Source organism: Tropicimonas omnivorans, from assembly GCF_031846565.1.
Classification (GTDB): Bacteria; Pseudomonadota; Alphaproteobacteria; order Rhodobacterales; family Rhodobacteraceae; genus Tropicimonas_B; species Tropicimonas_B omnivorans.
The window spans coordinates 1-57,671 of record NZ_JAVRHL010000005.1 but is presented as its reverse complement, the minus strand read 5'-3'; the positions used below and the strand labels follow the sequence as shown (position 1 = coordinate 57,671).

At 67.9% G+C, this 57,671-nt stretch carries 47 protein-coding genes and 2 riboswitches (1 of these 49 running past the window's edge); of the genes, 30 read left to right on the top strand and 17 right to left on the bottom strand.

The window, feature by feature from the left end; translation table 11 throughout:
* Window positions 1-292, bottom strand: partial view of a FecCD family ABC transporter permease gene (locus tag RM543_RS17450; protein ID WP_311694016.1) — the start only. It extends 749 nt beyond the left edge of the window; 292 of the gene's 1,041 nt are visible here — the first part of the coding sequence; it begins with the start codon at window positions 290-292; the stop codon falls past the left edge of the window.
* Window positions 289-1,284 (bottom strand): iron-siderophore ABC transporter substrate-binding protein, encoded by a 996-nt coding sequence (locus RM543_RS17445; RefSeq protein ID WP_311694015.1) that lies wholly within the window; start codon window positions 1,282-1,284, stop codon window positions 289-291. The genes RM543_RS17450 and RM543_RS17445 overlap by 4 nt, the downstream gene beginning before the upstream one ends.
* A gap of 361 nt (window positions 1,285-1,645) precedes the next feature.
* Between RM543_RS17445 and RM543_RS17440 the strand changes: the two genes are divergently transcribed.
* A complete protein-coding gene (locus RM543_RS17440; protein ID WP_311694013.1) occupies window positions 1,646-3,784 on the top strand; it encodes a TonB-dependent siderophore receptor in 2,139 nt (712 codons plus the stop codon).
* A 42-nt stretch (window positions 3,785-3,826) separates the two neighbouring features.
* Here RM543_RS17440 and RM543_RS17435 read toward each other — a convergent pair whose 3' ends face one another.
* A complete protein-coding gene (locus RM543_RS17435; RefSeq protein WP_311694011.1) occupies window positions 3,827-4,702 on the bottom strand; it encodes a helix-turn-helix transcriptional regulator in 876 nt (291 codons plus the stop codon).
* A 356-nt stretch (window positions 4,703-5,058) separates the two neighbouring features.
* On the opposite strand from RM543_RS17435, the gene hppD reads away from it, so the two are divergent.
* The 6 genes from hppD (at window position 5,059) to arsJ (ending at window position 11,228) form a co-directional block, all read left to right on the top strand.
* Window positions 5,059-6,165 (top strand): 4-hydroxyphenylpyruvate dioxygenase, encoded by a 1,107-nt coding sequence (hppD, locus tag RM543_RS17430; RefSeq protein WP_311694009.1) that lies wholly within the window; start codon window positions 5,059-5,061, stop codon window positions 6,163-6,165.
* Between the two features lie 28 nt (window positions 6,166-6,193).
* Entirely contained in the window at window positions 6,194-6,553 is a 360-nt protein-coding gene (locus RM543_RS17425) for a Rieske (2Fe-2S) protein (protein WP_311694007.1), read from the top strand.
* An 88-nt stretch (window positions 6,554-6,641) separates the two neighbouring features.
* Complete coding sequence (locus RM543_RS17420) at window positions 6,642-8,054, top strand: FAD-binding oxidoreductase (RefSeq protein WP_311694005.1); 1,413 nt, start codon at window positions 6,642-6,644, stop codon at window positions 8,052-8,054.
* Between the two features lie 101 nt (window positions 8,055-8,155).
* Window positions 8,156-8,971 (top strand): arsenate reductase/protein-tyrosine-phosphatase family protein, encoded by an 816-nt coding sequence (locus RM543_RS17415; protein WP_311694003.1) that lies wholly within the window; start codon window positions 8,156-8,158, stop codon window positions 8,969-8,971.
* Window positions 8,968-9,966 (top strand): ArsJ-associated glyceraldehyde-3-phosphate dehydrogenase, encoded by a 999-nt coding sequence (locus RM543_RS17410; RefSeq protein WP_311694001.1) that lies wholly within the window; start codon window positions 8,968-8,970, stop codon window positions 9,964-9,966. The genes RM543_RS17415 and RM543_RS17410 overlap by 4 nt, the downstream gene beginning before the upstream one ends.
* The gene (arsJ, locus tag RM543_RS17405; protein WP_311694000.1) at window positions 9,963-11,228 is read left to right on the top strand and encodes an organoarsenical effux MFS transporter ArsJ; all 1,266 of its coding nucleotides are present in this window, start codon (window positions 9,963-9,965) and stop codon (window positions 11,226-11,228) included. Before RM543_RS17410 ends, arsJ begins: the two co-directional genes overlap by 4 nt.
* 33 nt (window positions 11,229-11,261) lie before the next feature.
* Here arsJ and RM543_RS17400 read toward each other — a convergent pair whose 3' ends face one another.
* Window positions 11,262-12,497 (bottom strand): urate hydroxylase PuuD, encoded by a 1,236-nt coding sequence (locus tag RM543_RS17400; protein ID WP_311693998.1) that lies wholly within the window; start codon window positions 12,495-12,497, stop codon window positions 11,262-11,264.
* Window positions 12,498-12,718: 221 nt separating this feature from the next.
* Here RM543_RS17400 and alc point away from each other — a divergent pair, with 221 nt between their 5' ends.
* Entirely contained in the window at window positions 12,719-13,738 is a 1,020-nt protein-coding gene (gene alc, locus RM543_RS17395) for an allantoicase (RefSeq protein WP_311693996.1), read from the top strand.
* A 66-nt stretch (window positions 13,739-13,804) separates the two neighbouring features.
* Here alc and RM543_RS17390 read toward each other — a convergent pair whose 3' ends face one another.
* The 3 genes from RM543_RS17390 to RM543_RS17380 all read right to left on the bottom strand — a co-directional run bounded on the left by RM543_RS17390 (window position 13,805) and on the right by RM543_RS17380 (window position 18,584).
* A complete protein-coding gene (locus tag RM543_RS17390; protein ID WP_311693994.1) occupies window positions 13,805-17,413 on the bottom strand; it encodes a hydantoinase B/oxoprolinase family protein in 3,609 nt (1,202 codons plus the stop codon).
* A 5-nt stretch (window positions 17,414-17,418) separates the two neighbouring features.
* The gene (locus tag RM543_RS17385) at window positions 17,419-17,973 is read right to left on the bottom strand and encodes a PqiC family protein (protein ID WP_311693992.1); all 555 of its coding nucleotides are present in this window, start codon (window positions 17,971-17,973) and stop codon (window positions 17,419-17,421) included.
* Between the two features lie 104 nt (window positions 17,974-18,077).
* Entirely contained in the window at window positions 18,078-18,584 is a 507-nt protein-coding gene (locus RM543_RS17380; RefSeq protein ID WP_311693990.1) for an SH3 domain-containing protein, read from the bottom strand.
* A 187-nt stretch (window positions 18,585-18,771) separates the two neighbouring features.
* Here RM543_RS17380 and RM543_RS17375 point away from each other — a divergent pair, with 187 nt between their 5' ends.
* Window positions 18,772-19,758, top strand: coding sequence for a 2-hydroxyacid dehydrogenase (locus RM543_RS17375; RefSeq protein ID WP_311693988.1), 987 nt, complete (start codon window positions 18,772-18,774; stop codon window positions 19,756-19,758).
* Between the two features lie 4 nt (window positions 19,759-19,762).
* Here RM543_RS17375 and RM543_RS17370 read toward each other — a convergent pair whose 3' ends face one another.
* On the bottom strand, window positions 19,763-20,269 hold the full coding sequence (locus RM543_RS17370; RefSeq protein ID WP_311693986.1) for a MarR family winged helix-turn-helix transcriptional regulator: 507 nt from the start codon (window positions 20,267-20,269) through the stop codon (window positions 19,763-19,765).
* A gap of 235 nt (window positions 20,270-20,504) precedes the next feature.
* Between RM543_RS17370 and ectA the strand changes: the two genes are divergently transcribed.
* From ectA to RM543_RS17345, 5 genes are all read left to right on the top strand, one after another.
* Window positions 20,505-21,056 carry a diaminobutyrate acetyltransferase gene (gene ectA, locus RM543_RS17365; protein ID WP_311693984.1) on the top strand — a complete coding sequence of 184 codons (552 nt, stop codon included), beginning with the start codon at window positions 20,505-20,507 and terminating at the stop codon, window positions 21,054-21,056.
* A 58-nt stretch (window positions 21,057-21,114) separates the two neighbouring features.
* Window positions 21,115-22,401: a diaminobutyrate--2-oxoglutarate transaminase gene (gene ectB / locus RM543_RS17360; RefSeq protein ID WP_311693982.1), complete on the top strand. Its 1,287-nt coding sequence runs from the start codon at window positions 21,115-21,117 to the stop codon at window positions 22,399-22,401.
* A 6-nt stretch (window positions 22,402-22,407) separates the two neighbouring features.
* Window positions 22,408-22,806, top strand: coding sequence for an ectoine synthase (locus RM543_RS17355; RefSeq protein WP_311693979.1), 399 nt, complete (start codon window positions 22,408-22,410; stop codon window positions 22,804-22,806).
* 3 nt (window positions 22,807-22,809) lie between these two features.
* The gene (locus RM543_RS17350) at window positions 22,810-24,267 is read left to right on the top strand and encodes an aspartate kinase (protein ID WP_311693977.1); all 1,458 of its coding nucleotides are present in this window, start codon (window positions 22,810-22,812) and stop codon (window positions 24,265-24,267) included.
* 347 nt (window positions 24,268-24,614) lie between these two features.
* Entirely contained in the window at window positions 24,615-25,055 is a 441-nt protein-coding gene (locus tag RM543_RS17345) for a MerR family DNA-binding protein (RefSeq protein WP_311693975.1), read from the top strand.
* Between the two features lie 108 nt (window positions 25,056-25,163).
* Here RM543_RS17345 and RM543_RS17340 read toward each other — a convergent pair whose 3' ends face one another.
* Together RM543_RS17340 and RM543_RS17335 are read right to left on the bottom strand one after the other, a co-directional pair.
* On the bottom strand, window positions 25,164-25,772 hold the full coding sequence (locus RM543_RS17340; RefSeq protein WP_311693973.1) for an exopolysaccharide biosynthesis protein: 609 nt from the start codon (window positions 25,770-25,772) through the stop codon (window positions 25,164-25,166).
* A 120-nt stretch (window positions 25,773-25,892) separates the two neighbouring features.
* Entirely contained in the window at window positions 25,893-26,357 is a 465-nt protein-coding gene (locus RM543_RS17335; protein WP_311693971.1) for a 6,7-dimethyl-8-ribityllumazine synthase, read from the bottom strand.
* A 68-nt stretch (window positions 26,358-26,425) separates the two neighbouring features.
* A riboswitch (FMN riboswitch) is annotated at window positions 26,426-26,558 on the bottom strand.
* Between the two features lie 179 nt (window positions 26,559-26,737).
* Window positions 26,738-26,849: riboswitch (TPP riboswitch) on the top strand.
* On the opposite strand from RM543_RS17335, the gene RM543_RS17330 reads away from it, so the two are divergent.
* From RM543_RS17330 to RM543_RS17280, 11 genes are all read left to right on the top strand, one after another.
* Window positions 26,843-27,466, top strand: a complete 624-nt coding sequence (locus RM543_RS17330; RefSeq protein WP_311693969.1) for a YkoF family thiamine/hydroxymethylpyrimidine-binding protein — start codon at window positions 26,843-26,845, stop codon at window positions 27,464-27,466. (Overlaps the previous riboswitch by 7 nt.)
* A 54-nt stretch (window positions 27,467-27,520) precedes the next feature.
* A complete protein-coding gene (locus RM543_RS17325; protein WP_311693967.1) occupies window positions 27,521-28,288 on the top strand; it encodes an ABC transporter permease in 768 nt (255 codons plus the stop codon).
* Window positions 28,275-29,015, top strand: a complete 741-nt coding sequence (locus RM543_RS17320) for an ABC transporter ATP-binding protein (RefSeq protein ID WP_311693965.1) — start codon at window positions 28,275-28,277, stop codon at window positions 29,013-29,015. The genes RM543_RS17325 and RM543_RS17320 overlap by 14 nt, the downstream gene beginning before the upstream one ends.
* Window positions 29,012-29,995 carry an ABC transporter substrate-binding protein gene (locus RM543_RS17315; protein WP_311693964.1) on the top strand — a complete coding sequence of 328 codons (984 nt, stop codon included), beginning with the start codon at window positions 29,012-29,014 and terminating at the stop codon, window positions 29,993-29,995. Before RM543_RS17320 ends, RM543_RS17315 begins: the two co-directional genes overlap by 4 nt.
* Window positions 29,992-31,236 carry an NtaA/DmoA family FMN-dependent monooxygenase gene (locus tag RM543_RS17310; RefSeq protein ID WP_311693963.1) on the top strand — a complete coding sequence of 415 codons (1,245 nt, stop codon included), beginning with the start codon at window positions 29,992-29,994 and terminating at the stop codon, window positions 31,234-31,236. Before RM543_RS17315 ends, RM543_RS17310 begins: the two co-directional genes overlap by 4 nt.
* A gap of 145 nt (window positions 31,237-31,381) precedes the next feature.
* Window positions 31,382-32,833, top strand: coding sequence for an ATPase domain-containing protein (locus RM543_RS17305; protein ID WP_311693962.1), 1,452 nt, complete (start codon window positions 31,382-31,384; stop codon window positions 32,831-32,833).
* A gap of 6 nt (window positions 32,834-32,839) precedes the next feature.
* Window positions 32,840-33,916 (top strand): sensor histidine kinase, encoded by a 1,077-nt coding sequence (locus RM543_RS17300; RefSeq protein WP_311693960.1) that lies wholly within the window; start codon window positions 32,840-32,842, stop codon window positions 33,914-33,916.
* A 165-nt stretch (window positions 33,917-34,081) separates the two neighbouring features.
* Complete coding sequence (locus RM543_RS17295) at window positions 34,082-35,038, top strand: alpha/beta hydrolase (RefSeq protein ID WP_311693958.1); 957 nt, start codon at window positions 34,082-34,084, stop codon at window positions 35,036-35,038.
* A 135-nt stretch (window positions 35,039-35,173) separates the two neighbouring features.
* Window positions 35,174-35,923, top strand: coding sequence for a DUF2238 domain-containing protein (locus RM543_RS17290; RefSeq protein WP_311693956.1), 750 nt, complete (start codon window positions 35,174-35,176; stop codon window positions 35,921-35,923).
* Complete coding sequence (gene idi / locus RM543_RS17285; RefSeq protein ID WP_311693954.1) at window positions 35,920-36,438, top strand: isopentenyl-diphosphate Delta-isomerase; 519 nt, start codon at window positions 35,920-35,922, stop codon at window positions 36,436-36,438. The genes RM543_RS17290 and idi overlap by 4 nt, the downstream gene beginning before the upstream one ends.
* The gene (locus RM543_RS17280) at window positions 36,435-37,832 is read left to right on the top strand and encodes an aldehyde dehydrogenase family protein (protein ID WP_311693952.1); all 1,398 of its coding nucleotides are present in this window, start codon (window positions 36,435-36,437) and stop codon (window positions 37,830-37,832) included. Before idi ends, RM543_RS17280 begins: the two co-directional genes overlap by 4 nt.
* A 4-nt stretch (window positions 37,833-37,836) precedes the next feature.
* Here RM543_RS17280 and RM543_RS17275 read toward each other — a convergent pair whose 3' ends face one another.
* The 4 genes from RM543_RS17275 to crtI are packed head-to-tail and all read right to left on the bottom strand — an operon-like array spanning window position 37,837 to window position 42,863.
* Entirely contained in the window at window positions 37,837-38,961 is a 1,125-nt protein-coding gene (locus tag RM543_RS17275) for a glycosyltransferase (protein ID WP_311693950.1), read from the bottom strand.
* Window positions 38,958-39,755 (bottom strand): lysophospholipid acyltransferase family protein, encoded by a 798-nt coding sequence (locus tag RM543_RS17270; RefSeq protein ID WP_311693948.1) that lies wholly within the window; start codon window positions 39,753-39,755, stop codon window positions 38,958-38,960. Before RM543_RS17270 ends, RM543_RS17275 begins: the two co-directional genes overlap by 4 nt.
* Window positions 39,739-41,277 (bottom strand): phytoene desaturase family protein, encoded by a 1,539-nt coding sequence (locus tag RM543_RS17265; protein ID WP_311693946.1) that lies wholly within the window; start codon window positions 41,275-41,277, stop codon window positions 39,739-39,741. The genes RM543_RS17270 and RM543_RS17265 overlap by 17 nt, the downstream gene beginning before the upstream one ends.
* Entirely contained in the window at window positions 41,274-42,863 is a 1,590-nt protein-coding gene (crtI, locus tag RM543_RS17260) for a phytoene desaturase family protein (protein ID WP_311693944.1), read from the bottom strand. Before crtI ends, RM543_RS17265 begins: the two co-directional genes overlap by 4 nt.
* Before the next feature lie 82 nt (window positions 42,864-42,945).
* On the opposite strand from crtI, the gene RM543_RS17255 reads away from it, so the two are divergent.
* Genes RM543_RS17255 through RM543_RS17245 form a run of 3 tightly spaced genes read left to right on the top strand, consistent with a single transcriptional unit; the run spans window position 42,946 to window position 45,949 of the window.
* Window positions 42,946-43,836, top strand: a complete 891-nt coding sequence (locus RM543_RS17255; RefSeq protein ID WP_311693942.1) for a squalene/phytoene synthase family protein — start codon at window positions 42,946-42,948, stop codon at window positions 43,834-43,836.
* The gene (locus RM543_RS17250; protein ID WP_311693940.1) at window positions 43,833-44,714 is read left to right on the top strand and encodes a squalene/phytoene synthase family protein; all 882 of its coding nucleotides are present in this window, start codon (window positions 43,833-43,835) and stop codon (window positions 44,712-44,714) included. Before RM543_RS17255 ends, RM543_RS17250 begins: the two co-directional genes overlap by 4 nt.
* Window positions 44,715-44,719: 5 nt before the next feature.
* The gene (locus tag RM543_RS17245) at window positions 44,720-45,949 is read left to right on the top strand and encodes a hydroxysqualene dehydroxylase (protein WP_311694090.1); all 1,230 of its coding nucleotides are present in this window, start codon (window positions 44,720-44,722) and stop codon (window positions 45,947-45,949) included.
* A 38-nt stretch (window positions 45,950-45,987) separates the two neighbouring features.
* On the opposite strand, the gene treS is transcribed toward RM543_RS17245, so the two are convergent.
* The 3 genes from treS to RM543_RS17230 form a co-directional block, all read right to left on the bottom strand.
* Window positions 45,988-49,290 carry a maltose alpha-D-glucosyltransferase gene (treS, locus tag RM543_RS17240; protein WP_311693938.1) on the bottom strand — a complete coding sequence of 1,101 codons (3,303 nt, stop codon included), beginning with the start codon at window positions 49,288-49,290 and terminating at the stop codon, window positions 45,988-45,990.
* Window positions 49,287-51,266, bottom strand: coding sequence for an alpha-1,4-glucan--maltose-1-phosphate maltosyltransferase (locus RM543_RS17235; protein WP_311693936.1), 1,980 nt, complete (start codon window positions 51,264-51,266; stop codon window positions 49,287-49,289). Before RM543_RS17235 ends, treS begins: the two co-directional genes overlap by 4 nt.
* Before the next feature lie 104 nt (window positions 51,267-51,370).
* Window positions 51,371-51,595, bottom strand: a complete 225-nt coding sequence (locus RM543_RS17230) for a hypothetical protein (protein WP_311693934.1) — start codon at window positions 51,593-51,595, stop codon at window positions 51,371-51,373.
* 128 nt (window positions 51,596-51,723) lie between these two features.
* On the opposite strand from RM543_RS17230, the gene RM543_RS17225 reads away from it, so the two are divergent.
* A complete protein-coding gene (locus tag RM543_RS17225; protein ID WP_311693932.1) occupies window positions 51,724-52,077 on the top strand; it encodes a winged helix-turn-helix transcriptional regulator in 354 nt (117 codons plus the stop codon).
* A gap of 545 nt (window positions 52,078-52,622) precedes the next feature.
* Window positions 52,623-57,671: beta strand repeat-containing protein (locus tag RM543_RS17220; RefSeq protein ID WP_311693930.1), on the top strand; the 5,049-nt coding region annotated here is incomplete at its 3' end.

The following is a 57,671-nucleotide window of genomic DNA, read 5'->3' as shown; positions in this document are numbered from 1 at the left end:
TGCGGGTCACGCCCTGCATGACCGCGCCCGCGAGGCCGAGGGCACCGCCGGCCAGCGCCGCCAGGATCGTGCGCGGCACCCGCACTGCGACGACGGCTTCGGCGATCGTGCCCGTCCGTCCCCGAACTCCGCCGAGGATCTCCTCCAGCGTCACGTCGCGCGCCCCGAGACCGAGGGACATCAGGCATGCAAGGCCGATGGCGGCGAAGACCGCGAGCAGCCACCACAGCCGCACCTGCCGCGTCCGCCGCAGGACGGGAAGATCCCGGCGGGGCAGGGCGGCGTCCGTCATTCCGCCTTGCGCGCCGCGTCCGCGAGTCGCGCCACGTAATCCTCGAGCACGTACTCGATCGAGAGCGGCGTCGGGTTCGCGGCGGTGCCGACGGGATCGTTGCCGAGGAGGACGATGGCGCCGGTTTCGACGGTTTTCATGCGCGAGGTCAGCGGATTGGCCTCCACGGCCTCCAGAAGCGTGTCGCCGCCATAGGTGATGAAGATATCCACGTCCCCGAACTCGTCGATCCGCTCCGCGCTCACTTCGCCCGAGAAGCTTCCGGGCTCGCTGGCCTCCACGACGCTTCGGGGGGAGCGCAGGCCGAGGTCCTCGAGGAACTGCACCCTCGTGTCATTCGCGGAGTAGAAGCGGATCACGCTGAGGTCCCGCGCGTCGAGATGGGTGACGAACATCGCCGTCTTGCCCTCGATCTCGGGATGCTCCGCGACGATCTCGCCGATCCGTCCCTCGATCCGGCCTATCAGCGCCTCGCCCTCGTCCGAGCGGCCGAGCCCGGCGGCATTGAGGCGGATCACCTCGCGCCAATCCGTCGCCCAGGCCCCGTCTCGGTGCGGGATCACGGGTGCGATGCGGCTGAGCGTCTCGTACTCCGATCGGGTCAGGCCCGAATAGGCGGCGAGGATCACGTCCGGCCGGCTGGCCGCGACCGCCTCGAAATCGATCCCGTCCCCCTCGTCGAAGAGCGCGGGCGTGTCGGCGCCCAACTCATCCAGTCGCTCCGAAACCCACGGAAGCACGCCGTCGCCGTCATCGTCCCCGAAATTCGCCCGTGCGAACCCGACCGGTACGATTCCGAGAGCAAGAGGGACCTCGTGGTTCGCCCAGGCCACCGTGGCGACCCGCTCCGGCTCCGCCTCGATCGTGGTCGTTCCGAAGGAATGCTCGATCGTGACGGGAAATTCGTCGGCCGCGGCCAATACGGGGGCGGTCGCCCACACGAGGGTCAGTCCCAGCAGGAGAAGGGTCTTGAGCGGGAGGTCGCGCGGCATGGTGGCACTCCGACGGTCCGGGCATAGGTGAGCGTTTCGGTCGCCTTTCCACCTCTCTCGAATGCGGTCAAGGCCGGGACGGGCCGCCCGCGCCGAAATACCATGTCTTTCAGTCAGGTTTCCATGGTATCCGACAAAAACAGTTGTATCGTGCAAGACCTTGCCGCTGCCATCGTGTCAGTGACCCCGTCAGCGGCCGGTGCCCTCGATGGGGGCCGGTCTCCCTTTCGTCCCGGCCGCGGATCCCCGCGGCCCGGCGCCGTCTGCGTGTGCGCTTCCCCGCGCCACGCACCGTCGCAGCCCGCCAGCCCGAGGCCAGCCGGCTTTCAAGACCCAACATATAATCCGGGAACGTCAGAATATGGCTTCAGTGTCCGCGTCGCATCGCCACCTCGTCTCCGCCTCGCTCGGAACCCTGCTCATGGGGTGCAGCGCTCTCGTCGCCCTTCCCTCGGCCCTCGCGGCGCAAGAGAGCGCCGACGAGACCGGGAACGCCTTCCGCCTCTCTCCCATCATCGTCGATGCCGGCGTTCGCATCGATGACGATGCCGGCTCGATCGTGGCCACCGAGCTCTGGACGGGCGGCAAGGTCGCGACCAGCATCCTCGACACGCCGGCCTCCGTCTCCGTCGTGACCGAGAAGGAGATCGAGGCACGGGGCGCCGATACCGTGGAGGACGTGCTGGAATACACCTCCGGCATCGTAAGCGACTACTACGGCACGGACGACCGCAACGATTACTACCTCGTTCGCGGTTTCCAGGCCTCGACCTACCGGGACGGCCTCAACCTCGGGACCATGCGCGGCGTGCGAGAGGAGCCCTATGCCTACGAGCGGCTCGAGGTCGTGAAGGGCGGCAACTCTACCCTCTTCGGCACCTCCGATCCCGGCGGCACGCTCAACTTCGTCACCAAGTCCCCCCGCTTCGAGCGCTTCGGCGAGCTTTACGGCAGCTACGGCACGCACGAACAAGCCGAGATCGGCTTCGACTTCGGCGACGTGATCGATCCCGGTGAGACCCTGGCCTATCGTCTCGTCGGCAAGGTGAAGGACGGGGAGCGGGAATACGACTATTCGCGCGACGACGAGCAGTTCTTCCTCGGAGCCCTGACATGGGCGCCCACCGCCTATACCGAGCTGACGTTCACCGCCGATTACCTCAAGCGCGACACCACGCCGAACAGCGGCGGCTACCCGCTCGACCGCGAATACGACCGGGACGAGTTCTTCGGCGAACCGGACTTCAACGACCAGGACGTCGAACGCACGACCCTGTCGGCGGCGTTCCGGCATGAGTTCGAAGGCGGCCTGAAGCTGCGCGCGAACCTGCGCTACAGCGACCTCGACGACGGGTTCGGCTACGTCTACGTGAACGACAATGCCGGTCGCGTGGGCAGCCTCGTGGACCGGTACTACTTCGCTGGCGACAGCTCCTCGGAGGAATGGATCGGCAACGCCATCGTGCAATACGATACCAGCTTCGGCAGCATCGACAGCAGCACCCTTGCAGGCGTCGAGTTCCGCGACGCGTCCAATTCCAGCAGTTCCGCCTACGATCCCTACACCCAGATCGACGTCGAGGACCCGAGCTACAGCGGTGCGCCGACGGGATATGAGCTGAAATCCGACCAGGAGACCGACTATTTCACCCGTTCGGTCTTCGCCCAGCAGAACCTGTCCTTCTCGGACCGCGTCGTGGTGACGGCCGGGATCCGCCGGGACTGGCTGGAAATCGAGAAGACCGATCGCTCCTCCGGTGCCGCGGTCGAAACGGATGGCGACTTCGCCGAAACCTCCTACCGCGCCGCTCTGACCTACAAGGTCAGCGACGAGGTCTCCGCCTATGCCAGCTACGTGGAATCGGTGGCGCCGCCCTCGATCGGGTCGGAGCCGGAGCGCGGCGAGCAGTACGAGATCGGCGTCAAGTATCAGCCCGCCGGCGTGAACGCGCTCTTCACCGCATCGATCTACGATCTGACGAAGAACAACGTGGTTGTGCCCGTGGTCCTCGACAACGGCGTGATCGAGCGGCAGACCATCGGCGAGTCGAATGTTCGTGGTTTCGAACTGGAGGCGAAGGGGGAGCTGGCGAGCAACCTCGGCTTCGCCGCCTCCTACGCCTACCAGGAGTCGGAATTCGTGCGCGGCGCCGTTCGCGGAGTGGACGTCAGCGGCAACGAATTCGCCACCGTTCCCAATCACATCGCGTCCGCCTGGCTGACCTACGCCATTCCCGGGGAGGGGATGCGCGGCGATCTCGAACTCGGCCTCGGCGCCCGGTATGTCGGCGAATACGAGTACAACGCCTACAACACCGGCGGCACGAGCCCCGAGCAGACGTATCTCGATGCCTCGCTGGCCTACGACTTCTCCGAGGACACCGCGCTTCAGATCAACGTCAGCAACCTTCTCGACGAGCAGTACGTCGTCGGGCGCGGCACCGCGGATTACTACAACAACGGCCGCACCGTCACCGCCACGCTCCGGCGGACCTGGTAAGGCGCATCGCCGGTCCCCTCCCGCCCGGAGGGGACCGGCCGCTCATGCTGCGAGGCGCCGCCGTCTCCACGCCGCCGGCGTCTCGCCCACCTCCTGCCGGAAGGCCCGCGTCAGGTGGGCCTGGTCCGAAAAACCGAGCTGGTCCGCGATATCCGTGACGCTGAGCGTCGTCTCGGACAGCATCGTCCGGGCGCGTTCGATCCGCTGGGTCAGTTGCCACTGGTGGGGCGTCACGCCCGTGGTGGCCTTGAAGACCCGCGAGAACCAGCTCTCGGAGAGGTTTACCGTCGCCGCCATCTCCGCGATGGGCATCCGGTGCCGCCCGCCCGCCTCGAACCGCGCCGCGATCTTGCGCATCTGCGCCGCTGTCAGCCGTCCGCTGGCGGGATCGTCCGCGCGGCCTCCGACGTCGAGGATGCCGCAGATCAGGCTCCCGGCGAGGCTCTGGGCATAGATGTCGGGGCGGGAGGGGCTGCCGAGCTCGGTCACCAGAAGCCGCGCGACGGCTTCGAGATCGCCGAGGTCGTCGCATTCCGCCGGATGCTCCAGCAGCCGGATCGCGCTGGCCCGCGGCATCGCGGCGGACAGGAACTGAACGGCCCAACCGGCATCGATGTGGATGTCGAGATGCGACAGCGCGAGGGGCTTGGTGAAGGCGGTGCGCAGCGGCATGCCCGCGGGCACGAACATCGCCCGGGCCATCGGCCGCGCGGAGCCTGCGTCCTGAACCTCGATGGAGCTGACATCCCCGAAGAAGATGCTGAGGCGCGGGTTGGCCGACACGTAGTAGCCGCGGCTTTCGGCGGTGCCCTCGGCCTGCCAGTAGACGCCGAGGACGGTCTCGAACAGATGCCAGCGCACCGGGAGGGTACAGTGGATCTGCTCGGTCACCCCGGTGAAGTCATGGCTGTATCGCATGGGCCGTCTTCCGTCCGCAAAGTCGCCTGCAAGGTGGCTGCTGAACCGCGGGAGGCGCCGGATCGGGCGCTCGCGCCCCGGGTCCAGTCCGGCTACGCGGGGCGAGTACTGCCCCGCGCCTGCGGCGATGACAAGGTGGACGGCCCGAGGACGCGGCGACGCGGCGCCGGCCCGCCTCTTCTGCGCCCTTCCCGGGCTCGGTGTTGACGAAAGGGGAGCCGGGATGCATCATCAGCATGTCCGGATCCGCGCGACCCTCCCCGAGGCTCGCAGCACGGCGCCGGGCCCCGCGGGCCGGGATCTCGTTCGTCGCGTAAGGGCACGTCAGCGCGACTTCAGATCAGGAGGAGTCCGTCATGGGTCCCTTTCCGCACGACGCCCCCAAGGCGAAAATCGACGACGTCAACATCGCCGGCACCGACGGGTTCGAGTTCGTCGAATTCGCCCATCCCGAGACCGGCAAGCTCGAGGCCCTGTTCGAGCAGATGGGCTATTCCGAGGTCGCGCGGCACAAGACCCGCGACATTTCCCTCTACCGCCAGGGCGACATCAACTACATCGTCAACCGCGAGCCGGACACCCATGCCGCGCGCTTCGTCGGCGAGCACGGCCCCTGCGCCCCGGCCATGGCTTGGCGCGTGGTCGACGCCCAGCACGCCCTGAAATGCGCGGTGGATTACGGCGCGGAGGAATATACCGGCTCCGACAAGACGCTGGACGTTCCGGCCGTGATCGGCATCGGCGGCTCGCTGCTCTACTTCGTCGAAACCTACGGCGAGGACGGGTCCTGCTACGAGGGCGAGTTCGAGTGGCTCGGCGATCGGGACCCGAAGCCCGAGGGCGCTGGCTTCTATTACCTCGATCACCTCACCCACAACGTCGCCCGCGGCAACATGTCGACCTGGTACGATTTCTACGCCAAGGCGTTCAACTTCCGTGAGATCCGTTTCTTCGACATCAAGGGGAAGCAGACCGGGCTCTTTTCCCGCGCGCTGACCTCGCCCTGCGGTAAGATCCGGATCCCGATCAACGAGAGCGCCGACGAGAACAGCCAGATCGAGGAATACCTGAAGGAATACAAGGGCGAGGGCATCCAGCACATCGCCGTTGCGACCGAGGATATCTACGGCTCGGTGGACCGGATCGCGGACAAGGGCATCGCGTTCATGCCGCCGCCGCCCCAGGCCTACTACGAGATGTCGCACGCGCGGGTGCAGGATCACGCGGAGCCGCTCGACCGCATGCAGAAGCACGGTATCCTGATCGACGGGGAGGGCGTCGTCGACGGCGGCACGACACGGGTCCTGTTGCAGATCTTCTCGAAGACCGTGATCGGCCCGATCTTCTTCGAGTTCATCCAGCGCAAGGGCGACGACGGCTTCGGCGAGGGCAACTTCAAGGCGCTGTTCGAGTCGATCGAGGAAGACCAGATCCAGCGCGGCGTCCTGAAGGCCGGGGAGTGATCGCGGGTCCCAAGGGGGGACGCGAGACGTGAGCGGCGCGTGGCGGGCCATACCCTCCGCGCCCGAACCCGGCGCCCGGATCTGCCTCGAGGCGGAGATGACGGGCCCGGTCCACGGCTGCGATCTCGGCGGCTTTCCGGTTCTTCTCGTGCGGTCCGCCGGCGGTCTGCGCGCCTACGTGAACGCGTGTCCGCATCAGCACCTCCCGCTCGACTGGCGGTCGTCCGGCATCCTGTCGCCGGACGGCGTCTCGCTGCGCTGCTCGAACCATGACGCCCGCTTCGATGCGGCAACCGGGGAGGGGACCGGCGGCTACGGCGCGGGCTGCGCCCTCATCCAGGTTCCGATCGAGATCCGCGGCGGCGAGGTGATCGTCGGCGGGGTCTGAAGCGTGCGGCCCCCGGGCTTTTGGTGGACCTCGGGGTCCCGTTCGGGGAAGACACGTCCGTGACATTCGCAGGGGGGAGATCGCGACCATGAAGGAGTTCGCGGACATCGTCGGCGCGGCGAACGTGCTGACCGGCGAGGAGGACATGGCGCCGCATCTGAGGGACTGGACCGGCCAGTGGCAAGGCAGCGCCCGCGCCGTGCTCCTTCCGGGAAATACCGAGGAGGTCGCGGCGGTGGTGAAGGCGGCCGACGCGCTCGATGTTCCGATCATCGTGCAGTCCGGCAACACCTCCGTCTCGGGCGGCAGCGTGCCGGACGAGGCGGGCGACGGCATCGTCCTCTCCCTCAAGCGCATGACGCGGATCCGTGCCATCGATCCCGCTGCGCGCACCGCGACGGTCGATGCCGGTCTCGTCATCGAGATGCTTCAGGACGCTGTCGCGGAGCACGGGCTCGATTATCCGCTCATGTTCGGCGCGCGCGGTTCGGCGATGATCGGCGGAGCGCTCGCGACCAATGCCGGCGGATCCAATGTCCTGCGCTACGGCAACGCGCGGGATCTCTGCCTCGGGATCGAGGCCGTTCTGCCGTCGGGGGAGATCGTTCACGGCCTGACCGGACTTCGCAAGGACAATACCGGCTATGACCTGAAGAACCTGCTGATCGGCTCCGAAGGGACGCTCGGGATTATCACCGGCGCCGTTCTGAAGCTCGTGCCGACGCCACGGGTTCGCAGCACCGCCTTCCTCGCGCTGCCCCAGGTAGAGGGGGCGCTGGATATCCTGAACCGATTGCAGGATGTCAGCGGTGGTCTCGTTGAGGCGTTCGAGTACATGCCGGGGCCGATGGTGGAGGCGATCCGGGAGCACGACCCGTCCCTGCGCGCGCCGCTGGAGCGCACGGCGGAGTGCGGCATACTCGTAGAGCTTGCCTCCACGCGGCCTGCCGATGCCGAGGAGGACGAGACCGGCGAGGTCGCGCTTCAGCGGATCATGCTGTCCGAGATCGAGGCGCTCATGGAGGAGGGGCAGATCGAGGACGGCTTCTTCGCGACCTCCGAGCAGCAGCGCCGCGATCTCTGGCGGCTGAGGGAGGCTGTGCTCGAGTCGATCGTCGCGCGGGGGCCCTTCCGGGTGCTCGACGCCGCTCTTCCCCTGTCCGGCGTTCCGGATTTCCTGCGCCGTGCCGGTGACGTTGCCGAAGCCGCAGGGCTCCAGCCGCTCGTCGTCGGACATCTCGGGGACGGGAACATCCATTACTCCCTCTCCGCCAGGGATGGCGGATCGTGGGACGAGGGCCGGGCGGATGCGGCCACCGGCGAGCTCCTCGATATCCTCGCCGACATGAAAGGATCCTACAGCGCCGAGCACGGCATCGGGCGGGTGAAGACCGGAACGCTGGCGAAGCGCAAGGATCCGGCCCAGCTCGAGGCGATGCGAACCATCAGGCAGGCGCTCGATCCCGGCGGGCGCCTCGGGCGGGGTGTGCTCCTGAGCTGATCTCCCGCCGCCTGTCATCGCGGTGTCGCAGGGCGCGTTCATGATGGGGCACGCTCCATCGAATCTTGCCAGCCGGATTTCATTTCGATATATCGCGAAATATGGAAGTGATAATCGACCAACTCAATGCCCTCGCGCATCCGCAGCGCCTCGCGCTCTTCCGCCTGCTCATGCGGCGGTATCCGGACGCCGTTCCTGCCGGTGAGCTCGGGGAGGCGCTGGCGGTCAGGCAGAACACCCTCTCCGCCTACCTCAGCACGTTGCGACAGGCCGGATTGATCGACCAGGCGCGGCAAGGGCGGTCGCTCCTTTACAGCGCGAGGACAGCGGAGGCCGGCGGGCTGGTCTCCTATCTCGTGGAGGAGTGCTGCCGGGGCCGGGTCGACCGGTGCGCTGATCTGGCCGTGCGCGCGCCCGCGCCCGCCGGTGGCTACAACGTCCTCTTTCTCTGCACCGGCAACTCCGCCCGGTCCCTGATGGCCGAGGCGATCCTGCGCGAGGAGGCCGGGGACCGCTTCACCGCCTTTTCCGCCGGCACCCGGCCTCGCGAGCACGCACATCCCATTGCGCTGGATCTGCTGCGAAGAGGCGGCCACGACGTCTCCGCCCTTCATCCCAAGGACGCGGCGATGTTCCGCGAGGCGGATGCGCCGCGCATGGATTTCGTGATCTCCGTCTGCGACCGGGCCGCCAACGAAGACTGTCCGGCCTGGCCGGAGCATCCTGTCGCCGCGCATTGGGGGATGCCCGATCCGGTCCTCGCGCAGGGCACCGAGGCCGAACGTCATCTCGCCTTCGCGCAGGTTCATGCGGGCCTTCGCCGCCGCATCCGTGCCTTCGCCGCCCTTCCGCTCGACACGCTGGACCGGCTGTCGCGGCAACATCACCTCGACACTCTCGCCAAGGAACCGGCATGACCACTTTCGCGCTCAACGGCCTCGGCCGGATCGGAAAACTCGCCCTGCGGCCACTGCTCGAAAGCGGAGCCGAGATCGCTTGGATCAACGACGCGGCAGGGGATCCCGCGATGCACGCGCATCTGCTGGAATTCGACAGCGTCCACGGTCGCTGGCCCGCCGAGTTTTCCGCCGACGACGAGAGCCTGAGCGTGGACGGGCGGCGGCTGCCGGTCCACCGGGAGAGCCGGATCGAGGATCTGCCGCTCGGCGGCGTCGACGTGGTGATCGACTGCACCGGGGTCTTCAAGAGCGAGGCGAAGCTCGCGCCCTATTTCGAGGCCGGGGTGCGCAAGGTCGTCGTCAGTGCGCCGGTAAAGGACGGGAACGCCGCGAACATCGTCTACGGCGTGAACGACGGGACATACGATCCGGGCATCCACCGCATCCTCACCGCCGCGAGCTGCACGACGAACTGCCTCGCTCCGGTGGTGAAGGTGATCCACGAGGGCCTCGGCATCCGCCACGGCTCCATCACCACGATCCATGACGTGACCAACACGCAGACGATGGTGGACCGCCCGGCGAAGGATCTCCGCCGCGCCCGCTCCGCGCTCAACTCGCTGATCCCGACGACCACGGGCTCGGCCACCGCGATCACGCAGATCTTCCCGGAGCTGACGGGCAAGCTCAACGGCCATGCCGTCCGTGTGCCGCTCCTCAACGCGTCACTCACCGACTGCGTCTTCGAAGTGGCGCGAACGACGAGCGCCGAAGAGGTGAACGAGATGCTCCGCGCCGCCTCCGAAGGGCCGCTTTCGGGTATCCTCGGCTACGAGACGCGCCCGCTCGTCTCCGCCGATTACGTCAACGACACGCGGTCCGGCATCGTCGATGCGGCGTCCACGATGGTGGTCGCCGGGACGCAGGTGAAACTCTACGTGTGGTACGACAACGAGATGGGCTACGCGCACCGCCTCGCGGATGTCGCACGGATGGTGGGGGCCAGCCTGTGAGCGCCCGGCCCGAGGGCCTTTCCGCCTATATCGCGGTGACGGCGGCCTACTGGGCGTTCATGCTGACGGACGGTGCCCTGCGGATGCTCGTTCTTCTGCATTTCCACACGCTCGGCTTTTCCCCGGTGCAGCTCGCCTGGCTCTTCCTGCTCTACGAGGTGGCGGGGATCGTCACCAACCTGTCCGCGGGCTGGATCGCCGCGCGCTTCGGGCTGACGTCGACGCTCTTTGCCGGCCTTTCGATCCAGGTTCTGGCCCTCCTTGCGCTTGCTGCCCTCGATCCGGGATGGGCGCTCTGGCCTTCGGTCGCCTACGTCATGGCGGTGCAGGGGGCCTCGGGGGTCGCCAAGGACCTTTCCAAGATGAGCGCGAAATCGGCGGTGAAGACCCTGGCGCCGACGGCGCGGGGCGGTCTTTTTCGCTGGGTCGCCGTGCTCACGGGATCCAAGAACGCCGTGAAGGGCGTGGGATTTCTCACCGGCGCAGGACTTCTCGCAACCCTCGGCTTCGTGCCATCGGTGCTCGCCATGGCGGCCGCGCTGGCGCTGATCCTCGTGGCGCTGACCGTGAAGATGCCCGCCGGGCTGCCGCGGGGGCGGAAGGGGGCGAAGGTGTCCGACATCCTGTCCAAGGATCGGGACGTGAACTGGCTCTCCGCCGCGCGATTGTTCCTCTTCGGGGCGCGGGACGTGTGGTTCGTCGTCGGTATCCCGATCTACTTCTACGCCGTGCTGTCGGACGGCTCGGAGGACGGTAACCGCGCCGCTTTCTTCCTCATCGGCAGCTTCATGGCGGTCTGGACGATTCTCTACGGCGGCGTGCAGGGCGCGGCGCCCCGGCTCCTCGGCGCGGCGACACGGCCGGAGCGGGAGCTGGTGAGGGAGGCGCGGCGCTGGGCGGGATGGCTTGCCGTGATCCCCGTACTTCTTGCCGCGCTCGTCTTTCTCTCGCCCGGCCCATCGCCCTGGCTGACCGTCGCCCTCGTGGCGGGACTGCTCGCCTTCGGCGCGGTCTTCGCGGTGAACTCCTCCCTCCATTCCTACCTCATCCTCGCCTTCACCAGTTCCGAGCGGGTGACGATGGACGTGGGGTTCTACTACATGGCGAACGCGGCGGGGCGGCTCCTCGGCACGATGCTGTCCGGGCTGACCTACCAGATCGGCGGCTTGCCGCTCTGCCTCGGGACGGCTTCACTGCTCGTCCTTCTTAGCCGCGTCGGGGCGGGGCGGCTGGAGGGCCACCGGATGCACGCGCCGGCCTGACCGGGGGGAGGGGAGCCCGGACGGGACGCGGCCTCAGCCCTCCCCGTAGGCGCCTTCCTCGTACCACGCGCGGATGAGCGCGCGCTCCTCGTCCTCCATCTGCGACAGGTTGCCCGGCGGCATCGCGTGGGTGACGCCCGCCTGCAGGTAGATGTCGCTCGCCAGTGTCGCGACGGCGGAGCGGGTGACGAGGTTCACCCCCTTGGGCGGTGCGGCGATGCCGGGCCAGGAGGGCTCCGGCGCGTGGCACATGGCGCAGCGCCCCTGAATCGCGGTGAAGGCGGCATCGAAATGCTCGGCGGCGGCGAAGCGCTCGGCGCGCGGCGTCATCGCCGTCTCCTCCCACTGGTCGTCCTTCAGGATCGGATAGACCGAGATCGCGACGATGATGACGAAGAGGATCGCCGTCGCGGCCCAGGTCCAGGCAGGGCCCTTGCCGGTCGCGTGCAGGGTGTTGAAGAAATGCCGGATCGTCACGCCCATCAGGAAGACGAGGCTGGCGATGATCCAGTTGAACTCGCTGGCGAAGGCGAGCGGGTAATGGTTCGACAGCATCAGGAACAGGACGGGCAGCGTCAGGTAGTTGTTGTGCGTCGACCGCTGCTTGGCGATCTTGCCGTATTTCGCATCGGGCGTGCGGCCGGCCTTCAGGTCGCCGACGACGATGTGCTGGTTCGGGATGATCACCCGGAAGACGTTGGCGGACATGATCGTCGCCGTGAACGCTCCGAGGTGCAGGAGCGCCGCGCGGCCCGAGAAGATCTGCGTATAGCCCCAGGACATCGCGACGAGCAGCACGAAGAGAAGCAGCATCAGACCGGTGGGGCTTTGCCCGACAGGTGATTTGCACAGCGCATCGTAGATGAGCCACCCGATGACCAGCGAGCCGCCCGAGAGCAGGACGGCCTGCCAGACGGCGAGATCGGCGACGGCGGGATCGATGAGGTAAAGTTCGGCGCCGAGCCAGTAGACGACGATCAGGAGCGCCGCGCCGCTAAGCCAGGTCGCGTAGCTCTCCCATTTGAACCAGGTCAGGTCCTCCGGCATGTGGCCGGGCGCGACCATGTATTTCTGGATATGGTAGAAGCCCCCGCCATGGACCTGCCATTCCTCGCCGCCGACGCCCTTCGGCAGGGCATCGTGCCGCCTGAGGCCGAGATCGAGTGCGATGAAGTAGAAGGACGAGCCGATCCACGCGATGGCGACGATGACATGCGTCCAGCGCACGGCGAATTCGAGCCAGTCGAGATAGAATGCGCCGCCGACCATACCTTGCGTCTCCCGTTATCGTTCCGCCGCGGGAGGATGCGCCGGAGGGCAGGGCGAAGGCAACACGCCTCCTTGGGACAGACCGGGCGCGCGCGAGACTTGCCGAACGAGCGGGCATTCGTCTAACACCGTGATCGGGCACTGCTCGCCCGCGCGACGCCGGGACGGCGGCGTCCGGCCCCCAGTCCTTCGCCCCTCGTTGTCCCGTGCCCGGAGCCCAGATGCCCACGATCGAAAAGCTCAATCCCGATGTGCCGCTTTACGCTCGCACCGGCATCAACCTTGCATCCGCCGGTCTCGGCGCACGGGTGGAGAACGCGACGAACGATTTCTTCGCCCCCGCCGCCCGCATGCTGGACGATGCGCCCCCCATCTTCATCCCCGGCAAGTTCGACGAGCACGGCAAGTGGATGGACGGCTGGGAAAGCCAGCGCCGCCGTGACGGCGGACACGACTGGGCGACGGTAAAGCTCGCGGCGGCCGGCCGCGTTCTCGGCTTCGACATCGACACCGCGCATTTCACCGGCAACTACGCCCCCGCGGCCCGCGTCGAGGCGGCCTATGCGCCCGAGGGCGTGACCGAAGAGACGAAGTGGGCGGACATCCTGCCCCACCGCCCCCTCGGCCCGGACGGTCACCATTTCTTCCGGTGCGAGAACTACGAAAGCTGGACCCATCTGCGCTTGCACATCTACCCCGATGGCGGCGTCGCGCGGTTCCGCGTTTTCGGCGTGCCGGAGCTGGACGATACCACGGGCGGCCAGCGGATCGACCTTTGCGCGGCCCTGAACGGCGGCCGTATCCTCGCCTTCTCGGACGCGCATTACGGCGATTACAACCGCCTTCTCGCGCCCGGCCGTGGCCGGGACATGGGCGACGGCTGGGAGACGCGGCGCCGCCGCGAACCCGGCTACGACTGGGCCGTGATCGCCCTCGGCGCACGCGGCAAGGTCGAGGAACTCCTCGTCGACACGGCGCACTTCAAGGGCAACTACCCCGACCGCTGCTCCATGCAGGCGGCTGACCTCACCAGCTTCGGCGACGGTCTCACCGACGCGCTGGTGACCGACTCGATGTTCTGGAAGACGTTGCTGCCGGAAGTGAAGCTCGGCCCGGACGCCGAGCACCGGTTTGCCGGCGAGCTGGAGGAGATGGGCCCCGTCACCCATGTGAGGTTCAACATCCTCCCCGATGGCGGCGTGTCCCGGCTGCGCATCTTCGGTCGGCCTGTCAGGAGCTGAGGTTCGGGCGGGCCGCGCGCGCGGTCAGGCGCCGGAGCAGGGCGCCCGCACACCGCCGCACCCCGTCTAGTCGGGCTCTCCCCAGCCGCCGCCGCCGGGGGTCTCCATGACGAAGACGGCGCCCGCGGGGAGGTCGGCCCGGTCATTGCCGGCAAGCTCGCGGACGCTCCCGTCCGGCATCTCCACCGCGTTCCGGCCGCAGGCGCCCGGTGCGCCGCCCTCGGCGCCGAAGGGCGGGATCTCGCGGCTAGAGGTCAGGACGGTCACGGTCACGGGCTCCAGGAACCGAAGGCGGCGCTCGGCGCCATTGCCGCCGGTCCAGCGCCCTGCGCCGCCCGACCCCTCGCGGATCCCGAAGGCCTCGAGCCGGACCGGGAAGCGACGTTCGAGGATCTCGGGGTCGGTCATGCGGGTATTGGTCATGTGGCTCTGCACGGCGTCGCAGCCGTCGAAGCCCTCGCCGGCGCCCGTTCCGCCCGCGATCGTCTCGTAGTTCTGGAAGCGCGCATTGCCCCAGATGAAGTTGTTCATCGTCCCTTGGGAGGCCGCCATCGCGCCGAGCGCGCCCATCAGCGCGTTGCAGGCCGCCTGGCTGACCTCGGTGTTCCCGGCGATCACCGCGGCCGGGGGCGCGGGGTTCAGCATCGATCCCTCTGGCAGCACGATCTCCAGCGGCTTCAGGCAGCCCTCGTTCAGCGGGATCTCCGAGCCCACGAGCGTCCGGAAGACGTAGAGGACGACGGCCCTCGCGACGGCGGCGGGGGCGTTGTAGTTCCCCGGCTGCTGCGGCGAGGTCCCGGTGAAGTCGACCCGCGCCGTACGCGCCTCCCGGTCCACGTCCACGCTGACGCGGATTCTCCGCCCCCCGTCCATCTCGTAGCTGAACGCACCTCCGCTGAGCGTGTCGATCACCCGGCGCACGCTCTCCTCGGCATTGTCCTGGACGTGGGACATGTAGGCCGCGACGGTCCCCGCGCCGTGCTGCTCCACCATGCGCATCAGCTCGTGGCGGCCGGTCTCGTTGGCAGCGATCTGGGCGGTCAGGTCGGCGATGTTCTGCTCCGGATCGCGACAGGGCCAGCGGCCGGAGGTCAGGATCGCGCGCGCGTCTTCCTCGAGGAGCCGTCCCGCGGCGCTGAGCCGCATGGGCGGAATGACGACGCCCTCCTCCTCGATCCGGGTCGAATCGGGCGGTCCGGAGCCGGGGGTCTTGCCGCCGATATCTGAATGGTGCCCGCGGGAGCCGAGCCAGAAGGCGGGGCGGACCTCTCCTTCGGCGAAGACCGGTGTGACGACGGTGACGTCCGGCAGGTGGGTGCCGCCCTCGAAGGGGGAGTTGAGCATGTAGGCGTCCCCCGGACCGGCCTCCGGGAACGCGGCCATCACCGCCTTGATGGCGTGGGACATGGAGCCGAGATGCACCGGGACATGCGGCGCGTTGGCCACGAGGTCCCCCGCCCGGTCGAAGACGGCGCAGGAGAAGTCGTAGCGCTCCTTGATGTTCACCGAGCGGGACGTGTTGGCCAGCGTCGCGCCCATCTGCTCCGCGACGGACATGAAGAGATTGCCCATGACCTCAAGCCTGACGGGATCCACCTCCGCGCTGTCCTCCGCGGTGCCGCTCCGCCCGGCGGTGCGGGTGAGGACGAGGTTGCCGGCGGTGTCCGCTTCCGCCGTCCAGCCCGCCTCGACGATGGTGGTGCCGGTCGGCTCCGTCAGGATCGCGGGGCCGGGTACGGGGGCGCCGGCGGGAAGGCTTTCGCGGCTGTAGAGCGGGGCATCCCGCCACGAGCCGTCGTAGATCTGCAGGGTATCGAGCGGGTCCGGCAGCGTGCCGGCCGCTTTCGGCGCGGCCTCGGCCAGCGCCTCGCCGCCACCCACCGCCTCGGCGACGAGCATGTCGATCACGACCTCCGCCTCCGCCCGCTCGAAGCCGAAGCGAGCGCGGTGACGCTCCTCAAAGGCTGCGCGCATGGCGTCCGCGTCGCCCTCATACTCTATCTCGAGGGGCTGGTCGGTCCCGGCATAGCGCAGATGCGCGCGGCGCTCGATCCGGACCTTGTCGGCCGGAACGCCTTGCCGGGCGACCTCCTCCGCCGCATCGGCGCCGGCGCGGTCGAGCATCTGGCCGGCGCGTGTCGCCTCGGCCAGCGGCAGGTCCGCCTGCACCTCGCGCAGCGCCCGGATATCCGCCAGCCCCATCCCGTAGGCCGAGAGGACCCCTGCGAAGGGGTGGAGGAAGACCCGCCCGATCCCGAGCGCGTCCGCGACGAGGCAGGCATGCTGACCGCCGGCGCCGCCGAAGCATTGCAGGGCATAGCCGCTCACGTCATGGCCGCGCTCGACGCTGATCTTCTTGATCGCGAGGGCCATGTTGTCGACGGCGATGCGCAGGAAGCCGAGGGCGGTGTCCTCGGGCGAGCGGCGGGCTGCGCCGGTGGCCTCCGCGATCTCGCCCGCCAGCCGCTCGAAGCCCGCGCGCACGGCATCGCCGTCGAGCGGCGCGTCGGCTCCGGGCCCGAAGACGGAGGGGAAATGAGCGGGGGAGAGCTTGCCCAGCATGACGTTGCAGTCGGTAACGGTGAGCGGACCGCCCCGGCGATAGGACGCGGGGCCGGGATCGGCGCCGGCGCTTTCGGGCCCGACCTGCGTACGCCCGTCCCGGAACGCGCAGACGGAGCCACCGCCCGCGGCGACCGTGTGGATGTCCATCATCGGAGCGCGGATGCGCACGCCCGCGGCTTCGGTCTCGAAACTGCGCTCCAGCCGGCCCGCGTAATGCGACACGTCGGTGGAGGTGCCCCCCATGTCGAACCCGATGAGACGGTCGAACCCGGCGCCCTCCGCCGTCTTCACCATGCCGACGATGCCGCCGGCGGGGCCGGACAGGATCGCGTCCTTGCCGCGGAAGAGGCTCGCTTCCGTCAGCCCGCCGGACGATTGCATGAACAGGATGCGCTCGACGCCGCGCCCGGCATCGAGCGCCGCGGCAACGCGGTCGATGTAGCGGCGCAGGATCGGGGAGAGATAGGCATCGACGATGGCGGTGTCCGTCCGTCCCGCGATCTTCACGAGGGGGGAGGCCTCGTGACTGAGGCTGATCTGGGAGAATCCCTCTTCCGCCGCGATCTTCCCGATCCGGCGCTCATGCTCGGGGTTCAGCCACGCATGCATGAACGCGACGGCGACGGCGCCGATGCCGGCCTCCCTCGCGGCGCGCAGGGCGGTCCGGGCGGCCTCCTCGCCGAGCGGGGCGATCTCGGCGCCTTCCGCATCGAGGCGCCCCGGCACCTCGGCGACATCGGCATGGAGCGGGGCTGCGCGGCGGATGGCGAGATCGAACAGGCGCGGGCGGGTCTGGTTGCCGATGACCGGCAGGTCCCGGAAGCCCTCGGTGATCAGAAGAAGCGTCGGCGTGCCCTTGCGCTCGAGAAGCGCGTTCGTGGCGACGGTGGTGCCCATCTTGACCGTGCCGACGCGGCCCTCCGGGATCGGCTCCCCGTCGCCGAGCCCCAGCGCCCGGCGGATGCCCTCGACGGCGGCATCCTCGTAATGCTCGGGGTTCTCCGAAAGCAGCTTGGACGTGGAGAGGGAGCCATCCGGGGCGCGGGCTACGATGTCGGTGAAGGTGCCGCCCCGGTCGATCCAGAAATCCCAGCGCCCGCGGTCCGCCATCCGCGTCAGAGGCCGTTTTCGGCGATCAGGCGTGCAAGGTCCCGGACGGCGACAGCGCGCGCCGCCGCGATCTCTCGCGGGCCGGCCTCCGGGGAGAGGGGAGCGGCGGTCGCGAAAGTGCCGGTTCGGTCCCGGCCGCCCTCTTCGGCAGCGACGTAATACTGCCCGGACAGGCGGAAGCGTCCGTCGGCGCCGGGAACGAACTCGTCCACCCGCACCTCGAGCACGGCGCCGGGGTAGTCCCGGAACGGCCACGGTTCGGCGGCGATGCGGGCGCCGGTGAGGGCGGAGAGCTGACGGGCAAGCTCCAGTGTCACGGCGCGGGGCGGAAGGTCCGCCCACAATACGGCGGGGTCGCTGATGAGCGCGCCCTCGGGCGATTCGCGCCAGATCTCCTCGCCCTGCGCATAGGCCGGCATCGAGACTTCCCGCACTTCGACGGAGGAGAAGCCGATGGCGACCCGCTCGCCCGACGCGGCGGGCGGCGCGGCGAAGCGCACGGGATCGGCGCCGCAGGCAGCGAGAAGGGCGACGAAGGCCAGAAGAGCGGCGTGACGCATGACGGTGGAAGCCTCCGGGTGGATCAGCGATCGAGCATAGTGAATGCCCCGCCGCCTACAAGGGCAGGCAGGGCCGGTGATGCCGGGAGCGTGAGGAGGCGGGATCAGTCGATCTGTTCGCCGGGATCGAGTCCCCAGATGGAGTTCTCGGTCAGCCAGCCGCGATAGCCGCCGGCATTCACCCGGCACCACGTGCCGTCGCATTCCATCAGGCGGGCGATGACCCCGGCTTCGAGACGGGCGAGGATCGGGGCGCCGGTATCGGCGCGCGAGAAGAGCGGGACCATGTCCTCGTCGACGAGACCGGTGCGAACGCCCGAGATGAGGGAGTAGTGGACCCAGCCGCCCGCCCCGTCGCGGTCCTGGATGCGGCGCCAATGGCCGTATTCCGCGGTCACCTGCAGCGGCATGGACCGCCGCTTGAACACCCAGTCGATCCGGTGATTCAGCGACGGGCCCCGGCGCACGTTCCCCTCGCTGGCCTTCAGCGAGACATAGCGCGGAATCGGCAGGTTCGTCACCGAGCCGCGGCGAGCTTGCGTCGCCGAAGCCTCGATCACCGTCTCCCCGCTGCCGGGCACCTGCGCGCCGGCGGGCAGGGTGGCGGACATGCACGCCATCAGCGCAACAATGGCCAGCGGCGCGCGGCAAGCGGGCCTGATGCTGCGGCGGAATCGGTCGAGATACGTCTGTCTCATTACTGCGTCTGTCCCCTCGTACGGGCGCTTGTCCCGCGCCTCCTGTTGTGTGCAACTCTGGCACAGACGGACAGACGCCGAAAAGATCGGGAGCCGCCGAATGCCGCACCAGCGCCTGAGTGTTGTCGTCACGCGACGCCTGCCGGACCCGGTCGAGGCGCGCATGGGCGAACTTTTCGACCTCGATCTGCCCGATGAAGGTGGTCCGATGGACCGCGATGCGCTGGCCGCCGCGATGGCGCGGGCGGACGTGCTGGTGCCCACTATCGGCGACCGGATCGACGCCGAACTCCTGGCAAGCGCGGGCGAGCGGCTCAGGCTGATCGCCAATTACGGGGCAGGCGTCGACAATATCGACGTGGGGGCGGCGCACGAGCGCGGCATCGTCGTGTCGAACACGCCCGGCGTCTCCCGCGAAGATACCGCGGACATGGCGATGGCGCTGATTCTCTCCGTCACGCGGCGCATTCCGGAGGGGCTTGCGGCGATGCGGACGGGGGAGTGGCACGGCTGGTCCCCGACCGCCTTTCTCGGCGGCCGCCTGGGCGGGCGCAAACTCGGTATCCTCGGCATGGGCCGGATCGGACAGGCCGTGGCGCGGCGGGCGCATGCCTTCGGGCTCGAGGTGCACTACAACAACCGCCGCCGCCTGCACCCCGAGACGGAGACGCAGCTGGGGGCGACGTGGTGGGAGAGTCTCGACCAGATGCTGTCGCGCGTGGACATCGTCAGCATCAACGTGCCGCACACACCCTCCACCTGGCACCTCCTGAACGAGCGGCGGCTGAAGCTGATGAAGCGCGATGCGGTCATCGTGAACACCTCCCGCGGGGAGATCGTCGACGAGAACGCGCTGACCCGGATGCTGAGAACGGGGGAGATCGCCGGGGCGGGGCTCGACGTGCACGAGCGCAGCGCCGGCGTGAACCCGCGCCTGAGGGAGCTGCCCAACGTCGTCCTTTTGCCGCATATGGGTTCGGCCACGCGAGAGGGGCGAATCGAGATGGGCGAGAAGGTGATCGTCAACATCAGGACGTTCGCCGACGGGCATCGCCCGCCGGACATGGTCCTTCCCTCGACGCTCTGAAGCGTCAGCGCACCTTCGCGCTGTGGGAGATGTCCCCGGCGGTCAGGATCGGGGAGGCGTCGATCTCCTGCGCGTCCAGCATCGCGGCGACCCGCTCCAGCGACGCGATGATCTGAGCCTGCTCCCAGTCCTCCAGCGCCTTGAACGCATTGACGTAGCGCTGCTGGAGGGCGTCCGGGATGTTGTCCACAACCGCGTTGCCCTCGGCGGTGATGGTAACGTTGGTCTGGCGGCGGTCGGTCTGGGATTGCTGCCGCCGGACGAGATCGCGCTTCGCGAGCTTGTCGATCAGCGCGGTGATCGTCGCTTGGCTCACGCCCATCTGCATCGAGATCGCGGTGGGCGTCGTCGAGCAGCCGGGCGTGCCGGACACGACCTGGAGCAAACGAAGCTGCGACGGCGTAAGCTCCGCCGACTGCGCGAGGTCTCGCGCATAGATTTCCGTGGCACGCAGGATCCGGCGCAACGCGATGAGACTCGCATCCGTCCGGTCGGGGATCGACATAGGCATCGAACGAAACTGCCACACTTCGCAAAGGTACTTCAATAGGCGAAGTAAATCGCGCTGAACTTCGAAAAACCTAAGGAAAAACCGGTAAATACTTCGATTCTGACTGAGGGATTCCGGGGCGGAACGCCGCTCGCGACGTAAAGTACGCGTGAAAAATTTACATAGTTTACTTCGATAGCTTGAACTTTTTCGCGTAGGTGGTAGTTCACCCCTCGAAGCAAATGGAGACGGCGCCATGCCCAAGGACATGACACGTGAAACTGAAAAGGATGCGGACACTCGGAAGCCCGTGTTCCGCAAGCCCGAAGCCGAGGATGGGTCCGACATCTGGAACCTCGTGCGCGCCTGCAAGCCGCTCGATGAGAATTCGATGTACTGCAACCTGATTCAGGCTGACCACTTCAGCGATACGTGCGTCGTCGCCGAACTCGACGGTGAGATCGTCGGCTGGATTTCCGGTCACATTATCCCCGGTGAAAACGCCTTCTTCGTCTGGCAGGTCGCCGTTGGCGAGAAGGCCCGCGGTCTTGGCCTCGGCAAGCGCATGCTCAAGCACCTGATCTCCCGCGACGGCTGCGAGGAGGTCAATCTGCTCAAGACGACCATCACGAAATCCAACGACGCCTCGTGGGGTCTTTTCCGCAGCTTCGCCCGTTCGATCGGTGGCGAGCTGACCCATGAGCCGCACTTCGAGAAAGAAGCTCACTTCGATGGCCAGGCGGCCACCGAGCACATGCTTTCGATCACGATTCCCCGGAAGAGGAGCGAGCTGCGCGCCGTCGCCTGACGACAGGACCGCACCGCTACCGCCACCGGCACATCATCAATTCCGAAAGGAGGTCCCCATGACTATGGCCAGGACCCACAATTCCGTTTTTGATCGTCGCGAGAGCGACGTGCGCAGCTACTGCCGTTCCTTCGATACCACGTTCACGAAGGCGAAGGGCTCCACGCTGACAGATGCCGACGGGAGGGAGTACACCGACTTCCTCTCCGGCTGCTCCTCGCTGAATTACGGGCACAACGACCCGGATATGAAAGCAGCGCTGATCGAGCACATCACCGGCGACGGTATCGCCCATGCGCTCGACATGTATACCGACGAGAAGGCCGCCTTCCTCGAAGCGTTCGAGCGTCTCGTACTCAAGCCGCGGGGGATGGACCACAAGGTCATGATGGTCGGCCCTACCGGGACGAATGCCGTCGAGGCCGCTCTGAAGCTCGCCCGCAAGACCACCGGTCGGAAGAACGTCATCGCCTTTACCAACGGCTTCCACGGCATGACGCTTGGAGCTCTCGCGGCCACCGCCAATGCGGGCAAGCGGAAGGGCTCCGGTGACGTGTCGCTCAACGACATCACGCGGATGCCCTATGAGCGGTCCCTCGGCGACATGGACACGCTCGCCATCCTCGATGCGATGCTCTCCAATCCCTCGAGCGGCGTGGATGCCCCGGCGGCGTTTCTCGTCGAGCTGATCCAGGGCGAGGGTGGCCTGAACGCGGCCAGCCCCGAATGGGTGCGCGGCATCGCGGAGTTGGCCCGCAAGCATGGCGCCAAGCTTATCGTGGACGACATCCAGGCCGGGATCGGCCGCTCCGGCAGCTTCTTCTCCTTCGACGAGATGGGCATCGAGCCGGACATGATCACGCTCGCGAAGTCGCTGTCCGGGTTCGGCCTTCCCTTCGCGATCGCGCTGATCCGCCCTGAGGATGACGTTTGGAAGCCGGCCGAGCACAATGGCACCTTCCGCGGCAATACCCATGCCTTCGTCACCGCGCGCGTCGCGCTGGAGAAGTTCTGGGCCGATGACAGCTTCAAGTCCGAGATCGCCGAGAAGGCCAAGGTCCTGACCGAAAGCCTTCAGCGCATCGCGGACCGCATCCCCGGCGCCTATCTCAAGGGGCGCGGCATGATGCAGGGCGTCGATGTCACGTCCGGCGAGCTTGCCGAGAAGATCTGCGCCGAGGCGTTCCGCAACGGCCTGATCATCGAGACCTCCGGCGGCGATGACGAAGTCGTCAAGGTTCTGGCGCCGCTCACGACGCCCATGGAGCAGTTCAAGGCCGGCCTCGCCACGCTCGAGGCCGCCACCGAGACCTGCACCGCCTCCCACACCATTGCCGCGGAGTAATCCGACATGATCGTTCGCAACTTCCACGACCTCAAAGACACCGACCGCGCCGTCAGCGACGCGCAGTGGACGTCCGTCCGGATGCTGCTCGCCGACGACAAGATGGGTTTCTCGTTCCACATCACGACGCTCAAAGCGGGCTCGGAGCACACCTTCGAGTACAAGAACCACTTCGAGAGCGTCTATTGCATCTCCGGCAAGGGCTCGATCACCGATCTCGGCACGAACGAGACGCATGAGATCACCCCCGGCGTGATGTATGCGCTGAACCTGCACGACCGGCACATCCTGCGCTCCGAGGAGGAGCTCGTGATGGCGTGCTGCTTCAATCCGCCCGTCACCGGCGCCGAGGTCCACCGTGAGGATGGATCCTACGCCGCTCCTGAAGATCTGGAATCGGCCTGAGCCATGTCCTCTCATACCGTTGAAAAGATCGGCGGGACGTCGATGTCCCGCCTCGACGAAATCCGCGACACGCTGATCGTTGGCTCTCGAAACGGGGACGACCTCTACGGCCGCATCTTTGTCGTCTCCGCCTTCGGCGGCATCACGGACCTGCTGCTGGAGCACAAGAAGACGGGTGATCCCGGCGTGTTCGCCAAGTTTGCCCACGCCTCCGGCGGACCCGGCTGGCAGGATGCGCTGCTGAAGGTCGAGGAGGCCATGGTCGCCGCGCATTCCGAATTGCTGACGAACTCGGGCGACCTCGACACGGCCAACGCCTTCGTCCGCGAACGCGTGGATGGTGCCCGGAACTGCCTGATCGACCTGCAGCGTCTCTGCTCGTACGGCCACTTCCGCCTGTCCGAGCACCTGCTGGAGATCCGCGAGCTGCTCTCGGGACTTGGTGAGGCGCATTCGGCGATGGTCATGCAGCTTCTGCTCAAGCGGGCAGGGGTCAACGCCCGGCTCGTCGATCTGACCGGCTGGCGCGACCAGAAGGAGCGCACCCTCAAGGAGCGCCTGACCTCTGCCATGGACGGCGTCGATCCTGCGACGGAAATGCCGATCGTGACTGGCTACGCCCAGTGCACCGAGGGCCTGATGCGGGAATTCGACCGGGGCTATTCGGAGGTCACGTTCTCCCGGCTGGCCGCTCTCATCGACGCGCGCGAAGCGATCATCCACAAGGAGTTCCACCTCTCCTCTGCCGATCCCAGGCTGGTCGGCGCGGACAAGGTGCGCAAGCTCGGCCGGACGAACTACGACGTCGCCGACCAGCTCTCCAACATGGGAATGGAAGCGATCCATCCGAACGCCGCAAAGACCCTGCGTCAGGCCAATGTGGCGCTGCGGGTGACGAACGCGTTCGAACCCCACGACCCCGGCACGCTGATCGACGATCAGCCCGCCGAGGTGCCTGCCGCCGAGATCGTGACCGGCATCGATATCGTCGCCCTCGAACTCTTCGAGCAGGACATGGTCGGGGTGAAGGGCTACGACGCCGCCATCCTCGACGTGCTGACGAAGCACCAGGTGAGGATCGTCTCCAAGGTCTCGAACGCCAACACGATCACGCACTATGTCGACGCTTCGCTGTCGGTGATGCGCACGGTCGAGCGGGATCTGGAGGCGCGCTACCCTTCCGCCAAGATTTCCTCGCGGCCGCTCTCCATGGTGTCCGTCATCGGGCGGGACATGAACGGACTTTCCGTCCTGACCCGCGGCCTGAACGCGATTGCGGGTTCCGGTCAGGAGGCCATCGGCGCCTCGCAGGGCCCGCGAAACGTGGACGTCCAGTTCATCATGGACCGCGATGCGCTCGAGCCGGCGGTGGCCGCACTCCACGCCGAACTAATCGAGGGCACGAAGAAGGGCGCCGCGTCGTCAAAGTCCAAGGACAAGAAGGTCCTGCAGGTCGCCTGACCGGTAGGATCTTGTCGAGATGACACGGGGCCGCTCCAGCGATGGGGCGGCCCGTTTCGTGTTCGGAATAGGAGTCGGCGGGTCGCTGCGGGGCCGCGCCCTCGCCCGGTTTTGGGAGGGAGGCGTCGGTGGTCACGAGCGCGACGGCGAGATTCCGCATCGTCAGGATGATCTGACTGCCGCCTCGCATCACCCTGTAGTTGAAGTTTGTCCCGGAAACATGAACTGTTCCTCTGCGACATACCTGGGCGGAACCGGACCTCCCGGCCGCTTCTCCGGATCGTCAGGGAACTTTTGCCGCGAGTGGAGTTGACTCGCCGTATACGGGTAGTTGTGAGGAAGTGTTCATGAATATCAAAGACGCCTCGGCCCTTTGCGGGCTGCCGGCGAAGACGATCCGGTATTACGAGGATATCGGGCTTGTATCGCCCGCCCGCAGCAGCAACGGGTACCGCCACTTCAGCGGGTCCGACACGCACAAGCTGATCTTCCTGGCCCGCGCCCGCTCGCTCGGCTTTTCCATCGAGGATTGCAGGTCCCTGCTGTCTCTTTACGAGAACCGGGATCGTGCCAGCGCCGACGTCAAGCGCGTTGCGGATGCGCATCTGGAGCGGATCGCCGCGAAGATCGACGAACTTCAGGCCCTGAGCCGAACGCTCGGTGATCTCGTGTCCCGCTGCCAGGGAACCGACAGACCCGATTGCCCGATCCTCGACGGGATCGCGGATGAGGCAGGGCAGGCGCCCCGCTCTCCGGCTCAATCGGAACGCAGACGCGAGGAGGTCTAGACGGGCTCCGGCCCTCCCGTCGCCCTTCTCCGGCCGGGCGGTCCGCCGTCGTCTCGCGGCTCTGAGGTTTCCGGCACAGAGGCAGCATGGTTCTTCGTGCCGTGGTCCTCAGCCGCCGAAGACTGTGCCGGATCCAAGGAGGAAGTAGGCGCAGACGCCGGCCGCGCCGAGAGACAACGCGAAGCCGATGGCCATCAGGAGGCCGTCCCGCAATGTCATCGACAGGCCGAACATGGCGATCGCCGCCATCGGGGCCGTGCTCGCGAAGGGAACGAGTTCGAGCGGCGGCACGAGCGCGCAGAGCATCAGGATCACCGCAGCCGAGATGCGCCGGACCCAGCGGGTCGTCAGCGATGAAAGGCGCGGGCCGAACCATCGATCGAGCCAGCGGCCGAGGGGACGCATCTTGTCCATCGCGCCCTGCATCTTGCCGGACGAGACGGAGCGGTTGGACACGAAGGAGGGCAGCCACATGCTGTCCCGCCCTGCCAGGATCTGAACCGCGAAGAGCGCGATGATCAGGGCCAGGAAGGTCGGAACTCCCGGGATGCCTCCGATGGGGGACACCTCGACAATGGCGGGGATGAACAGGAGCGGCCCCCAGCCACGGCCGCCGAAGGCCTCCACGAGCCGGCCCACGGACACCGAGTCGGACTGCTTGGCGGCGTCGTCCAGCCGATCGAGGATGTCCTCCACCGCATGTGTGTTCTCGGTCATCCCGTCTCCTGCCCTGTACGGCGTCGACTGGTCGAACCTGCCGCGGCGCCCGGAAGTTCCGCGTCGGCCGGCATTCGAACGAGGAGGCGCCGGGATCGCGGGCCCGGCGCCGGGTTCGGCTTACGCAGCCTCGCGGGCCGCGCCCTCGGCGAGCTTTGCCTTGGAAATGGCGAAGGCCGCGTCCGCTGCCTCGGCGCCCTTCTTGACGAACTGCTCCGAGAAGAACCGGACATGCTCTTCGGTCGGCTGGAAGTGGTGCGGCGTCAGCGAGACGGACAGCACGGGCACGTCCGCCTTGAGTTGGACGTCCATCAATCCCGAGACCACGGCCTGCGCGACGAAGTCGTGCCGGTAGATGCCGCCATCGACCACGAGCGCGGCGGCGGCGATGGCGTCGTACTCGCCGGTCGCGGCGAGACGCTGCGCGAGAAGCGGCATCTCGAACGCACCCGGAACGTCGAAGGCGCGCACCTCGGCGGTGGCGTCGAGCTCGGCCAGGCGCCGGACGAAGCCATCATGGGCCCGGTCGACGATGTCAGCGTGCCAGCGGGCCTTGATGAAGGCGAAGGTGAGGGATTTTGTCATTGCTCTTTCGGATCCTTGTCACAAGCCAAAATCCCAGAGCGTCACAAGACGGCCGGACAGGCCGGTCGCCTCATTCTCTCCCATCCGGACTATGACCGTCGGCCCCGGAATTTCACCGGATCTGCTGACCCTCCGACGACTCGGAGGCGCTCGCGGGCTATCACCGCCGGTGGGGAATCTCACCCCGCCCTGAGAATGAAGGGAAGATTAAGGACGGACCCCGCGTCACGCAAGAGAGCAGGGCCGCGCAGAACGTGTGCGGGGCGACGCTCCATGGGCCGACCGCGACGCTCGGCTTCCGGCGCGGAGGCTCTCGTCCGGCGTTTGCGCCCGCCTACGCCCCCCTTTACACTTCCTTTCCCCCGGTTCATCTTCCGCCCCGTATCCACCGGGGGTGCTCCGTCAAGCGGGGCTGAGATGTGCGGGATGCCGCACGAACCCTTCAAAGCTGATCTGGGTAATTCCAGCGGAGCGAGGTCTCTACGATGTTCATTGGCGCGCAAGTGTCCCTCTATCCCATGACGTCCGGTTTCGTGGACGTCATCATGTCCTCCCTCGGGGCGCTCGATCCCTACCGCGAGGATCTGAGGATCGAGACGGACGACATGTCCACCCTCATGGTCGGCCCCCCCGAAGCGCTGACGGGCGCGATGCGCGATCTCTTCGCCGCCGCGAGCGGCTCGGGCGAGCACGTGACCATGCATGTTACCCTCTCACGCGGCTGCCCCGGCGAGCCGGACGATCCCTCCTGCCATTGCGAAGCGCTGGTCGAGGCGCAGGACAAGTCACTCGAGGAGCGCCGCCGGATCGCCGCCGCCGCGGTGGCCGACGCGCCCGACCTCGGCGCGCCCATCGACGTGCAGTTCTCGCTCTACGTGCTCGGGCAGGACCGGCACATGGACGAGATCTACGGCTGCATCGACTTCCTCAAGGAGACCGGCGTCTTCCTCAAGTCGAAGAACTTCTGCACCCGGCTCAGGGGCGATGCGGGCGCGGTCTTCGCCGCGATCCGCGAGGCGTTCCTGCGCTTCGGGCCGGCCGAGGGTCACGTCACGATCGATCTGACGGCATCGGCGAACAGCCCCAGCCCCAAAGCCTCCGCGGCCTGAGCGCGGGGACGGCCTGCCCCTGACAGGGCCGGCCCTTTCCCGGCGCGATCCATCATGGCCGCATTCAGACATATCCTGCCGCCCCTCCTTCTGGCGCTGGCCGTCCTTCTCGCATGGGAAGGCTACTGCGCCGCCTCGGAGGTCTCGCCACTGGTCCTGCCGGCGCCGTCCGACATCGTCCGGGCGCTCTGGACGGAGCGCGGCCCGATCTCCGGGCATGCGCTCTCCACCCTGACGGTCACGACCCTCGGCTTTTCCACCTCGGTCGTCTTCGCCTTCGCGGTCTCCGTCGCGCTGCACTTCACGCCGTGGCTGAAGCGGGGGGCGATGCCGCTCTTCGTGGCGAGCCAGACGGTGCCCATCGTCGCGCTCGCGCCCCTGATGGTGCTCTGGTTCGGCTTCGGGCTCTTGCCGAAGGTCCTGCTGGTCATCCTCGTGACGTTCTTTCCGATGCTCGTCAGCCTGCTCTCGGGCTACGCGGCAACGCCGCAGGCCTTCCGCGATCAGCTCGTCTCGATGGGGGCGCGGCGCTGGGACGTGTTCCGGCGGGCGACGCTGCCCACGGCGCGGGAGCCCTTCTTCGCCGGGCTCAGGATTTCGGCGACCTACGCCGTCGTGGCCTCGATCTTCGCGGAATATGCCGGGGCGCGGCGGGGGCTCGGGATCTACATCCTCTCGGCCAAGAACAGCTTCCGCGCGGACCTGGTGCTGTCCGCGGTGGTGGTCTCGGCCACGCTCACGCTGGTCCTTCTGGGGCTCTTGCTGCTTGTCGAGCGACTGACCGGGCGCAGATATCGAAAGGCCGGCCATGTTGGCGCTTGAGGATCTCACCATCCGCATGGACGGGGCGGACCTCGTCCGGCGCGTCTCCTTGCGCCTCGAGGAAGGGCGCATCACCTGCCTGATCGGGCCGTCGGGCTGCGGCAAGACCTCCGTCGTCAAGTGGCTCGCGGGGGTCCTGCCGCCGGGAATGGAGGCCGACGGGCGCGCCAGTCTCGACGCCACCCCCATCGCGACGCCGCATCCCGCGATCTCCTACCAGCCGCAGCAGGACACGCTCTTTCCCTGGCTGACGGTCGCCGAGAACGCCGCGATGGGGCTGGAGATCGCCGGCGCCTCCCGCGCCGAGGCGCGCGCGCGGGTCGCGCCGCTTTTCCCGGCCTTCGGCCTCGGTGGCTGGGAGGACCGGTTTCCGTCCGAACTCTCGGGCGGCATGCGCCAGCGCGCCGCCTTCCTGCGCACCATCGTTCAGGACAGCCGTTTCGTCCTGCTCGACGAGCCGTTCTCCGCCCTCGATGCGGTGACCCGGCTGCGGATGCAGGACTGGCTCTGCGCCCGGCTCGAAGAGGCGCCCCGCGGCGTCCTGATGGTCACGCACGATCTGTACGAGGCGACGCAGATGGCGGACCGCATCCTGGTGATGGCGGCGAAGCCGGGCCGGATCATTCGCGACATTCCCATCGACACCCCCCGTTCGGAGCGGGACGAGGCCGCGCTGGCCCGGATCCGCACCGATCTCAAATCACTACTCCTGGAGGACGAGACATGAAGACCACCGCCCCGATCTTGGCCGCGGCGCTTGCGCTGCCCCTGACCGCCCATGCGCAGCAGGAGGTGTCCCTCGCGCTCGACTGGACGCTGAACACCAACCATGTCGGTTTCATCGTCGCCGAGGAGAACGGCTACTACGACGAGGCCGGCCTCGAGGTGGACATCCTGCCCTACTCGGATTCGTCCTCCACAGCGCTCCTCGCGGCCGGCGTCTCCGATTTCGCCTACATGTCCTCCCTGAGCTTCATCAGCACCCGCGCCGCCGAGGCGGACATCGTCGCGCTCTGGGTTACGATGCAGAAGGAGACGGGCCGGCTCGTCTACAGCGGCGACAACGATGACATCGACAGTCCGGCGGATCTTTCCGGCAAGACCTATGCCGGCTTCGGAACCAAGTGGGAGGATGCGCTGATCTCGACCATGATCGAGGCCGATGGCGGCGATCCGACCTTCGACACCGTGACCCTCGGCACCGGTGCCTACGAGGCGCTTGCGAACGGCTCCGTGGACTTCACGCTCGAAGTCTCCACCTGGGAAGGCGTCAACAGCGAGCTTCTGAACCGCAACCAGAAGTCCTTCACCTACGCCGATTACGGCATTCCCGAGCAGCAGAACGGCTACATCGGCACCACCGGCAGGTTCCTCGCTGAGAATCCTGATCTGGTCGCGAGCTTCATGACGGCGACGCAGCGCGGCTACGCCTGGGCAGCCGAGAATCCCGAAGAGGCTGCGGACATCCTGATCGATGCGGGCGATTTCCCGAACCCGGAGCTGGTGACGGGCTCGATGGAGCTTATCGCCTCCGGCGGCTATATCGAGGCCGAGGGCATGGAGATCGGCGAGATCGACGAGGCCAAGGTCGCCCGCATGGCGAGCTTCCTCGCCGAAAGCGGCGTCCTGACCGGCGCGGATGGCGAGACGCTGGAGGAGATCGGGGACATCTCGGGCTGGTTCGACCAGAGCTGGATGGACGAGTGATCCTCAACGCCGTCGTCTTCGGCTTCGGATCCCACGAGGCGGCCTGGCGGCAGCCGGGCCTCTCGGCCACGGCGCCGCTGGAGCTGTCCCACTGGCTCGCCTGCGGGCGGGAGGCGGAGGCGGCAGGGTTCGACGGGCTCTTCCTGGGGGACATCATGTGCCTCCAGGACCGGCCCGCCGACCACCCTTCGGAAGCCCTCGACCCCTTCATGGTCCTCGCCGCGATCGCGGGGGCCACCGAGCGGCTTCGGCTCATCGGGACCGCCTCCACCAGCTTCAACCATCCCTATCATCTCGCCCGGCGCGTCCTGTCGCTGCATCACCTGACGGGCGGTCGCGCAGGCTGGAACGTCGTCACGTCCTCCTACCCCCAGGAGGCCCGCATGTTCGGGCTGGACGAGATGCCGCCGACATCCGAGCGCTACGCCATGGCCGAAGAGGTCGTGGAGGCGGTGAAGGCGCTCTGGGAGGGGTGGGACGGCGCCACCCGCGTCGCCGACAAGACGAGCGGACGCTGGCTGACCCGCGCCCCGCGCGAGACGCAGGCACGGGGACGGTTCGGCGCGATGGACGGCGCCCTCAACCTCTCCCCCGAGCCCTACGCATGGCCGCTCTTCGCGCAGGCGGGCTCCTCCCCCACCGGTCTTGCCTTCGCCGCACGCCATGCCGGCCAGGTCTTCACCGTCCAGTCCGGGATCGCTGAGGCGCGCGCGTTCCGAGACGAGGTGCATCGTCTGGCGGGGGAGGCGGGGCGAGCGCCGGAGGAGATCGCGGTCCTGCCGGGACTGGTTCCCGTCGTCGCCGAAACGCGGGATGCGGCGGAGGCGCAGCTTCTGGAGATGACCGGGCACATGAACCTCGAGCACGTCCGCACCAAGCTTGCGCGTTTCATCGGCCTGCCGCTGGACGGCTATGATCTGGATGCGCCCTTTCCGCATGCGCCGGACGATGTGGGCGAGAACACCTTCAGCAATTCCCGCGCGCGCCTCCTTGTCCGGACCGCGGTGGAGGAGGGGCATACCCTTCGCCAGTCGCTCGCCCGGTTCGCGGCGGGGCATGGGCATCTTCTGGTGGTGGGCACGGGCGATGACGTCGCCCGCGTCATGCGCGAGTGGATCTCGGCGGGCGCCGCGGACGGCTTCAACGTCATGGCGCCGGTTCTTCCCGCCGGCATCGCGGCCTTCGGGGCGCACGTCATGCCGGCGCTGGACCGGGGCGGCCCGATTGGCGCCATGCCCTGAGCGTCTCGTCAGCGCGCGGGCCGGACGGCAGTTCGTCGAAACCCTGCAAGACCACGGTTTACGAACGGTATCTTTCCCGGTAGCTTTTATTCTCCCTGCTTCAAGGGGCCGCTGCCCCCAAATTCTGAATGTCGGAGTTTCAAGGATGAGCCAGAGTGCCGCCGATTTCCTGCCAACTGGAGTTCGGGGCCTGGATGACGTCCTCCTCGGCGGCCTCATGCCTCGCGGCATCTATTTCATCGGAGGGGAGCCGGGGACGGGCAAGACGACGCTCGGTCTTCAGTTTCTGATCGAGGGACGCGACCGGGGAGAGAAAACGCTCTTCGTGACCCTCTCCCAGAGCAAGACTGACTTGAAACGCGTCGCAGCTTCGCACGGGTTCGACCTGGACGGAATCGAGATCGAGGAGGTTTCAGGCGTGCAGGTGGCCGATGCGCCCGGCCTTCGGCAGACGGTGCTGAACCCGGACGACGCGGACCTCTCCGCCGCGATCTCCTCGCTCCACGAGATCGTGGGCCGGTCGAAGGCCGACCGCGTCGTCATCGATTCGCTGTTCGAGATCCGGCTGCTCGCGCATGATGCGCTGACCTATCGTCGCGAGTTGCTGCTCCTGCGGCAGGTCGTCGCGGACATCGGGGCGACGGCCCTCATGCTCGATTACGGCGATGGCGAACTCGGGGACCGGCAGATCGAGGGCCTGGTGAACGGCGCGATCATGCTGGAGCAGGACAATCCCGACTACGGCACGACGATCCGGCGCCTGCACGTCTCCAAGATGCGCGGCCGCAGGTTCATCGAAGGGTATCACAATCTCACCATCCGGACCGGCGGCGTCGCCGTCTTCCCCCGCGTGGAGCCCGGTGCGACGCGGGAGCACGCGATCAGCGATGAGGTCGCCAGCGGCATTCCGGGACTGGACCAGATGATGGCGGGCGGTCTTGCCCTCGGTACGACATGTCTCATCACCGGGGAGCCGGGAACGGGCAAATCCACCCTCAGCACGGCCTATGCCAACGCCGCGGCACAGGACGGGAGCACGGCGGCGATGTTCCTCTTCGAGGAGCGTCTCGGCGTCTTTCGCCAGCGCTCCACCGACCTCGGGTTCGACATTTGCGAGCTGGAGAAGGAAGGACGGCTCCACTTGCGCCATTTCGACCCGGCCGAGAAGTCCCCCGGCGAATTCCTGCAATCCGTCGTCGATCTGGTGGAGGAGGAAGCCGTCAACGTCGTCGTGATCGACAGCCTGAGCGGCGCTCTCGCCGCCCATCCCGCCGGCAGTGACATGATCTCGCAGATACAGTCTCTGCTCTCATACCTGTCGCGCCAGGGCGTCCTCACCATCGTGACCCTGACGGAGGCCGGGCGCCTCGGCGGCGATCTCTCCCCCGCCATCCAGGTCGGCTGCTTCGCGGACAGCGCGATCCTGCTGCGCAACGAACGGATGGACGATGAGCTTCGGCGGACGCTCATGGTGCTGAAGAAGCGGCAGGGAGATCACGAGACGCGGGTGCGGACCCTCCTGATCGGGAACCGGAGCGTCGATGTCGTGTCCTCCTCCGAGGCAAGACGGCCCAAACCCCACCTTTCGGTGATGTAAGCCGATATGGACGGACCGCCGGAGGACATCGGATGCGAGATGGCGGCGCGCCGCATCGTCATCCACGCCCCCTTCGGGCGGGACGCCTCCGTCCTGCATGAGCTGGTCGAGGCAGCGGGCCTGATCCCCGTTCCGGCGGACGAACCGGAGGCGCTGCGTCGTATCCTTGACGGTGAATGCGGCGTGCTTCTCGTCACGCAGGAAGGTCTGGGACCAAAGACGGGCGCGATGCTTGCGGATGTGCTCGCAGATCAGCCGATCTGGTCCGCCCTCCCCGTGCTGGCGCTTCTGTCCGACGTATCCCGCCCGCCTCCCGCTCTCGCGGCGCTCGAGGCGGGCGCCGCCGGGGGCGAGGTGATCGTCCTCGAACGCCCCTGCCGCGCGGTGACGATCCGCTCCGCGCTTCGCTCGCAGTCCCTCTCGCGGGAGCGCCAGCACAAGGTGCGGGACCAGCTCGCGGAGCTGGCCGAGAGCCGGACCCATCTGCGGTTTCTCCTCTCCGAGCTGGACCACCGCTCGAAGAACCTTCTGTCCAAGGTGCTGAGCATCTTCAGCCTCACCCGGCGCGAGGCGACGGATCTCGACAACTTCGCGACGGCCTTCGAGTCGCGCGTGCGGGCGCTGGCGACGGCCCACGACCTCCTGGGCGGCGGAAACGCGGCGCCGGCCTCCATCACGGCGCTCGTGGAGCGGGCGCTGGCCGCCTATCTTGGCGAGAACGGGCAGAGGATCCAGTACGAGGGGCCGGATCTGACGCTCTGGTCCAAGGGCGCCATGACGCTGGCGATGGCTTTCTACGAGTTGGCGACGAATGCCGCGAAATACGGCGCGCTCAGCCAGCCCGAGGGACGCGTGAGCCTGACGTGGCGCCTCGAAGGAGACCCGGCCGAATTCTTCATCGAATGGCGCGAAAGCGGTGGACCGCGCGTGGCCGAGCCCACGCGGAGCAGTTTCGGCACGGATCTTCTGCGCACCATCGCCCCCGCCGAACTGAGCGGGGACGCCGAGATGATCTATGCCCCGGAAGGCCTCATCTGGCGGCTGCGCGCCCCCTATCTCCACGGAGGCGGCGAGACGCACTGACCCCGGACCGGTATTCCGGGGGGGCGTGATGCGTGCCGCGCGGCGAAGGTGGGCTTCCCACGGCGCGCAATCGTTATACCTTCCGTCTGGTGGAGGGTCCGGTGCGTCTCTGGATGTCCGGACCGGGAGGAGCGAGGCCCGCGTGGCCTCAAAGGAGGAGAAATCATGACGAGACCTAACGCATTTGCGCTGACAATCGTCGCCGCGACCATCTGTGCCGCGCCCGTTGCCATGGCGCAGCAGGCGGGCGCGCTCGCGAGCACGGGCACCGTCACGTTCGACGCCGAGCTCGAAAGCGAGGCCCTGAGCTGGACGCCGCTCTACTCGGTGTACCTGCCACCGGCCTACGAGGAGAATGACCGCGCCTACCCGGTGATCTACCTGATGCCGGGCGGTGCCGGTCAGACGCACCGCGACTGGTTTCTCAAGGGCGGTGCGGCGGAGACATTCGACCGGCTGATCGGTTCGGGCGAGGTGCCGCCCTTCATCGCCATCAGCCCCGATCCGCGCCGCACGCCGCAGCCAGAGTTCAACACATACTACCTCAACGATGCGGACGGCGAAGTCCGATACGAGGACATGTTCGTTCAGGACCTGATCCCCCATGTGGAGGAGACCTATCGCGTCCTCGCCGAAGAGGAGTATCGCGGGATCATCGGCCTCTCGATGGGCGGCTTCGCGGCGCTGGCCTATTCCATGAAGTATCCGGACATGTTCACGGCTGCAGCCGCCCTCAGCCCGGCGATCCGCACCGATCCGCAGATGCTCGCCATGAACCAGGCGGGATGGGACCGGCGCTACGGCATGATCTGGGGCGAGGGCCTCGAGGGAGAGGCGCGCCTGAACGAGAAGTACCGCGCCGATAGTGTCTTCGCGATGATCGAGGACGCGGATGCCGAGACGCTGGGGGCCACCGAGTACTTCATCGACGTGGGCTCCGACGACGTGTTCTTCGAAGGCAGTGTCCTCCTTCACAACATGCTCCGGTCCGAAGGGTCGACTGAACGGACCTTCGCCAGCGATCACCGCTTCATGGTGCGCGAGGGCGGCCACGTCTGGTCCTACTGGCGGGAGGGTCTGCCGGAGGCGGTCCGGTTCGTGACGGGTGTCATGCAGAACTGACCTGAAGGGACGCAGCGGGGCGAAAGGGCCGTCGTCGGCGGCGGTCCTTGCGCTCTCGGGGCATCGAAGCCGCGCCGTTTCGCCTTATATGAAGCGATCGACCCCGACACCAACCGAGCCGAAAGACCCGTGATATTGCCTGACGCCAGCCCGCCCGCCTCTTCGGTCCGGGCCACGCTCCGCCTCGCCGCATGGGGTCTGGCCGCCGCGCTGACCGCGATCGGTCTCATCCGGGGCGATATTCTGCTCGCCATCGCCGCGGCCGGCGCCATCGCGATGGGTGCGCTCGGGCCGCTCTATACCCGGATCTCCGGCATTCGCCTGCCGAAGGGTCTCGCGACCGGCATCCTCGTCTTCTGCCTTGCCTGTTTCGTCGCCGGTGAATGGGGCGGTCTGTACGAGGTGGGGCCGGAGGCGTCCCTCTCCCACGTCTGGGACAAGGGCCTGCACGCCATCGCCTCCGCGGTGCTGGCCGTGACGGGCTGGGCGCTGGTCCTTCTGATGACGGCCGGCGGCCCGCCGCGTGTGCCGCTCTGGGTCGGTTCCGTGCTGGCCGTGGGACTGGCGGCGCTGGTGGGCGCAGGGTGGGAGCTTTTCGAATTCACCGTCGACGCTCTCTTCGGCACCAATGCGCAGCGCTCCGGCCTGCCGGACACGATGGGAGACGTGGCGGCGAACCTCGCCGGGGCGATATGGGGTGCCATCGCCGTGCAGATCCATCTGCGCACCGGGACACGCTTGCCCTTCGCGGGGCTTCTGAGCGAAGCCTGCGACGCCAACCCCCTGATCTTTCCGGAGTGGACCGGCGCGCCCTTCGCCGCCGACGCGGCCCGCGCGCCCCTCTCCGCCATGTCCGCGCACCCCGAGGAGACCACGGCCAAATGAGCGATCTGATCCCTGCCTGGCGCGACGGGCGCCTCCAGCCGATCGAGAAGCTGCAGGTTCATCGCGAGGGGCTGCGCCACAAGGCCGTCTCCGTCTTCGTCAATTGCGGGCGGGAGACGCTGATCCAGCGCCGGGCCGCCGGCAAGTATCACACGCCGGGCCTCTGGGCGAATGCCTGCTGCACGCATCCGGGATGGGACGAAGCGCCCGAGGATTGCGCCCGGCGACGCCTCTGCGAAGAACTCGGGATCGCTCCGGGCGCGCCGCTGATCCACCGGGGACAGGTGACCTACCGCGCCGATGTCGGGCGGGGGCTCGTGGAGCACGAGGTGGTGGAGATCTACACCACCGAGCTTGCGCGCCCGGCCGAGCCCCGCCCGGACCCGGAGGAGGCGGACGCCACGCGCTGGATCGACTGGACCGCGCTCGACCGGGAAATTGCGGCGCAGCCGGGACGGTTCACGCCCTGGCTGCGGATCTACCTCTCCCGGCACCGCGACCTGGTGATGTCATGAACGGGGAGGCTCTGGAGGCGGCGCGCGTGGAACTGGCCGCCGCGGCGCAGGCCCTTGGCGGGCAGCGCGGCGCAGGCGCGGCGGAGGCGCCGGATCTCGGCGCCCGGCGCGCCGATCTGGCGGCCCTCGCCAGCGCCGTGAAGGAGGCACGCGAGGAGATCGCCCGGGTCGTTTCCGCCGATTTCGGTCATCGCCCCCGGCCGGAGACCCTGCTGACCGAGGTCGCGATGGTGCTCGAGGCCGTTCGCCACGCGCGCAGTAACCTCAAGCGCTGGATGCGGTCGCGGCGGGTGATCCTGCCGCCCCATCTTCTCCCCTCGCGCGCGAGGGTCCAGCGGGAGCCGCTGGGCCTCGTCGGCATCCATGCGCCGTGGAACTATCCCGTGCAGCTTGCACTCATCCCGCTCGTCGCCGCGCTTGCCGGTGGCAACCGGGTCATCCTTCACCCTTCGGAACACACGCCCCGGACGTCGGATCTGCTCGCCCGGCTCCTTCACGAGACCCTGCCGGAGCGGGTCCGCGTCGTCACGGGCGGGGCGGAGGTCGGTCAGGCGCTGGCGGAGATGGAGCTGGGCGCGCTCTTCTTCACCGGCTCCACCGCGACTGGCCGGAAGGTGATGGAGGCGGCCGCGAAGACCCTGACGCCCGTCATCCTCGAACTCGGCGGAAAGTCCCCCGCGATCCTCCGCGCCGACGCGGATCTCGAGGAAGCCGCGACGTCCATCGCGGCCGGAAAGCTCCTCAATGCCGGGCAGACCTGCATCGCGCCCGACTACGTTCTGGTGCCGCGCGATCGGATGGGGGCGTTCGAGGCGGCGCTGCGCAAGGCGGCCGCACAGCTCTATCCCGATCCGGGCGGCGTCGATTTCGCCACGATCGCGCGGCCGGCGGATCGTGCGCGGCTTGCCGGGATGACGGCAGGCCCCGAGGCCCGCCCGCTGATGGATCCGATGCCGCCTGCGCCGCGGATGGGCTTCTGGGCCCTGATCGACCCGCCGGCGGATCACCCGGCGATGACGGAGGAGATCTTCGGCCCCATCCTCCCGCTCATCCCCTACGACAGCGAGGCCGAGGCCCGCGCCTATGTCGCCGCAAGGCCCGTGCCGCTGGCGCTCTACGTCTACGGCCGGGACGAGACGGCGGCGCTGTCGGACGTTGCGGCGCTGCGGTCGGGCGGCGCGATGGTCAATGAAGCGGTGCAGCATGTCGCGGTGATGTCCCTGCCGTTCGGCGGTCAGGGAGAGAGCGGGATGGGCGCCTATCACGGGGAGGAGGGCTTTCGTGCCTTTACCCGTCCGCGCTCGGTCGTCGTCGCCCGCCGCTCGCTCGCGCGCATGGTGCGACCGCCCTACGGCAAGCGGATCGAACAGGTGCTGAAGATGCTGCTGCGCTGAGGCTCTAGATGCCGTAACTCCGGCCGCGCCACGTCGCCCCCTTGCCCCGCGATGCGCGCGACAGGGCGGTCCACTGGATCGCCAGCACGATCAGGACACCGACGGGGTGCAGCGCCACGGACAGCCAGGGCTGATCCAGACGCCGCGCCATCGCGGCCCGTGCGGCGAGGACCGCGATCACGGCGGCGGCGGAGAGGATTGCGGCCCCACCGGCGCCTGCGACGAGCGCGGAAGCGAGGGTGAGCCACGGCATGACGTGTCCGCCGAAGAGGAGCAGCGTCCAGACGGGCAGGGCGCGAGGCGTCGCCATCCCCTCCGTCGCGTTTTTCAGAAAGCCCTCCCAGATGTCCGGAAACGTTTCGTACATCCGGCAGGCGGCGATCGGCGTGGCATCCGTCAGGTCGGTTCGCCCACCGCTTGCGCGCACGTTCCGTGGCAGGTTCAGCCCGTCATGCATCCGGCCCGCGAATGCCGCGTGGCCACCGGCGGCGTCATAAGCTGCACGGCGCACCATCAGGAGCTGTCCGCAGCCGGCCCCGAAGGAGGGGTCTGGCCGCGCCCGCGCCATCGGCAGGGGCAGATAGCCCAGAAGGGTGGTGAATATCTGCGGGATGACGATGCGCTCGGCCGTGCTGCCAGTGATCTGGCGCGGGAAGCCCGAGACGAGGTCGAGCGCGTGCGTCTCCATCTCTGCAGCGAGGCGCAGTGCGGCGTCCTCGGACAGTCGCACGTCGGCATCGACGAAGAGAAGAAGCGGCTGCCGGGCGGCGGTGCCGAGCTGATGGCAGGCATGGGTTTTTCCGATCCAGCCCTCCGGAAGGGTGGCGCCGTTCAGGATGCGGATCCGGGGATCGGCGGCGGCGCGCTCGGCCAGGATCCGGGGCGTTGCGTCCGTGGAGCCGTCATCGAGCACGACGACCTCCACGCCCACCCCGGTCTGCGCCAGGGCACCGTCCAGGGCCGCGCCGATATTCGCCTCCTCGTCACGCGCCGGGATCAGGATGGAGATTGCGGGCCGCTGGCTCGCTCCGGCCTGCGGCGGGGCAAGAACGCCCAGGTTCGCGGCGACCATGCCGGCGAAGAGAAGGGCCAGGGCAAGCCCCGCGATCGAGAGCGCGAGGAGGATCACCGGTCGCTCCCCGGCGCATGGTCCTGCTCGAAGGGGCGTCCGGTCGTGGCGGCGCGGGCTCGCTGCCAGAGGCCGTAGATCCCGCCCGTCCCTCGCGTTCCGCCGATCAGTGTCTCGAAGCCAGCGGGATCGCGTGCCATGGCGCGCGCGGCGAGATCGTCGGCCGTGCGAGTCAGGGCGGTCTCCAGCTTGGGCGCAAGGAGGCTCGCATCCTCGCCCGGTTCGGCCTCGACCGGATCCCCGAAGGCCAGGAGCGCCTCCGGCCGCTTCTCCGTCCAGAAGGGGTATTCAAGGGCCAGCGGCAGCGCAACGAGTCCCGGGACGCGCGCCATCAGATGCGCGGCGCCGGGGCGCAGGCCGAGCGGACGTGTGCGGGGGTCGGCAAAGCGCCCCTGCGCGGTGATCCACATCACCCGGTCTGGCGCGCCGAGGATGGCGCTGCCTCGCCTGAGAAAGGCGGCCGCGCCACGGGCGCTCTCCTGATCGACACCGAAAAGCCCGATCCGGCCCATGAACCGATACTTCTCCAGCATCGCGGCGTCGATCGGCCCGAACGCGAGGCGGCCCGGGAAGAACAGGCCGTGCACCGCGATGAACACGGCGGGATCCCACCACGATGGATGGTTGGTGAAGACCATGACCGGGCGGTCCGCCCTCAGATCCGGCAATCCGGGCCGCGCGAGCCGCAGGGCGCGGAAATGTCCGGCCACCTGCCGCCGCATGACCCCCTGGAAGAAGCGCGCCATGGGTTCGGAGCGGCGGCGGACGGGATCGTCCTCACTCGGCTGCGACATCCGTCCGCCTGTCCGCCACCGCGGCGCCGCCTGCATCCTGATCGAGGGTGTCCGCCGCGATCCAGCCGGACATCAGCGCCATCGGCATGCCCGGCCCCGGATGAGCGGAGCCTCCCGCGAGGTAGAGCCCGGGCACCTGCCGCGACCGGTTGCCGGGCTTGAAAGCGCCGAGAACCTTGCCGTGGCTGGCAAGCCCGTAGATCGCCCCCTGAAGCACGTTGTAGCGGTCGTGGATGTCCTGCGGGGTGAGGCTGCGCTCGACGACGATGCGCTCCTCGAGATCCTCCATTCCCGCGCAGCGGCCGAGCTTGTCGAGGATGGTGCGGCGGTAGGCCGGCAGCATCTTCGCCCAGTCCTGCCCGTCGCGGATGTAGGGGGTGTGGACGAGAATGTAGAGCGCCTCCCCGCCCTCGGGAGCCACGCCGGGTTCGGTCCGGGACGGGGCGGCGAGATAGGCGGTCGGATCCTGCGCGGGTTCGCCCCGGTCGTAGATCGCGGCGAACTCTTCCTCGGGGTCCCGCGAAAAGACGAAATTGTGGTGCGCGAGGTGCTCGTAGGCCCGGTCGAGCCCCAGGTAGAGCACGACGCCGGAGCAGGCCGGCTCCCGCTTCCGGGTCTTGGCGAAGCTCTTCCAGGCATCGCCGCCGATGAGCTCGCGATAGGTGCGAACGCTGTCCATGTTGGAGACGACACGCTCCGCCGGGATGCGCTCGCCGGCTTCGGTCACGACGGCGGAGGTGCGGCCGTTCTCGGTCTCGATGCGGGAGACGCCGCAGCCGGTGCGGATATCCACGCCGAGCTCGCCCGCAAGCCGCTCCAGCGCGAGCGGGACAGCACGGGTGCCCCCCATCGGATACCAGACCCCCTCGCCCTGCTGCATCTGCGCGATGCCGCAGAGGACGGCGGGGGAGGCGAGCGGCGAGGAGCCGACATACTGGATGAAGTGCTCCAGCATCTGCGCGACGCGCTTGTCCTTCACGTCCTTCTTGATCTGGCCGGCGACGGTGCGGTGCATCCTCAGGGCCATCACGTCGGACAGCGTGGCGAGGCTCATGTTCGCCTTGAGGTTCATAGTGTCCTTCAGATCCTCGACGGTCTTCCAGAAGAAGAACTTGTCGGAGACGTCGGACAGCCGTCTCGCGACGTCCATGAACCGTTCGAACCCGGCGCGATCCTCGGGGGAGAGCTCGCCGATGGCCTTTGCGGCCTCCGCCGGGTCGTCCTTCAGATCGAGCACCGCGCCGTCCTCGTAGAAGCAGCGCCATTGCGGATCGAGGCGGCGGAGGTCGATTTCGTCGTGCAGGCCGCGCCCCGCCTCGGCGAAGATCCTCTCGAGCACCCGCGGCATGGTCAGGATGGTCGGCCCCATATCGAAGCGGAAACCGTCTTCCTCGAGCACGGCGGCCTTGCCTCCGAGCCACTCGTTGCGCTCCAGAAGGGTGACCGCATGGCCCCGCGCGGCGAGGGTGCAGGCGGCAGAGAGGCCGCCGAGGCCCCCCCCGATGACGATGGTGCGGCTCATTCGGCGGCCTCCTGCGTGGATGTCTTCGGCAATGTCGTGGTCAGCTCCCCGGCGCCCGGCAATCCGAGGTCCTCGGCGCAGAGGCGGCTGGCGATGCGGGCGCTCTCGAAGATGGTCGGCAGGCCGGATCCCGGATGCGTGCCGCCGCCCGTGAGATACACCCCGTCGATATCCTCGAAGCGGTTGCGCGGGCGCATGTGCAGCATCTGCCCCAGATTGTGGGCGAGGTTGAATGTCGCGCCTTCGTATACGGCCATCTTGGAGCGCCAGTCGTCCGGGGTGAACATCTTCTCGTAGCGGATCAGGGGGCGGATGTCCCGCCCCGCCAGCTTGGCGACGCGATCGAGGATCTTCTCGCGGAAGGAGGGAGCGAGCGCGTCCCAGTCGACGCCGCCGGTCAGATTGCCGACGGGGGCGAGGATGTAGAGTGCCGAATGGCCTTCGGGCGCCAGGGTCGGATCTGTGCGGGACGCATTCTGGATGTAGATCGTCGGGTCATCGGGAGCCTGTCCCGCGTCGATCTCCGAGACGTTGCGGGCGTAGTCGGAGGAGAAGGCGATGGTATGGTGCTGGAGGTCGAGCTTCTCCTCGAGACCGAGATAGAGCATGAAGGTCGAGCACGAATAGTCCTTCGCGGCGAGTCTCTTATCCGTCCAGCGGCGGCGCTTGGCGTCCGGGACCAGTGTCGTCATCGCATGGGCGAAATCGGCGTTCATCACCACGGCGTCGGCCTCGTAGGTGCCCTTCGCGGTGACGGCTCCCGTCGCGCGGCGCCCCGACATGGAGAGCCTCTCCACCGGCTCGCCGAGCCGCACGTCGACGCCCATCTCCCCGGCCACGCGCGCCATCGCCGCCGTTATGGCGTTGCAGCCGCCCTTGGGGTGGAAGACGCCGAAGCCGTATTCCACGTGGGCGATGATGGTGAAGAGGGACGGGCACTTGAACGGCGACATGCCGAGGTACTTCGACTGGAAGGAGAAGGCGACGCGGACGTCGGGATCCTCGAACCAGCGGTGCAGTTCGCCGTCCACCGTCGACCAGGGGCGGAACTTGGGGAGCGCCCTGATCATGTCACCGCGCATCACGTCGCGCGGACCGAGGAAGGGGCGCTGGAGGATCGGCCGGAAGGCATCGAACTTGGCGCGGTTCTCCTCGAGATAGGCGGCGACCTTCCCGGCATCCTTCGGACTGAGGCGGGCGATCTCCGCGGCCAGCCTCTCGGAGTCCGGCGTTGCATCCACCTTCCGGCCGTCGTCGAACTGGAGGCGGTACATCGGATCGAGCCGGATCAGCTCGACCTCTTCGTCGAAGTCGCGCCCGCAGGCGGAGAAGATCTCCCGCAGGATCTCGGGATAGAGGAAGAACGTCGGGCCGATGTCGAAGGTGTAGCCGTCCTCGCGGATCGCGCCGGTCCGGCCGCCGGGGGTGTCTTCCTTCTCGAGAAGCGTTACCTCTGCCCCGGCGGCGCGCAGGAGCATCGCTGTGGCAAGGCCGCCCGGGCCCGCGCCGACGACAAGGACCCGGCGTCCGGAGGCTGCGACCGCTTCGGCGGCAGTGATGTCTAATGGCGCGGTATCGTTTGCCACCGGCGTCTCCGTGTCTAACTTGGGTCGCAGGCAGGTCCGAACGGGGCTCTGCCGGCGTCTATGGGGAGCAGATAGGTCGCGAATGCTGGACGACATGGGAAAAAAGGTCGCGACTCCGGGCGATAGCGTGAAGCTTCCCGTGCCGCGACGTGCGCCGGAGAACTTCCCCGTCGCATCAAGGCTGCTCCCGGCGTCCCTGCGACCCTCCGTCGCGGCCTTCTACGATGTGGTGCGGGCGGCGGACGATCTGGCCGACGATCCGGCCCTGCCGCGGGACGAGAAGCTTGCAGGCCTCGATGCCATCGAGGATGCTCTGGACGGCGCGCCGTGGTCGCCGGTGGATCGCCTCCGCGCCGCATTGGGCACGATCGGCAGGCAGGGTGCGATGGGGCACGTGCGGACGATGCTCGGCGCCTTCCGCGCCGATGCGCGGGGAGAGACCTGTGCGGACTGGGACGACCTGCTGGCCTATTGCGATCTGTCCGCCGTCCCCGTCGGCCGCTTCCTGCTCGACCTGCACGGGGAGACATCCTTCCCCGCACGGACGGCGTCCGATGATCTGTCGACCGCGCTTCAGATCCTCAACCACATCCAGGACATGGGCGCGGACCGCAGGGCGCTCGGCCGCCTCTACCTGCCCGAGACGCTGATCGTGGAGGCCGGTGCGGACACGTCAGATCTTCGCCGCCCTGCGCTGACCCCCGCCCTGCGCGGCGCCGTGGACGACGCACTCGCCCGGACGGACGCATTGCTCGACCGCGCAAGCCCGCTTCCCGCCCTTCTGTCGGCTCGTGGCCTCGCGGCGGAGGCGGCGGCGATCCTGTCGCTCGCCCGCGCGCTGCTCCGCAGGCTCAAGGCCGGGGACATGCTGGCCGGGCGCGTAACGGCGCGGCGGAGCGACTGGGCCCGCGCCGGGCTTGCCGGTCTTGCGCGTCTGGCACGTCCGGGACCGCTCGGGACACGGGCCGCGTGAACGTCGCAGAGGCGAGATTTCGCAGTGATGCGCCTGCCGTTCTCGGTCCTGCGCGTGACCTGTCGCCCGCGGAGGTTGTCTCCGCGTCCGGCTCGTCCTTCCGGGCCGGGATGCGCCTTCTGCCGAAGGAGCGCCGGCGGGCCATTCTCGCGGTCTATGCCTTCGCCCGCGCCGTGGACGACATCGCCGACGGGCCCGGGACGCGAGAGGTGCGGCGCGCCGGCCTCGATGCCTGGCTGGCGGAGTTGGACCGTGCCGAAGCCGGCTGCCCGGCAACTCCCATCGGGCGGGAGCTCGCCCGCGCCATGGCCCGCTACGATCTGCCCCGCGCGGAGTTCGACCTGCTGGTTGCGGGCATGGCGATGGATCTCGATGCCATCGTCGGCCCGGACCGCGCCACGCTGGAGACGTATATCCGGGGTGTCGCCGGGGCGGTCGGCCTTCTGTCGATGCGCATCTTCGGCGCGTGGCGGGGTGAGCCGTCCCGGCGCTTCGCCCTGTCCCTCGCGCGGGCCCTGCAACTGACGAACATCCTGAGGGATATCGAGGAGGACGCGGGGATGGGCCGGATCTACCTGCCGGCCGATCTGCTGGAGACGGCCGGTCTGGCCGGCGATCCCGGCCTGATCGGATCGGCGGATCTCGGGGATGTCCGCGCGAGCCTGGCAGAGGAGGCGCGGCACGACTTCGCCGCGGCGCGCGCCGAGATCGCCGCCCATTCGCGCCTGCGCCTCGCGCCAGCGCTTCTGATGATGGGGCCTTACGAGCGCCTGCTGTCCCGGATCGAAGCCGCGCCCCATGTGCCGCCGACGCCCCGGAGCGACTGGGGGAAGGCGATCGACGGTCTCGCCTGCCTGATCAGACCCGGCAGGGCTTGAGCTCCGTGGCGGTGGTTCACGTCGTGGGCGCCGGTCTCGCCGGGCTTTCGGCGGCGCTGCGACTGGTGGACGGCGGGGCAAACGTCCGGCTCTGGGAGGCGACGGGGCGCGCTGGCGGACGCGCCTGGTCGTTCCACGACCGGACGCTCGGCGCCCTGATCGACAATGGAAATCATCTCGTCCTGTCGGGCAACAGTGCAGTTCTGGACCATTGCCGCCGGATCGGCAGCTTCGGCTGGCTCGACATAGCGTCGGAGGCGGCGCTGCCCTTCCACGACCTCGCGACGGGAGCGGATTGGGTGCTGCGCGTTCCGTCCCTGTCCAGTCCGCGGGCGGCGCTGCCGCCGGGAATTGGGCCCGGGGTGATCGCGGATCTGTGGCGGATCATGACGGCAGGGGCGGGGCGGGGCGTGTCGGATGTCGTCCGGCCCGGAACGCCGGCATGGCACGCCCTCTGGGAGCCGCTGTCGCTGGCTGTGCTGAACGCCCCTCCGGACGCCGCGGCGGCGCGGCCCCTCGCCGCGGTCCTTTCGCGGACGATCCTGCGCGGTGGTGGCGCGTGCAAGACCGTCACCATGCCGCGCGGTCTCGGCCCGACACTGGTGGACCCGGCGGCCACAGCGCTTCTGGACGCGGGCGTCGAGCCCGTCTGGCGCCATCCGCTGACCGCCATCGAGCAGGACGGGGGGCGCGCGGCGGCGCTCGTCTTCGGAGAGAGGCGCGTGGAGCTCGGCCCGGAGGACAGGGTGATCCTTGCCATGCCGGCCCAGACGGCGGGAGCGCTTCTGGCTCTTCCCGCGCCGTCTGCGGGCAGGGCGATCCTGAACGCGCATTTCAAGGTGCCGGCCGAAGCCGCCGAACGCATTCCGCCGCTTCTCGGCCTTCTGTCGGGGCGAGGGGACTGGGCGTTCCGGCGCGGGGATATCGTGTCCGTCACCGTGTCCGGCGCGGAGCCGGTCGCGGCCGGAGCCCAAGAGGCGCTTCTCGCGGAGCTCTGGTCGGAGGTCGCGCGGGCGACGGGTCTGGCGGGGACGGAGCCGCTGGCGTCGCGCCTCCTGGTGGAAAAAGCGGCCACCTTCGCTCCAGATCCCGCCTCCCTGTCTCGGCGCCTGCCGCTGCGGCCCCTCGGCAACGTGGTGCTCGCCGGAGATCACATGAGCCCGCCCCTGCCTGCGACCATCGAGGGGGCGCTCAGGTCTGCCCGCCATGCGGCGAGTGCCGTCCTGAAGGGGTAGGGGAGAGGGCGGGCGCGCCGCCGTCTCCCCCCGTTCGCTCAGCTCTCCCCGGCGTCCGCGAGGGCAAGCAGGCCCCGTAGCGGGATCTCCACCCAGTCGGGCCGCATGGCCATCTCGTAAGCGACCTCGTAGCCGGCCTTCTGGATCAGGAAGAGGTCCAGAAGCGCCTGTTCGAACGCTGCATCCGAGGCGTGCGAGCCGGTATCCGGCGATGCGTCGCGGTAGGCCTCGAGGAAGGCCCCCTGCGTGGCGTGGCGCCAGCCTTCGACATCCGCCATGGTGCGCTCGGGGTCCGCGCCGAACTCGATCCGGCGACGAAGGACGGACCAGAGCGCATAGTCGAAACTGCGGAGCATCCCGGCGACGTCCCTGAGAGGGGAGGTCTTCGCGGTGCGCTCGGCAAGGCTGCGGGACGGCTCCCCCTCGAAGTCGATGATCATCACGTCGGTCTCGACGACGAGAACCTGGCCGAGGTGATAATCCCCGTGGATGCGGCTGATGCCACCCGTGGGGGTCATCCCGCGCAGGGCTTCGATGCGGGCGTGGAGCGCGTCGCGTCGCTTTAGAACCGCCTCGGCGACGGTGCGGCTCGTCTCCGGCAGCGATTGAAGACGCTCCTCCAAGCGATCGAGCGTCCGGGACAGCTCGCCCTCCACGTCGTCCACCAGCGTCTCGACGAGCTCGGCGGTCAGCGGCTCCTGCGAGAAGGCCGTGCCTTCGGCGCCGCTCGCCAGCGCCTGGTGCAACTCGGCGGTGCGGCGACCAAGGACGGTGCCGATGTCGAGAGGACCTCCGAACACGGGCTGCTCCTCCTGCGCGGCGGGATCGGTTTCCCGCCCGCCCATCTCCCGGCGCTCGAGGTCGCGGTCCAGCGCGTCGGTGACGTAGCTCCAGGCGTCGCCCTGGTTGCGCACGAACTCGGACAGGGCCGCGAGCGTCGTGACCTCCCCGTCCGGCGCCGTCCAGTCGATGGTTCCTAAGAGAGCCGGGCTGGCGGTGAAGTCGGTCTCGTCCGTCAGGAAGCGCGCGATCTCGATGTCGGGCTGCGTTCCGCCCTGCAGGCGACGGTAGAGCTTCAGGATCAGCTGGTCCGAGAAGGCGATGGAGGCGTTGGATTGCTCGCCGGTCAGAAGATGAGGCTCGCCAGGCTCGCTCGCTTTTTCCTCGAAGCGCTCGGCGCGGGTGAACGCGATCCGGCCTTCCGAGGTCTCCAGCGTCTCGCCCGAGCGCATCGCATCGAGGAGCGCCGTCGCCATCTTGTCGTCCACCGCCCCGTCGAGCACGGCGCCGACGTGGTTGGCCCGGCGCAGCTTGGCGAGCGTGGCAGGAAGGCGCGGGGACATCGTCAGCGCATCCTCGCCCCAGACCGCGGACAGCGGCAGGAGATACCGCTGCGAGCCGGTGCCGACGCTCACATCCGCGACCGCAAGCATGTGCTGGCCGTCGTTCATCTCGGTCAGCTGGGTCAGGGACACCTCGTCGATCCGGTCCTCCTTGGCCGCGAACCAGCGCTGCAGCGGCAGGTAGTCGCGCAAAGTCCGGGAGACGAAATCCTTGGCAGAGCGATCCGCCAGCGCGGAGGACAGCGTGCCGTCCCGCGTGGTCAGGGTCAGGAAATCAGGGAGCGGCTGGGTGTGCGGCGAATGCCAGCCTGGCGCGTCCTCGGCATCCGTCAGCAGGAACCAGTAGAAGCCGTAGCCGGGCAGGGTCAGCAGGTAGGGCAGCTCTCCGACGGGCGGGAACGCGGATTGCCCGGTCATCTCGATCGGGACGCGGCCAGAGAATCCCGACAGATCGATCTCGGCCGCCTGCGCCTGTCGCGAGAGGTTGGCGACGCACAGGACGGTCTCCCCGCCGCTCCGGCGCAGATACGCGAGCACCTTGCGGTTGGAGGGGTAGAGGAGATCGATCTCTCCCCGGCCGAAGACGTCGTGCCGCTGGCGCACGCCGATCATGCGCTTCAGCCAGTTGAGCAACGAGGTCGGCGAGGATTGCTGCGCCTCGACGTTGATCGCCTGGAAGCCGTGAACGGGATCCTGGATCGTCGGCAGGTACAGTTCCTGAGGCAGGGCGCGGGAAAACCCGGCATTGCGGTCGGCCGACCACTGCATCGGCGTGCGCACGCCGTCGCGGTCGCCCAGGTAGTAGTTGTCCCCCATCCCGATCTCGTCGCCGTAGTAGACGATGGGCGTGCCCGGCATCGACAGAAGGAGCGAGTTCAGCAGCTCGATCTTGCGCCGGTCGTTCTGCAACAGCGGCGCGAGGCGGCGGCGGATGCCCATGTTGATCCGGGCGCGGCGGTCGGAGGCGTAGAAGTTCCAGAGGTAATCGCGCTCCCGGTCCGTCACCATTTCGAGGGTCAGCTCGTCGTGGTTGCGCAGGAAGATCGCCCACTGGCAGTCTTCGGGGATCTCCGGCGTCTGGCGGATGATGTCGGAGATCGGATAGCGATCCTCCTGCGCCACGGCCATGTACATCCGGGGCATGAGGGGGAAGTGGAACCCCATGTGGCACTCGTCGCCGTCGCCGAAATAGGGGCGGGTATCCTCGGGCCACTGGTTCGCCTCGGCCAGGAGCATCTTTCCGGTGTAGTGCTTGTCGAGATCGGCCCGGATCGCCTTCAGCACGTCATGCGTCTCGGGCAGGTTCTCGTTGTTCGTGCCGTCCCGCTCCACGAGGTAGGGGATCGCGTCCAGCCGAAGCCCGTCCACGCCCTTGTCGAGCCAGAAATGCATCGCGTCGAGAACCGCCTCCAGCACGGCGGGGTTGTCGAAGTTGAGGTCCGGCTGGTGATCGAAGAAGCGGTGCCAATAGAACTGTTCTGCGACCGGATCCCACGACCAGTTGCTGTCATGGGTGTCGTTGAAGATCACCCGCGTCTTGTCCATCCACTTCTGGGGATCGTCGGACCAGACGTAGAAATCCCGCTCGGGGCTTCCCTTCGGGGCGCGGCGCGCGCGCTGGAACCACTCGTGCTGATCGCTGGTGTGGTTGATCACGAGCTCGGTGATGACCCTGAGGCCGCGCCGGTGTGCCTCCTCCACCAGCTCCTCGAAATCTTCCATCGTGCCGTAGGACGGGTTTATCCCCTTGTATTCGGAGATGTCGTAGCCATCGTCCCGGAGCGGGGAGGGGTAGAACGGCAGAAGCCAGATCGCCGTCGCGCCGAGGCTCTGGATATGATCGAGCCGCTGCATGAGACCGCGGAAATCGCCGATCCCGTCGCCGTTCGAGTCCTGATAGGCCTTGATGTGCAGCTGATAGATGACGGCGTCCTTGTACCAGTCCGTCACGTCATCGCCGGGTTTGCGGGCCTCAAGGCCTTGGTCCAACATGTTCATTCGGCCGCCTCCGGGGGGCTCAGTTTCCAGATCGCATAGGGTCGTTCCTGCGGATCGAGCGTCAGCAGGTGCGTCTTGCCGTGCCACGTGAAGGAATTGCCGTAGAGCATGTCCGTCACGCCGATCTCGCCGTCGTCGGACAGGCCGAATTCCCACAGCGGGACCTCGAACTCGAAATGCGCCGGGTTCAGCGGGTCGAGCAGGACGTGGAACAGCAGGTAGTTGCCGGACGCCTCGTCAAAGCGGCCGTAGTAGAGCACGCGCTCATCGGACGCGTCGAAGAACTTCAGGTTGCGGAAGTCCCGCATCGCAGGCTCGCTCCGCCGGATGCGGTTGATGAGCCGGATGTCGTCCTTGATGTGGCCGGGCGCATCGAAATCCCGGTTCTTCAGCTCGTACTTCTCGGAATCGAGGTATTCCTCCTTGCCGGGCAGCGGCTCGCCTTCGCAGAGCTCGAAGCCCGAATACATGCCGTAATTGCCCGCAAGGCTCGCGGCCATGATCAGCCGCGTGCGGAAGCCGGGGCGGCCCGAGGTGTGCAGGAAGATCGGATTGATGTCCGGCGTGTTGGTGAAGAAGTTCGGACGCATGTAGTCCGAGCATTCCTCCGTGGTCAGCTCGGTCAGGTACTCCGTCAGTTCGGCCTTGGTGTTGCGCCACGTGTAGTAGGTGTAGCTCTGGTTGAAGCCGATCTTTGCGAGGCGCTTCATCACCTTGGGGCGGGTGAAGGCCTCGCTGAGGAAGATGGCGCCGGGGTGTTTCTGGCGCACTTCGGCGATGATCCACTGCCAGAACGGGAAGGGCTTGGTGTGCGGGTTGTCCACCCGGAAACACAGGACGCCGCGCTTTGCCCAGAACAGGAAGAGGTCCCTCACCGCTTCCCAGAAGGGCGCGTTCGCCGTGCCGTCGTCGTTGTAGTACCGGAAGTTTACGATGTCCTCGTACTTCTTCGGCGGGTTCTCGGCAAACTTGATGGAGCCGTCCGGGCGCCGCTCGAACCAGTCCGGATGCTCTGAAATCCACGGATGGTCGGGGGAGGCATTCAGCGCGATGTCGAGAGCGATCTCCAATCCCTCGTCGGCGGCCGCCGCGACAAGCGCATCGAAATCCTCGAGCGTACCGAGTTCGGGATGAACGTCCATCATGCCGCCTTCTGGGGAGCCGATGGCGTAGGGGGAGCCGATATCGCCGGGCTCGGCGCGCAGCGCGTTGTTCCGGCCCTTCCTGTTGGTCGTGCCGATGGGGTGGATGGGGGGGAAATAGAGCACGTCGAATCCCAGGTCCCGCACGTAGCCGAGCTGACCCATCACATCGCGGAACGTGCCGTGCCGGCCTTCGGGCCCCATCGAGCGGGGGAAGAGCTCGTACCAGGCGGAAAACGCAGCCCTCTCCCGGTCGACCCAGACCGGCACGTCCACGGGATAGCGGGTGAGGTTCGCGCGCGGTCCGATCCGGTTCATCAGCGACGCGGCCTCCGGCGAGAGCAGGGCCTCGACGTCGCCCTTCTTCGCTGCCTTCGCCAGCGCCTTGAGCTCCGATGCCCTGCCGCGGGGCGCTTTTGTCTCCGCCAGGATCGCGACGGCTTCCATGAGCTCGACGGAAACGTCCTGACCGGCATCGACCTTCTTGCGGGTGCCATAGGCCCAGGTGCCCCAGACATCCCGCCACGCGATTATGGAAAAGGCAGCCGGGCCGGGCGCGTCGAACGTGACCTCGGCTCCCCAGCGGTCATTGTCGATGAACGCCATCCGCTCTTCGCGTCCATCGGGCAGGATGACCGCGGCCGAAAAGACCTCGTGACCGTCCCCGAAGAGGTCGGCGGATATCTTCAAGGGCCAACCGGCCACCGCCTTCGCGGCGAACCGTCCGCCGTCGATTTCCGGTGTGACGGCCTCGATGACCATCCGGTGCTCTGCCAGCGCCGCGAGGGAGCTGGATGTAGTGATCTTGCCGCGCGACATAGTTCGAATCCTCATGGCGCAATAACGCGAAGTCATTGGCCAACAGGGTTTTGGCAAGGCGAGTTCCACGCCATGTGCCTCTGCCCGCGCAAAGGGCGCATTTCGAAACCCGTCGCCAGTTATTTTTGCACGCTTGCCATGGCAGGGTACGGTCGCGGCAACCGGCAGGCGGGGTGGAGACGAGCCTCGTGCTTGCACCCGCGCCAAGGCAAGGTGCCCGTCTCCGGGATAGCGATCCCTTCGGTGGTGCCGCCGGCTTCCGCATCGCGCGCGATGATCAGGCTGCCACGCGTGCCGGGCGGCAGGTAGATCACCTGGCCGGGCTCGGAATGCGGTGCGGTCATCGGGCGGCAGGCCGAGGGGGGGGCATTGGAATGTGGTCGGGATGTTCACTCTGCACCTGGTCCCGCTTACATACCGCTCGTGGGACACGGCAGCGCCATCCCCATCCCAAGGCTGCGCAGGGGGCCCCATGATCAGGAATGAGACGTTCGATCAGCCGTGCCCGATTCGGGGCGTTCTCGACAGGATCGGCGACCAGTGGAGCCTTCTGGTGCTGGAGACGCTGTCGCGAGGGACGATGCGCTTCAACGAGTTGCAAAGAGCCATCGGCGACATCTCCAAGCAGATGTTGTCGAAGACGTTGAAGCGGTTGCGGGAGGACGGCTTCGTGCAGCGGACCTTGTATCCGGAGGTTCCGCCGCGCACCGAATATGCGCTGACCGATCTGGGCCGGTCCTTCCTCGAGCCTCTCAGACGGCTCGTGGATTGGGCGGTGGCCAACCATGGCGCCATCTTGACCGCTCGCGGCAACTCGGACGTCTGACGCTTCGGAAGGTCTCGAAAGGACGCTTCTTCGAGTGACGCGTGTCGCGGGGGCGTGCTCCGATGGGGCGCGCGGACGGCGATCAGCAAATACCGGTACAGACCCGACTGATTAACGCGAAATTAGATTGGGGCAGAATTGTGGCATGGCGCTGCAATTACGGATCACTTATACGTAACCAATTCGCTTCGCAGGAATGGCGGCACGGGCGAACGCGGGTGGCGCGCGGGCGCCAGCGGCAAGGCAATCGCCTTTATCCGGGTGCGCGCCGGGATATGTCAATTCATGACGTAGGGTAATGGGGCGCGGTTTCCTGGGGTCCGGGTGGCGCTTTCTCCCAATTGCAGTGCGAGAGCCCAAGTTCCCTGCATGAATGCAAAAATCTGCTGTGTTCTTCCTGCGTCACAGCCGGCCCGCACTTCGCGGCGCCAGATTGACGAAATGCATGCCAACACGGAGTAAAGTGCAGCGCCAGACTCGTAGTCCGAGGTCTGTTTGCAATTCTGATACATGAAAGTTCGAGGTGCATCGTGGCTGACCGGAATATGCGTACCGTAAACCAGGCAGGCCTTCCGCTCGGCGCACGTCTCTTGATCACCACGCTGCTTGCGTCCGGCGCCCTGGCCATCGGAACCCACGGGGCGGTGTCCCAATCGCTTACGCGGGTCGTCGACGGGAAGGTCGTTTCCGCCCAGGATGCCGATCTGAGGGGAAATGGCGCCAGCGGCTACGAAGTTCTTTCGGGATCCCGGACGATCGACGGAAACGGCGGCACGTTCTCGGGCTACAAGACCGTCGGCGGGGCCGGTTCCGGCGGCGGCGCGGGCCTCGGCGGCGTCTTCTTCGTCAACAGCGATGCCACGCTGAAGATCAGCAACGCCAACTTCACCGGCAACCAGGTGGTGGGCGGCGAGGGTGGCGGCGGCGGCAGCGTCGACGTCAAGAACGCTGTCCTGGCCATCGGCGACAAGACGACGAACGGCACTTCGAACCTTGTTGCCGGCTTCACGTCCAACGTGCGCCAGACCGCGGACGGCTTCGTGCTCGAGGGCGTCGATTACGGAGATACCGAACCGCTCTACGACGTCATCGACGGCGCAACCTTCGGAGCGGACGTGAGCCGCGATGGGGCCGTTACCACGGTTACCGACACCATCAGCAGCAGCAACGAGACCGGCTTCACCTTCGCCAACGGTCTGAACATCGACGATTTCGTCAAGTCCGCCGCGATCACGGACGCCCTCAGCGATTCCGGTGTCTATGCGCTGGACGAAAGGGTCGAGCCCACCGAGGCCGGCTTCTCCAGAACGTTTGCCACCGAATTTTCCGTCGAGAACCTCGACGACCTCGCCAAGACAGGCCTGAGGATCGGGGCGCAGGTCGTCGGAAGCGGCGTTCCCGCCGGCACGAAGATCACCGCGATCACCCGGACGGACGGCAAGATCACCTCGGTGACGCTCAGCGAGGAGGTCGAGCCGGATGTGATGGACGGCTTCAACGTCTACACGCCCCCGATTCTCACGGGCTCCACCTTCAGAAAGAGCGGCAACACGCTGACCTATGCGCCGGGCACCGTTCCGACGACGCTCGAAGTCGGCATGCAGGTGACGGGGGATGGCGTCACGAACGAAAACCTGACCGTCACGGGCATCGATCGCGAAACCGGTGAGGTGACCCTCTCCGGCTCCCTGCCGAGCGGGGTCCTCACCTTCAACGCGACCAAGGCGGGCTCCAAGGCCGGATCCAACGTCATCTTCGCCCCGTCCTCCAGCACGGGCCTCTCCGTCGGCGATGCGGTCTACGGCGATGGCATTCCGAGCGGAACGACGGTGACGGCGGTCGAGGGCGACAGGATCGTCCTCAGCAAGACCCTGACCGCCGAGGTCGACATTCTGAGATCGCGGAACATCTCCGCGTCGGGCAGGACGGCCACGATCGGATCGGGCGTCGAGGGAATCGAGGTCGGCCAGGTCGTCGAGGGAGAAGGCGTTCCCGCGGGCACGACCGTCGTGTCCGTCAATGCGACGACCGGGGAGGTCACCCTCTCCAATGACATCGGCTCCGCCATCGACAGCCTGCGGTTCGTGTCCGATTCCGCCTTTGGCGGCGGCATGAACGGCCGCGGCGTCACCAATCTCGGCGGGTCCGGCAAATCCGGCAATTCCGGCCGGCAGGCTCTCTTGAACGATGGCGATGGCGGCGACGGGCAGGCCGGCACCAGCGGCGCATCCGCCACGAACGGCACGGGCGGCGTCGGCGGCAAGGGCGGTGACGGTGCCAATGGTATCGCGACGAACCCGTCGCTCATCGCGGATGCCGCCAGCGCGGCCCTCGACCTGGCCGGCGCGATCGCGGATGCCACGGCGGCAAGTGTGCCCGATCCCTATCCGAAACCGACCTCGGGTGCGGCGAGTGCGGCCCAGGCCATCAAACTCGGGATCGAGGTCTCGCGGGTCGCGGCCGAAATCACGAAGTGGCAGACCGATGCCGGGAAGGGTCTGACCGGTATCGGCGGCGACGGTGGTGCAGGCGGCGATGGCGGTGACGGCAGCGCCTTCTTCGGCGGCGGCGCCGGCGGGGCCGGCGGCGAGGCGGGCGAGGCGGCCCTCAACTCGCTCGGCAACGGGACGGACGGCGCCGCGGGCGATGGCGGCGACGGCGGCTTCGGCGGTGGCGGCGGCTCCGGCGGACAACCCGCGAACAGCGCAAGCAAGGATGCAGCCGGTGAAGGCGGCAGCGGCGGCTTTGGCGCGGGCCAAGGCTCGACGGTGACTGCCGGCGGCAGCACCGAAGGCGGCCAGGGCGGCTCCGGGTTCGGCGGCGCGATCTTCGTCCGCACCGGCGGCACACTCATCCTCTCGGGCGAGATGCGCTTCGCGGGCAATACGGCGCGCGGCGGCTCCAGCGCGGATTCCTCCGGCGGCGCCTCGGGCAACGGCGCGGGCTCCGACCTCTTCATCATGCGCGGCTCCGATGTCTCGCTCTCCGCCGATGCGGGCAAGAAGATCGTCTTCGACGGGTCCATCGCGGACGATTCCGAGGCGACCTACGAAGGCGCACAATACGCCAGCGGCGACGGGGCGGACCTCACGATCAACGGCGAGGGCACGGTCGTCTTCAACCGGGCGAACACCTATACCGGCGACACGATCCTGAGGGGCGGCATGCTCGAAGCCCAGGATGGCGTCGGCGTTCACGAAAATTCCCGCATCGTCTTCGATGGCGCTGCGTCGTCCGATCTGTCGGAGCTGTCCGTCCCCGTCCTCATGAGCTCCGGCACCTTCACCCGCTGGGTGGGCAGCGCCTCCGACCAGGTGCTCTGGCAGGGCTCCGGCGGTTTTGCCGCCAAGGACGCAACCGGCCTGACGGTGAACCTCGGCCAGTCCTCCAGCGGCAACCAGGAGCTCGTCTGGGGCCAGAACGGCTTCGTCTCCGACGGCAGCAGCCTCGTTCTGGGCTCGGTGACCGCGGGCGGTACCGTCACGCTGGTCAACGACATCTCTCATGACGATACCCAGGATGGCGAGGTCGCCTTCTATCTCGTCGACAACACGTCGAGCGACGCCGACAAATCCGTGCTGCAGGGCGATGTCACCGCCGGCACGATGAGCGTCGACGGGAACGTCCGCACGGCGCTCATGCAGGTCGAGGGCACCCTCGACGTCGCCAGCCTCGACATCGCCGGCGGCACCGTGGAAACCACGGAATCCGGCTCGCTCGCCGAACGGACGGATATCGACATCTCCAAGGGCGCGCGTTTCATCGCCGGAACCGAGGATACGACCGGCGCCGTAACCAATGCCGGCACCTATACCGTCACGGCGAAGCAGAGCGTCGTCTCCCTGACGAACGAGGGCCTGGCGCAGGTTGGGGCGACCCTGACGGCGCGCTCTGGCGGCGTGACGAACACGTCCGGCGCGACGCTGGATCAGCGTGCGAACATCACCTCCGAAGGCGACGTCACCAATGACGGGACGCTGAAGGTGACGGGCGTACGCCGGATCGAGACGACGGGCGAGGCGTCCGGCCTGACCGGCGAGGGCGGGATCGAGCTCGCCGCGGAAGAGGACGGCCTGATCGTCGATCAGCTCGGCGAGACGACGTTCTCGGGCGTGATCTCTGGCGAGGGCGCCTTCCAGAAGGAAGGCACCGGCACGCTGAACCTGGCCGGCGCGAGCACCCATACGGGCGGCACCCTGGTCGCCGAAGGCACGCTCGACACGAGTGCGGGCGGCACGCTTGCGGATAGCGGGGCGATCTCGATCTCCGAGGATGCGACGTTCGTGGCCGGCACCGCCGACACGGTGGGCACGGTGACGAACTCCGGCACCTATGACGTGAACGCTGCGCAGACCGTCGCCTCTCTCGGCAACGAGGGCCTTGTCACGCTCGACGCGAACCTGACCGCCGGCGCGGACGGTGTCTTCAACGACGCCGCAGGCACCATTGAGCAGCGCGCGAACATCACCTCCGAAGGGAGCGTCACCAACAACGGCGATCTCGAGGTGACGGGCGATCGCCTGATCAAGACGACGGGCGAGGCGTCCGGCTTCATGGGCCTCGAGACCGGCGTTGTGACGCTGGCGGAGAAGGACGACAGCCTGACGGTCGAGCAGCTGGGCAACACCGCCTATGCCGGCACGATCGAGGGTCTGGGCTCGTTCACCAAGGACGGGACCGGCTGGCTGGACCTGACCGGTGCGAACAGCTTCGAGGGCGGCACGACGGTGGACGTGGGGACGCTGCGGACCGTCGATGGCGGAACGCTCTTCGACACCGGCGTGATCGACATCCGCGAGCAGGGGCGCTTCATCGCGGCGTCCGCGGACACGGTGGGCGTGGTGACGAACGCGGGCACCTACTCCGTCCTGGCGGCGCAGAACGTCCTGTCGCTGAAGAACGACGGCACGGCCGAGATCTATGCCGAGCTGACGGCGCGCGCGGGCGGCGTGACGAACACGTCCGGCGCGACGCTGGATCAGCGCGCGAACATCATCTCCGAAGGCGACGTCACCAATGACGGGACGCTGAAGGTGACGGGCGTTCGCCGGATCGAGACGACGGGCGAGGCGTCCGGCCTGACCGGCGAGGGCGGGATCGAGCTGGCTGCGGAAGAGGACGGCCTGATCGTCGACCAGCTCGGCGAGACGACCTTCTCGGGCGTGATCTCTGGCGAAGGCGTCTTCCAGAAGGAAGGCACGGGCACGCTGAACCTGGCCGGCGCGAGCACGCATACGGGCGGCACGCTCGTCGCCGAAGGCACGCTCGACACGAGTGCCGGCGGCACGCTTGCGGACAGCGGCGCGATCTCGATCTCCGAGGATGCGACCTTCGTCGCCGGCACCGCCGACACGGTGGGCACGGTGACGAACTCCGGCACCTATGACGTGAACGCGGCGCAGAATGTCGCCTCTCTCGGCAACGAGGGCCTCGTCACGCTCGACGCGAACCTGACCGCCGGCGCGGACGGTGTCTTCAACGACGCCGCAGGCACCATCGAGCAGCGCGCGGACATCACCTCCGAAGGGAGCGTCACCAACAACGGCGATCTCGAGGTGACGGGCGATCGGCTGATCAAGACGACCGGCGAGGCA

Excerpts from the sequence above, each read along its gene's own strand:
- RM543_RS17445 (WP_311694015.1), bottom strand. The coding sequence starts at position 1,284 with ATGCCGCGCGACCTCCCGCTCAAGACCCTTCTCCTGCTGGGACTGACC.
- RM543_RS17440 (WP_311694013.1), top strand. The coding sequence starts at position 1,646 with ATGGCTTCAGTGTCCGCGTCGCATCGCCACCTCGTCTCCGCCTCGCTC.
- RM543_RS17435 (WP_311694011.1), bottom strand. The coding sequence starts at position 4,702 with ATGCGATACAGCCATGACTTCACCGGGGTGACCGAGCAGATCCACTGT.
- hppD (WP_311694009.1), top strand. The coding sequence starts at position 5,059 with ATGGGTCCCTTTCCGCACGACGCCCCCAAGGCGAAAATCGACGACGTC.
- RM543_RS17420 (WP_311694005.1), top strand. The coding sequence starts at position 6,642 with ATGAAGGAGTTCGCGGACATCGTCGGCGCGGCGAACGTGCTGACCGGC.
- RM543_RS17415 (WP_311694003.1), top strand. The coding sequence starts at position 8,156 with ATGGAAGTGATAATCGACCAACTCAATGCCCTCGCGCATCCGCAGCGC.
- RM543_RS17410 (WP_311694001.1), top strand. The coding sequence starts at position 8,968 with ATGACCACTTTCGCGCTCAACGGCCTCGGCCGGATCGGAAAACTCGCC.
- RM543_RS17400 (WP_311693998.1), bottom strand. The coding sequence starts at position 12,497 with ATGGTCGGCGGCGCATTCTATCTCGACTGGCTCGAATTCGCCGTGCGC.
- alc (WP_311693996.1), top strand. The coding sequence starts at position 12,719 with ATGCCCACGATCGAAAAGCTCAATCCCGATGTGCCGCTTTACGCTCGC.
- RM543_RS17390 (WP_311693994.1), bottom strand. The coding sequence starts at position 17,413 with ATGGCGGACCGCGGGCGCTGGGATTTCTGGATCGACCGGGGCGGCACC.
- RM543_RS17385 (WP_311693992.1), bottom strand. The coding sequence starts at position 17,973 with ATGCGTCACGCCGCTCTTCTGGCCTTCGTCGCCCTTCTCGCTGCCTGC.
- RM543_RS17380 (WP_311693990.1), bottom strand. The coding sequence starts at position 18,584 with ATGTCCGCCACCCTGCCCGCCGGCGCGCAGGTGCCCGGCAGCGGGGAG.
- RM543_RS17375 (WP_311693988.1), top strand. The coding sequence starts at position 18,772 with ATGCCGCACCAGCGCCTGAGTGTTGTCGTCACGCGACGCCTGCCGGAC.
- RM543_RS17370 (WP_311693986.1), bottom strand. The coding sequence starts at position 20,269 with ATGCCTATGTCGATCCCCGACCGGACGGATGCGAGTCTCATCGCGTTG.
- ectA (WP_311693984.1), top strand. The coding sequence starts at position 20,505 with ATGCCCAAGGACATGACACGTGAAACTGAAAAGGATGCGGACACTCGG.
- ectB (WP_311693982.1), top strand. The coding sequence starts at position 21,115 with ATGACTATGGCCAGGACCCACAATTCCGTTTTTGATCGTCGCGAGAGC.
- RM543_RS17355 (WP_311693979.1), top strand. The coding sequence starts at position 22,408 with ATGATCGTTCGCAACTTCCACGACCTCAAAGACACCGACCGCGCCGTC.
- RM543_RS17350 (WP_311693977.1), top strand. The coding sequence starts at position 22,810 with ATGTCCTCTCATACCGTTGAAAAGATCGGCGGGACGTCGATGTCCCGC.
- RM543_RS17345 (WP_311693975.1), top strand. The coding sequence starts at position 24,615 with ATGAATATCAAAGACGCCTCGGCCCTTTGCGGGCTGCCGGCGAAGACG.
- RM543_RS17340 (WP_311693973.1), bottom strand. The coding sequence starts at position 25,772 with ATGACCGAGAACACACATGCGGTGGAGGACATCCTCGATCGGCTGGAC.
- RM543_RS17335 (WP_311693971.1), bottom strand. The coding sequence starts at position 26,357 with ATGACAAAATCCCTCACCTTCGCCTTCATCAAGGCCCGCTGGCACGCT.
- RM543_RS17330 (WP_311693969.1), top strand. The coding sequence starts at position 26,843 with ATGTTCATTGGCGCGCAAGTGTCCCTCTATCCCATGACGTCCGGTTTC.
- RM543_RS17325 (WP_311693967.1), top strand. The coding sequence starts at position 27,521 with ATGGCCGCATTCAGACATATCCTGCCGCCCCTCCTTCTGGCGCTGGCC.
- RM543_RS17320 (WP_311693965.1), top strand. The coding sequence starts at position 28,275 with ATGTTGGCGCTTGAGGATCTCACCATCCGCATGGACGGGGCGGACCTC.
- RM543_RS17315 (WP_311693964.1), top strand. The coding sequence starts at position 29,012 with ATGAAGACCACCGCCCCGATCTTGGCCGCGGCGCTTGCGCTGCCCCTG.
- RM543_RS17305 (WP_311693962.1), top strand. The coding sequence starts at position 31,382 with ATGAGCCAGAGTGCCGCCGATTTCCTGCCAACTGGAGTTCGGGGCCTG.
- RM543_RS17300 (WP_311693960.1), top strand. The coding sequence starts at position 32,840 with ATGGACGGACCGCCGGAGGACATCGGATGCGAGATGGCGGCGCGCCGC.
- RM543_RS17295 (WP_311693958.1), top strand. The coding sequence starts at position 34,082 with ATGACGAGACCTAACGCATTTGCGCTGACAATCGTCGCCGCGACCATC.
- idi (WP_311693954.1), top strand. The coding sequence starts at position 35,920 with ATGAGCGATCTGATCCCTGCCTGGCGCGACGGGCGCCTCCAGCCGATC.
- RM543_RS17280 (WP_311693952.1), top strand. The coding sequence starts at position 36,435 with ATGAACGGGGAGGCTCTGGAGGCGGCGCGCGTGGAACTGGCCGCCGCG.
- RM543_RS17270 (WP_311693948.1), bottom strand. The coding sequence starts at position 39,755 with ATGTCGCAGCCGAGTGAGGACGATCCCGTCCGCCGCCGCTCCGAACCC.
- RM543_RS17265 (WP_311693946.1), bottom strand. The coding sequence starts at position 41,277 with ATGAGCCGCACCATCGTCATCGGGGGGGGCCTCGGCGGCCTCTCTGCC.
- RM543_RS17255 (WP_311693942.1), top strand. The coding sequence starts at position 42,946 with ATGCTGGACGACATGGGAAAAAAGGTCGCGACTCCGGGCGATAGCGTG.
- treS (WP_311693938.1), bottom strand. The coding sequence starts at position 49,290 with ATGAACATGTTGGACCAAGGCCTTGAGGCCCGCAAACCCGGCGATGAC.
- RM543_RS17235 (WP_311693936.1), bottom strand. The coding sequence starts at position 51,266 with ATGAGGATTCGAACTATGTCGCGCGGCAAGATCACTACATCCAGCTCC.
- RM543_RS17230 (WP_311693934.1), bottom strand. The coding sequence starts at position 51,595 with ATGACCGCACCGCATTCCGAGCCCGGCCAGGTGATCTACCTGCCGCCC.
- RM543_RS17225 (WP_311693932.1), top strand. The coding sequence starts at position 51,724 with ATGATCAGGAATGAGACGTTCGATCAGCCGTGCCCGATTCGGGGCGTT.